The organism is Shewanella xiamenensis, from assembly GCF_014647135.1.
Classification (GTDB): Bacteria; Pseudomonadota; Gammaproteobacteria; order Enterobacterales; family Shewanellaceae; genus Shewanella; species Shewanella xiamenensis.
In genome coordinates this window covers 1-57,671 of sequence record NZ_BMOP01000003.1, presented here as the reverse complement: position 1 = coordinate 57,671, position 57,671 = coordinate 1, and the positions used below count along the sequence as shown (strand labels likewise).

Annotated in this window: 48 protein-coding genes (1 of these 48 running past the window's edge); 30 read left to right on the top strand and 18 right to left on the bottom strand. The window is 45.1% G+C overall.

All coding sequences use genetic code 11. The features are described 5' to 3' along the window. Both IEY09_RS03455 and IEY09_RS03450 read right to left on the bottom strand, forming a co-directional pair. Positions 1–228, bottom strand: the 5' portion of a protein-coding gene (locus IEY09_RS03455; RefSeq protein WP_172587363.1) for a hypothetical protein. The gene continues 240 nt to the left of window position 1, outside the view; the window shows 228 of its 468 coding nt (coding positions 1–228); the start codon lies at positions 226–228; its stop codon lies beyond the left edge, outside the window. 100 nt (positions 229–328) lie between these two features. Further along, complete coding sequence (locus IEY09_RS03450; protein ID WP_172587364.1) at positions 329–733, bottom strand: hypothetical protein; 405 nt, start codon at positions 731–733, stop codon at positions 329–331. 562 nt (positions 734–1,295) lie between these two features. On the opposite strand from IEY09_RS03450, the gene IEY09_RS03445 reads away from it, so the two are divergent. After that, a complete protein-coding gene (locus tag IEY09_RS03445; protein ID WP_188869854.1) occupies positions 1,296–2,489 on the top strand; it encodes a serine hydrolase domain-containing protein in 1,194 nt (397 codons plus the stop codon). Positions 2,490–2,647: 158 nt separating this feature from the next. Here IEY09_RS03445 and IEY09_RS03440 read toward each other — a convergent pair whose 3' ends face one another. The 3 genes from IEY09_RS03440 to yjjX all read right to left on the bottom strand — a co-directional run bounded on the left by IEY09_RS03440 (position 2,648) and on the right by yjjX (position 6,986). Continuing rightward, entirely contained in the window at positions 2,648–5,098 is a 2,451-nt protein-coding gene (locus IEY09_RS03440; RefSeq protein ID WP_188869852.1) for an ankyrin repeat domain-containing protein, read from the bottom strand. A 267-nt stretch (positions 5,099–5,365) separates the two neighbouring features. Then, the gene (locus tag IEY09_RS03435) at positions 5,366–6,295 is read right to left on the bottom strand and encodes a bifunctional helix-turn-helix transcriptional regulator/GNAT family N-acetyltransferase (protein ID WP_037414613.1); all 930 of its coding nucleotides are present in this window, start codon (positions 6,293–6,295) and stop codon (positions 5,366–5,368) included. 151 nt (positions 6,296–6,446) lie between these two features. Further along, positions 6,447–6,986, bottom strand: coding sequence for an inosine/xanthosine triphosphatase (gene yjjX / locus IEY09_RS03430; protein WP_055647393.1), 540 nt, complete (start codon positions 6,984–6,986; stop codon positions 6,447–6,449). A gap of 75 nt (positions 6,987–7,061) precedes the next feature. On the opposite strand from yjjX, the gene IEY09_RS03425 reads away from it, so the two are divergent. The 3 genes from IEY09_RS03425 to IEY09_RS03415 all read left to right on the top strand — a co-directional run bounded on the left by IEY09_RS03425 (position 7,062) and on the right by IEY09_RS03415 (position 11,563). Continuing rightward, complete coding sequence (locus IEY09_RS03425; RefSeq protein WP_186295901.1) at positions 7,062–7,319, top strand: hypothetical protein; 258 nt, start codon at positions 7,062–7,064, stop codon at positions 7,317–7,319. After that, a complete protein-coding gene (locus tag IEY09_RS03420) occupies positions 7,255–9,822 on the top strand; it encodes an acylase (protein WP_188869849.1) in 2,568 nt (855 codons plus the stop codon). Before IEY09_RS03425 ends, IEY09_RS03420 begins: the two co-directional genes overlap by 65 nt. Before the next feature lie 448 nt (positions 9,823–10,270). Beyond that, on the top strand, positions 10,271–11,563 hold the full coding sequence (locus IEY09_RS03415) for an SLC5/6 family protein (RefSeq protein ID WP_037414617.1): 1,293 nt from the start codon (positions 10,271–10,273) through the stop codon (positions 11,561–11,563). Positions 11,564–11,621: 58 nt separating this feature from the next. On the opposite strand, the gene IEY09_RS03410 is transcribed toward IEY09_RS03415, so the two are convergent. Beyond that, positions 11,622–12,065, bottom strand: a complete 444-nt coding sequence (locus tag IEY09_RS03410; protein WP_188869847.1) for a GNAT family N-acetyltransferase — start codon at positions 12,063–12,065, stop codon at positions 11,622–11,624. A gap of 218 nt (positions 12,066–12,283) precedes the next feature. On the opposite strand from IEY09_RS03410, the gene IEY09_RS03405 reads away from it, so the two are divergent. Together IEY09_RS03405 and IEY09_RS03400 are read left to right on the top strand one after the other, a co-directional pair. Beyond that, the gene (locus IEY09_RS03405) at positions 12,284–12,580 is read left to right on the top strand and encodes a DUF4234 domain-containing protein (RefSeq protein ID WP_037414621.1); all 297 of its coding nucleotides are present in this window, start codon (positions 12,284–12,286) and stop codon (positions 12,578–12,580) included. Positions 12,581–12,742: 162 nt separating this feature from the next. After that, positions 12,743–14,065 (top strand): dicarboxylate/amino acid:cation symporter, encoded by a 1,323-nt coding sequence (locus IEY09_RS03400; protein ID WP_037414623.1) that lies wholly within the window; start codon positions 12,743–12,745, stop codon positions 14,063–14,065. A gap of 68 nt (positions 14,066–14,133) precedes the next feature. Here IEY09_RS03400 and IEY09_RS03395 read toward each other — a convergent pair whose 3' ends face one another. Continuing rightward, complete coding sequence (locus IEY09_RS03395) at positions 14,134–14,550, bottom strand: META domain-containing protein (protein WP_047539874.1); 417 nt, start codon at positions 14,548–14,550, stop codon at positions 14,134–14,136. A gap of 70 nt (positions 14,551–14,620) precedes the next feature. Between IEY09_RS03395 and IEY09_RS03390 the strand changes: the two genes are divergently transcribed. Continuing rightward, positions 14,621–14,851, top strand: a complete 231-nt coding sequence (locus tag IEY09_RS03390; protein ID WP_188869845.1) for a hypothetical protein — start codon at positions 14,621–14,623, stop codon at positions 14,849–14,851. 15 nt (positions 14,852–14,866) lie between these two features. Here the strand turns inward: IEY09_RS03390 and IEY09_RS03385 are convergent, their stop codons facing one another. Beyond that, positions 14,867–15,880, bottom strand: coding sequence for a GGDEF domain-containing protein (locus IEY09_RS03385; RefSeq protein ID WP_188869843.1), 1,014 nt, complete (start codon positions 15,878–15,880; stop codon positions 14,867–14,869). A 153-nt stretch (positions 15,881–16,033) separates the two neighbouring features. Here IEY09_RS03385 and IEY09_RS03380 point away from each other — a divergent pair, with 153 nt between their 5' ends. The 3 genes from IEY09_RS03380 to IEY09_RS03370 all read left to right on the top strand — a co-directional run bounded on the left by IEY09_RS03380 (position 16,034) and on the right by IEY09_RS03370 (position 19,066). Continuing rightward, positions 16,034–16,594, top strand: coding sequence for a GNAT family N-acetyltransferase (locus IEY09_RS03380; RefSeq protein WP_188869841.1), 561 nt, complete (start codon positions 16,034–16,036; stop codon positions 16,592–16,594). A gap of 125 nt (positions 16,595–16,719) precedes the next feature. Next, on the top strand, positions 16,720–18,732 hold the full coding sequence (locus IEY09_RS03375; RefSeq protein ID WP_229777678.1) for an EAL domain-containing protein: 2,013 nt from the start codon (positions 16,720–16,722) through the stop codon (positions 18,730–18,732). Beyond that, on the top strand, positions 18,725–19,066 hold the full coding sequence (locus tag IEY09_RS03370) for a hypothetical protein (protein ID WP_144346614.1): 342 nt from the start codon (positions 18,725–18,727) through the stop codon (positions 19,064–19,066). Before IEY09_RS03375 ends, IEY09_RS03370 begins: the two co-directional genes overlap by 8 nt. A gap of 6 nt (positions 19,067–19,072) precedes the next feature. Here the strand turns inward: IEY09_RS03370 and IEY09_RS03365 are convergent, their stop codons facing one another. Together IEY09_RS03365 and metK are read right to left on the bottom strand one after the other, a co-directional pair. Further along, positions 19,073–19,522: a hypothetical protein gene (locus tag IEY09_RS03365; protein WP_188869839.1), complete on the bottom strand. Its 450-nt coding sequence runs from the start codon at positions 19,520–19,522 to the stop codon at positions 19,073–19,075. A gap of 129 nt (positions 19,523–19,651) precedes the next feature. Then, entirely contained in the window at positions 19,652–20,803 is a 1,152-nt protein-coding gene (gene metK / locus IEY09_RS03360; RefSeq protein ID WP_037414745.1) for a methionine adenosyltransferase, read from the bottom strand. Between the two features lie 477 nt (positions 20,804–21,280). On the opposite strand from metK, the gene tkt reads away from it, so the two are divergent. From tkt to IEY09_RS03320, 8 genes are all read left to right on the top strand, one after another. Beyond that, positions 21,281–23,275 carry a transketolase gene (gene tkt / locus IEY09_RS03355; RefSeq protein ID WP_188869837.1) on the top strand — a complete coding sequence of 665 codons (1,995 nt, stop codon included), beginning with the start codon at positions 21,281–21,283 and terminating at the stop codon, positions 23,273–23,275. 128 nt (positions 23,276–23,403) lie between these two features. Then, positions 23,404–24,420 (top strand): erythrose-4-phosphate dehydrogenase, encoded by a 1,017-nt coding sequence (epd, locus tag IEY09_RS03350; RefSeq protein ID WP_169547381.1) that lies wholly within the window; start codon positions 23,404–23,406, stop codon positions 24,418–24,420. Between the two features lie 133 nt (positions 24,421–24,553). Beyond that, entirely contained in the window at positions 24,554–25,729 is a 1,176-nt protein-coding gene (locus IEY09_RS03345; RefSeq protein WP_188869835.1) for a phosphoglycerate kinase, read from the top strand. 197 nt (positions 25,730–25,926) lie between these two features. Next, positions 25,927–26,994 carry a class II fructose-bisphosphate aldolase gene (fba, locus tag IEY09_RS03340; protein WP_011071213.1) on the top strand — a complete coding sequence of 356 codons (1,068 nt, stop codon included), beginning with the start codon at positions 25,927–25,929 and terminating at the stop codon, positions 26,992–26,994. A 136-nt stretch (positions 26,995–27,130) separates the two neighbouring features. Continuing rightward, positions 27,131–27,868 carry a DUF481 domain-containing protein gene (locus IEY09_RS03335; RefSeq protein ID WP_037414718.1) on the top strand — a complete coding sequence of 246 codons (738 nt, stop codon included), beginning with the start codon at positions 27,131–27,133 and terminating at the stop codon, positions 27,866–27,868. 240 nt (positions 27,869–28,108) lie between these two features. Beyond that, positions 28,109–29,578, top strand: a complete 1,470-nt coding sequence (gene nhaD, locus IEY09_RS03330) for a sodium:proton antiporter NhaD (protein ID WP_047539845.1) — start codon at positions 28,109–28,111, stop codon at positions 29,576–29,578. 164 nt (positions 29,579–29,742) lie between these two features. Further along, positions 29,743–30,492: a winged helix-turn-helix domain-containing protein gene (locus IEY09_RS03325; protein WP_037414713.1), complete on the top strand. Its 750-nt coding sequence runs from the start codon at positions 29,743–29,745 to the stop codon at positions 30,490–30,492. Next, positions 30,479–31,063 (top strand): hypothetical protein, encoded by a 585-nt coding sequence (locus IEY09_RS03320; RefSeq protein ID WP_051714032.1) that lies wholly within the window; start codon positions 30,479–30,481, stop codon positions 31,061–31,063. The genes IEY09_RS03325 and IEY09_RS03320 overlap by 14 nt, the downstream gene beginning before the upstream one ends. 79 nt (positions 31,064–31,142) lie before the next feature. On the opposite strand, the gene IEY09_RS03315 is transcribed toward IEY09_RS03320, so the two are convergent. Beyond that, entirely contained in the window at positions 31,143–31,667 is a 525-nt protein-coding gene (locus IEY09_RS03315) for a hypothetical protein (protein WP_188869833.1), read from the bottom strand. Between the two features lie 10 nt (positions 31,668–31,677). Further along, positions 31,678–32,499, bottom strand: coding sequence for a cytochrome c3 family protein (locus tag IEY09_RS03310; protein ID WP_037414755.1), 822 nt, complete (start codon positions 32,497–32,499; stop codon positions 31,678–31,680). A gap of 443 nt (positions 32,500–32,942) precedes the next feature. Here IEY09_RS03310 and IEY09_RS03305 point away from each other — a divergent pair, with 443 nt between their 5' ends. The 3 genes from IEY09_RS03305 (at position 32,943) to IEY09_RS03295 (ending at position 35,695) form a co-directional block, all read left to right on the top strand. Beyond that, positions 32,943–33,686, top strand: coding sequence for a winged helix-turn-helix domain-containing protein (locus IEY09_RS03305; protein ID WP_037414710.1), 744 nt, complete (start codon positions 32,943–32,945; stop codon positions 33,684–33,686). After that, the gene (locus tag IEY09_RS03300) at positions 33,679–34,209 is read left to right on the top strand and encodes a hypothetical protein (RefSeq protein WP_037414709.1); all 531 of its coding nucleotides are present in this window, start codon (positions 33,679–33,681) and stop codon (positions 34,207–34,209) included. The genes IEY09_RS03305 and IEY09_RS03300 overlap by 8 nt, the downstream gene beginning before the upstream one ends. 85 nt (positions 34,210–34,294) lie before the next feature. Then, positions 34,295–35,695: a hypothetical protein gene (locus tag IEY09_RS03295; protein ID WP_188869831.1), complete on the top strand. Its 1,401-nt coding sequence runs from the start codon at positions 34,295–34,297 to the stop codon at positions 35,693–35,695. Here IEY09_RS03295 and IEY09_RS03290 read toward each other — a convergent pair. From IEY09_RS03290 to srmB, 5 genes are all read right to left on the bottom strand, one after another. Then, positions 35,676–37,913, bottom strand: a complete 2,238-nt coding sequence (locus IEY09_RS03290) for a PAS domain-containing protein (protein ID WP_188869829.1) — start codon at positions 37,911–37,913, stop codon at positions 35,676–35,678. The two genes, IEY09_RS03295 and IEY09_RS03290, sit on opposite strands and share 20 nt — an antisense overlap. 134 nt (positions 37,914–38,047) lie before the next feature. Next, positions 38,048–38,752: a TatD family nuclease-associated radical SAM protein gene (locus IEY09_RS03285; RefSeq protein WP_099456938.1), complete on the bottom strand. Its 705-nt coding sequence runs from the start codon at positions 38,750–38,752 to the stop codon at positions 38,048–38,050. Between the two features lie 168 nt (positions 38,753–38,920). After that, positions 38,921–42,127 (bottom strand): efflux RND transporter permease subunit, encoded by a 3,207-nt coding sequence (locus tag IEY09_RS03280; RefSeq protein ID WP_188869827.1) that lies wholly within the window; start codon positions 42,125–42,127, stop codon positions 38,921–38,923. Beyond that, a complete protein-coding gene (locus IEY09_RS03275) occupies positions 42,127–43,338 on the bottom strand; it encodes an efflux RND transporter periplasmic adaptor subunit (protein WP_099456936.1) in 1,212 nt (403 codons plus the stop codon). The genes IEY09_RS03280 and IEY09_RS03275 overlap by 1 nt, the downstream gene beginning before the upstream one ends. Before the next feature lie 297 nt (positions 43,339–43,635). Then, entirely contained in the window at positions 43,636–44,898 is a 1,263-nt protein-coding gene (srmB, locus tag IEY09_RS03270; RefSeq protein ID WP_037414703.1) for an ATP-dependent RNA helicase SrmB, read from the bottom strand. 386 nt (positions 44,899–45,284) lie between these two features. On the opposite strand from srmB, the gene IEY09_RS03265 reads away from it, so the two are divergent. Both IEY09_RS03265 and IEY09_RS03260 read left to right on the top strand, forming a co-directional pair. Next, positions 45,285–48,626: an MHYT domain-containing protein gene (locus tag IEY09_RS03265; RefSeq protein ID WP_188869825.1), complete on the top strand. Its 3,342-nt coding sequence runs from the start codon at positions 45,285–45,287 to the stop codon at positions 48,624–48,626. 2 nt (positions 48,627–48,628) lie between these two features. Further along, positions 48,629–49,624: a response regulator gene (locus IEY09_RS03260; RefSeq protein WP_188869823.1), complete on the top strand. Its 996-nt coding sequence runs from the start codon at positions 48,629–48,631 to the stop codon at positions 49,622–49,624. A gap of 32 nt (positions 49,625–49,656) precedes the next feature. Here IEY09_RS03260 and IEY09_RS03255 read toward each other — a convergent pair whose 3' ends face one another. Further along, positions 49,657–50,367, bottom strand: coding sequence for a tRNA1(Val) (adenine(37)-N6)-methyltransferase (locus tag IEY09_RS03255; RefSeq protein ID WP_188869821.1), 711 nt, complete (start codon positions 50,365–50,367; stop codon positions 49,657–49,659). 569 nt (positions 50,368–50,936) lie between these two features. Here IEY09_RS03255 and brnQ point away from each other — a divergent pair. From brnQ to IEY09_RS03220, 7 genes are all read left to right on the top strand, one after another. After that, positions 50,937–52,352 (top strand): branched-chain amino acid transport system II carrier protein, encoded by a 1,416-nt coding sequence (brnQ, locus tag IEY09_RS03250; RefSeq protein WP_069453432.1) that lies wholly within the window; start codon positions 50,937–50,939, stop codon positions 52,350–52,352. Between the two features lie 81 nt (positions 52,353–52,433). Next, the gene (xerD, locus tag IEY09_RS03245) at positions 52,434–53,336 is read left to right on the top strand and encodes a site-specific tyrosine recombinase XerD (protein ID WP_144346223.1); all 903 of its coding nucleotides are present in this window, start codon (positions 52,434–52,436) and stop codon (positions 53,334–53,336) included. Positions 53,337–53,487: 151 nt separating this feature from the next. Then, positions 53,488–54,213: a bifunctional protein-disulfide isomerase/oxidoreductase DsbC gene (gene dsbC / locus IEY09_RS03240; RefSeq protein WP_188869819.1), complete on the top strand. Its 726-nt coding sequence runs from the start codon at positions 53,488–53,490 to the stop codon at positions 54,211–54,213. A 92-nt stretch (positions 54,214–54,305) separates the two neighbouring features. Then, complete coding sequence (gene recJ / locus IEY09_RS03235) at positions 54,306–56,030, top strand: single-stranded-DNA-specific exonuclease RecJ (RefSeq protein ID WP_188869817.1); 1,725 nt, start codon at positions 54,306–54,308, stop codon at positions 56,028–56,030. Positions 56,031–56,056: 26 nt separating this feature from the next. Beyond that, positions 56,057–56,404 (top strand): hypothetical protein, encoded by a 348-nt coding sequence (locus IEY09_RS03230; RefSeq protein ID WP_229777663.1) that lies wholly within the window; start codon positions 56,057–56,059, stop codon positions 56,402–56,404. Between the two features lie 35 nt (positions 56,405–56,439). Next, on the top strand, positions 56,440–56,874 hold the full coding sequence (locus IEY09_RS03225) for a GNAT family N-acetyltransferase (protein WP_188869815.1): 435 nt from the start codon (positions 56,440–56,442) through the stop codon (positions 56,872–56,874). Positions 56,875–57,419: 545 nt separating this feature from the next. Further along, on the top strand, positions 57,420–57,671 hold a 252-nt coding region (locus IEY09_RS03220; RefSeq protein WP_188870070.1), incomplete at its 3' end, for an IS4/Tn5 family transposase DNA-binding protein.

Sequence of the window (57,671 nt, the reverse complement as noted above, 5' to 3'; positions counted from 1 at the left end):
AAGCGAAATACATTGTGATTTTATATGACAGAGAAAGTCCTTTTGGGTTTTGAACTCTGTGAGTTGCTCACCATATTCTTGATAAATCCATTCGACAACATGCCAGCATAAAATGGCGCAAATAACCGCATTGCCAGATGATAACTGGTCACGGTTGTAGTCTTCGACTCTACGAGATAGTTCGTTTAACAGATCAACAGAAGACTTTATATCAAATGAATAACTCATCTTTATCCTTATGTATAACATTTTAGTGATAATTATGGGGCGCGAGATATTATACTTGTCCCAGTGAAAGAAACGAAAAATTTAAAATATTTCAAGGTGTTCAGCTTAATAATGTCATTGTAACAAGGACTGCAAACGAAATTATAAAACATATTATCTGTGCATAAAATGATATCACTTCAGTTATAGGTGGACCTCTGTGGAAATATTTTGATCTTCCCAGTTTTGTCGTTGATAATTCATCAAAAATTTTCGCTGCTTTTTGTAGGTCATCTAGTGGCCTCTTAACTAAGATAAATTGCAACCATACTCCAAATAAGATTGAAAGTGAGTGGAGTAGTATCGCGAGTTTATAGCCAATATCTAAAGGATTATTTACTTGTTTGAGAGCTAATGTGAAAGTTACGAAACCAACTGAAAGGGTTAAAATTAGACGGGTAAAATTTTCATATTGTCTTTCATGTTCTCTAAATAGAATATCGTGAATTTCTTGGAATGATGTCATCGGCCTTCTTGCCTAATATAAGGATACTAGTTCGCCATATAACAAGTAGGCGAGCGCTATTTACTGCTTCAAGCTTAGCACAGATAAAATAAGTTCCTCTCCTGTAAATCACTCTAGGCATGAGAATTTAACGAGCCACCCATTGTTAAATTTTCTAAAAATTATGGTAAGCGTTACTCGGTTTGCTTTGCATGACGAGCAGACAGCACTAAAGCTACTGGAGTTCACTATCCCCTAGGAGTTGCCGCAGGGCAGTCGAATCAGGGAGAGCGTCTGATGCGATAACATAAGGGACGCTAAATGCCCAAGGGTTTTTCAACTCCGTTAGGGGCGGTTTGGCTGATGTGAAAACGATAGGCAAGGAGGATAGGACGAGCAGTTCTCTTTGGTCGACTCTTTATTAAAAATCAAGGGGGTGAAGCCCCACGACTTTGACTTTGCTTTTAAAAACTCAATCCATACTTTGATTGCTCATCTCAAACGCCGCAACACTATGAAAACTTATGATAAGCTGGCCGCTTTCTAATCAGGCAGTATTTGCTAATTAAGTTAAGGATAACCCATGCGTTTGAGTGTTATCGGCTCCCTGCTATCGGGGTTGTTATTATTCCCAAGTGCCAATAGTGTTGGTGAGTCGTTTGAAACTGCGATTGTGTCGGAAAGCGCGCAAGGCGGTCAGTCAGTTAAGCTTGAAAGCCAAACAGCATCCTCTGTCTCAAAGACTGCGGAGATTAAGAGCTTAATCCAAGCGGCGATAATGGATTCGCCGCAGCCATTTAGTGGCAGTGTCATTCTGCTTGAGCGGGGGAAACCACTGCTTGAATTGCAAAAGGGTGAAGGTATTAGTAAAGATTCGCGCTTTGTGATGGCATCGCTCTCTAAACAAATCACTGCAACCTTGATATTACAGGCGGTCGATGCGGGAAAACTCGATTTAAATCAAACGTTAAATCATTACCTTTTTGGCGATACGAAGGGAGATAACAAGGCATTAAAAGCCGTTGTGGCGGGCACAAATTCAAGTGCAAACGCTTTAAATCCCGGTCGATATGATGAGCGGATTACGCTGCATCAACTGCTGACGCATACATCGGGTGTCGATAAGCTAGGTAAGGCCAATCGATTTGAGCCTGGTCGCCAATTTGAATATTCCAACTTTGGTTATTCACTGCTTGGGCAAGTGCTTGAAAAGGTCAATCACCAATCCTTTGCCGAGCAAGTGGCGCAATTTGCTGCGCGATACCAGCTTAATGGCCTGAGTGCTGAGCAGGGTAGTCTTGAGGTGATTCACACCAAAGTGCCTTCACTCGCCGTTGGTTTACAGGAAAGCGAAGTGATTGCACCTGCTGAGCTGGTAATTGATGAAGCGTTATTGCCCGCTGGTGGATTAATTGCCTCGGCGGCCACTTATGCCGACTTTCAGCAGCAATTACATGCTGGCAAGTTGTTGAGTCCAGAGAGTTATCAAAGGATGACAACGGCGTATACCGAGATCCAATTTTTGTGGCCGAATATGCGTTATGGTTATGGAATAAGGATCAATAAGGACGATGGCATCGTCGAATACAGTCATACGGGTTATTTAACCGGTTATATGTCGATGACGCTGCATTATCCCGAATTTAATTTGGATTTGGTGATGCTGGAAAATCTATCGCTAAATCTTAATGATCGCGCTCGAGTATTTGAACTGCATAATCAGATCCGTCAAATGATCCGTAGCCAGTTGCTGCTTGCTAAAGCTTCTAATGTTTAAGTCTCTGATGTTTAAGCCTTAGCTTTCGCCATTATGTTGGCGAATAGACTGCTAAGTCTGCTGATGCGTGGTTAGGCTTAACCTCGAAAGTATAAAGCCCCTTTAAGTGACGATATAAAAGGGGCTTTATCTTGGGTTGCTAGCTAAGGTGCTAACTGTTACCAAAAGCGCTTTCTTAGCGCAGTTTCGATTTCAATCTCTACTCTAAAGTATTGCAAAATCGTCCAGACGGAATCGACTAAGGCTTCGGTAAGTGCGGGATAATCATCCCCGATAACCTTGTTGATTTCATCAACCATTTCATCGAGATAGTCCTGAACTCCTTCTTCAAATTCGGCTTTTGTCGCTTGATTGCGGAAAAAGCTAAAGTTGTCGAGCTTTTCAATCAATAGTTCAACCTGTTCTTTAACTGAGTTTAACTGTTGAGCCGTGATGCTTGGATCGCTGGCTATCGGCTTAAAGAATTGCTGTACTTTGCTTTTGAGATCGAACAGCGTCGGAATTTGGCTTCTATCCACCGCCGCATCACTGACCTCTAATCTGGCTTTATGAGTATGTGCAGGTTTTGGTGCCTCCATATGGGTTGTGCCACATTCAAGCGTAAGCGATGCGACTTCTGGCTTCGCTACGTTATGGTCGATAACTGTGGGTGCAGCTGGTATTTCACGCCCTAGTTTCTGTAATAGCCGGCGTTGGAAATAACTTTGTGGCTGGGCTTTGCTCAGGGCTTGCTCAAGTTGAGTTTCACTGTAGGGGACAATTTGCAGTAGTACTTCGAAAATCTCTTTGTATTCCTGCTCCATAGTCACACTCAGCGGGCTATAACCTAAGCTGTTACTTACGGTTAAGTCGGCGCCATATTGCTGCAGCAGTCTTAAGATCCGCACCGCTGTTGATTCAAAGCGTGGAAACTCATTCGAGCTGCCGCCCATCACGGCGCAAAGCGCTGGAGTGGTGTCTTCGGCATTGATGGCATTGGGGTTGGCGCCATGCTCTAGTAACACCTCAACGCAGGACTGCGCGCCGTAATAGCAGGCGCACATCAGTGGCGTAAATTGTTCATCTACTGAGAATTCTTCAATTTTGGCTCCGTGGCTTAGTAATAGTTCCACAGTATTACGCCGCATCGGGCCTGTGATTTGGTCCCACCAGTAGGTCGAAATCGCCTTGTGCAGAATAGGCGAATTATCATGGCCGCAATGGGTAAAAATATCCCCGCCTTGATTAATCAGCCATTCAAGTACTTGGGTTCGACAGGCGATGGCCGCAGCGGACACGTAGTTAGTGTTGTAGATATTGGTAAGGCTTAAATCGAGTCCCTTGGTGAGCAGATATTCCATCACTTGGATAAGTGTGGCTTGATCTTCCTTACCCGAACCACGTTGGCAGATAGTCAGCAAGCTTGGTTCATCCACCGCACCAAACTTTTTATTGATATCCATGCCATATTTTATGAAGAGGTCGAGAAACTCCGGCAGAAAGGTTTTCTTCTCGACCATCGGATAAACCAATAGTCGCAAGTTCGACCAAGCTAACATTTCATAGGGTTTACCCGCATTCATAAATACGGAATTTGGATTGGCACCATATTTGAGCAACAGTTCTAGAGCTTGATAGATATAATGCCGTTTATTCACATCGGTAAATTGCGCGTTATCAATAAATTGGTTGAGCACGGGGGAATGGTCGGCGTCAGGCGGTGTCATCCTATAGATGCGATTGATATCGACGGTCGCCTTAATCAATTTTTCGATAATTCTGAGATCAAATTCTGAGGTCAATGCCGCATAGAGCAAACTTTTAGCGTGGGAGTCGGCTTTGAGCTGCGGATAATGATCTAGCAGATATTCAGTGTATTGTTGTGATTTAGCATAGACACAGAGTTCGAGTAAATTGGCGTCATCCCAAAAGCTGCTATCGTTGGCCATAATATAACGGGACTTTTTAAACTCAGGATAGCGTTTTACTAATGGCGCGAAGGCTTCAACTCCCCAAAAGTCGCTGGAAAAAATAATCTCTTCAATCAGGCTTAATTGCCCAATGTCCAAATAAAGATCTTTATTAATGATATGTAAAAAGACATCTTTACTGCGCTCAGCATAAAGGATTTCTAAGGGATGATTTAACTCGCCATTGGTCCAAAAACTCACTGAATGATTGATATCCAATCCCAGTTCAAGCAAGAGGTCGATCATGGCAATACGCTGACTGTCTTGGTAGATATACTGAGGATTTGGATGAAATAAGTAGTTTAACCAGCAGTTATTAAATTGATTTTGATAGTAAACGTTAGCACCAGCCTTGAGGTAGAGCTTTACCAACTCAGGATTATTAAACTCAATTGCTGCGTGCAGGGCACTAAAGCCATTGCATTCAATTTGAGCGCCATTATCCAGCAGATATTGTATCAATTCGAGGTCGGATTCAGGGCTACGAGAAAGCGGGACTAACACATTACAGGGGGAAATATCGGGATCAATAAAATTAATATCACCGCCATTGGCGAGGTACTTATTAATTTTTTGAATTTTCTTGGCTGTAGACAGCTCGTTATTAACACATATTTCCCGCAGGGTGAGATTATTATCACCAAAAATCCAATTTAGCATGGGCTTCCCTTTTAATGCTTTAACAATAATGCAGCAAAATTATTTCAAATAAACATCATTTAACTGAGTGATTTTATGTGTATTTTAATATAGTTAGCCACTAAAACTCTATGCTAATAAGGAGAATTAAAGACTGATTTTAGTTGAATAAGTGATTAACTGTGTTGATTGGCATTGATTGCCGCTTATTATCAGGCAGGATGTTTAGCGAAGAATATAGCGGGGATTTACTCGGTTGGCAGACCATCCGTGGCCTGCTAAATGGAATTATTTAGGTTGCAATGGTAATAACATCGGGATCTCACAGGCATCGTGGCCAGTATTTCCCAGTGGTGCGCTCAGAGGGTAAAAGCCTAAGTGTTCATAGAGCTTGAGTGCTTCTTTTAATATCGCAGTCGTTTCTAAGTAGCAGCTTTGGTAACCCGTTTGACGGGCAAAGTCGAGAGCGAGTAATGCTAAACGTTTAGCTAAGCCTTTACCGCGGATTTCGGGCATAAAGTACATTTTTTGTAGTTCACAAATGCCTGCATTATTGGCAAGTGGGGCAATGCCTGCACCACCAACGACTCTACCTTCATATTCAACAACCCAATATTGAGCACCCGCTTGCGAATAAATCTGACTTAAACAATCTAAGGTCGGGTCGGCCACGCTATAGCCTTTATCTGCGGTCAAACCATATTCGGCAGATACATCGCGGATAACTTGGGCTATGGCGGCATCATCGGTGGCTGAGGCTGCACGAATTATGCAGCCTGACTGTTGTTTGGCTTTATCTATTGCTTGGTTGTACTGCATGAGGGCTTGCTCAATATGGTGAATTTGATCAGAGGTGAGTTGCGCTAAGATTTCTTGAAAAAGCTGATTTTGTTGGCTATTGAGTTTTGCAAGTAACTTTTTACCTGTAGGCGTCAGTTGTACGACAAGGCAACGACTATCCTTAGGGTGCATTTGGCTCTGGGCGAGATGCTTATCGATTAAGTGCTTTATTGCTCGGCTAGCATTGGATTTATCAATACTTAGTTTGCTGGCGAGATCTTTAATGGTTTGCGGTTGATTACCGATCTCAAGCAAAGCATGGGCTTGCACGGGGGAGAGAGGTAAATCACCGACTGCTGCGTTAAGCATGCCTAGATGCCTCACCATATAGCGAGAGAGCTGCCGGAGTTGGCTAGATGAGTCTAAATCATTTGCCATAGTTAAATTAAACGCCTTTACGTTATGCAACGTTGAGCCTGACGAGTATTGCAAGCCGGTGGGCTAGCTAGGCTTATATCGCATAATTTAGTTGCAAGTTACAACTAAATTAGCGGGCCTTGCGTTGTTTTGCAATATTTTATTAACAAATTTATGGGTAAATCTCGGGATTTAAAAACGGCGCCATCGCGAGGATGATCGCTTGGGTATAATTGCTTTCACGAGTAGCGTGGCCGTGGGTGAGCAGGCCTATTGCGCCACCTTTTTGTTTGATATTGACAGTATTAAACAGTCTATCCATCACATGACCCAGCTCTTCACCCGCTTCAAGAGCCTGATAAACCTGCATCGGCAGCGGTAACAGTGCGCCACGGCCAATGCTTAAGCGTTGCTGGTGAGCAATTGCAATATAGGCAAAGGTTGCTGGGCCAAACTCGAAATGGTCGACGCCGCCTTCCATCGCAAAATAATAATCAGCTTCGGTATGTCGTTGGCAATAGTTAACGCGATTCACTGCACCTTGGCGGGTATCGCTATCTGTCATGGGCTGAGCGGGGACGCCAGAAGGTGCGTCCATGCTGAGGGTTTCAATCTGGTATTCAGGAAACAGCAGCTTCATCGCATTGGTCGCAGCATTCACTTTGACGGGGTTTTTCGACCCAACGATTACCTTGATAATATTTTGTTGCATATAAGTTATTTATTTTGATTTTTAAAGTGGACGCTCATATGGATCATTGCTTAAATGGTCGGAGGTGTCTCGCCTATGGGTTTTCTATTCTGCCATATTCATTGCTATGACTCAGTAAAAACAGCTCAGCAAAAGCAAATGTTTGGGAAGCAAATAGCCATAGCAGAGCATCAGGAAGCGACATGCCATTATTGCTCCTTCAGTAAGTTAGCTGATTTAAGCAGTAAAGCGATGTCATTGAAGGAACCAAAATTAAGAGATAATAATAATGAAATTCAACAAACTCATGATCGCGATGGGGATGGCCTGCGGGGTGATGCTCACAGGCTGTAACGATAGCGAAGATAGTACTCCACCAACCGAACCTGAAACCCAACTGCAAACCTTTGCCCCTAATGGCTTACTCAAAGCCAATATCCGACGAACCACCTACGGCGTACCCCATATCCAAGCCGACAATTTAGAAAGCCTAGGTTTTGGTAGCGGTTACGCACAGGCGCAGGACAACCTCTGTGTACTCGCCGATGGTTTTATTAAGGCGAATTCCCAGCGCTCTATGTACTTTGGCCCCCATGCGTCGATAGATTTCACCACAGGGCTACCTACCGCCGAAGATAATGGCAACTTAATCTCCGATTTTGCCTACAAAGCCTTAAAAATCCGTGAGCAAGCCGAAGCTAAGTGGCCGCAGTTTAGTGAACGCTCTCGTGCATTGATCCAAGGTTTTACCGCGGGTTATAACCAGTATCTTGCGGATGTAGAGGCGGGTAAACAAACAGCAGAACCTTTCTGTGGCGGCCAACCTTGGGTAAAACCTATCGTGCCTGAAGATGTGGTCACTTATTTGTTTTCCATTGCATTGTTACCCGGAGCGGCTAACTTCCTCGATTTGATTTTCTACGCTAATCCCGGGGATGCACAGGAATATATGCCACGTATCGTGGGTCCAGCGCCGAGCCAAGAGCAGACCGCGTTTGTCAGCGATATGCAGTCTAAATTGATTGCCCGCGCAGCCCGTATTACCACGCCAGAAACCAATCCTCGGGATTTAGGTTCTAACGGCTGGGGACTCGGTAAAGACAAGACCGAAAATGGCCGCGGTATGGTGCTCGGCAACCCGCATTTCCCGCACACGGGTAACCTGCGTTTCTGGCAATCCCATATCACTATTCCTGGGCATTTAGATATGATGGGCGGCTCGCTGGTGGGGATGCCTGGTCCAATCAATATTGGCTTTAACAAAGACTTAGCTTGGACTCATACCTTCTCTACCGCTGAGCATTTTGTGATGTACAACCTTGAGTTGGTCTCGGGCGATAGATTGCAATATCTGTTTGATGGTAAGCCCATGCCGATCAATAAAGAGACGGTTTCTATCATAGTGAACGCCGGTCCTGCGGGCATGTTAGTGGCTGAAAAGGATATTTACACCACGGCCAAAGGCCCTATGGTTGAGGCGCCACCTACGCTTGCGCCTTTTGGTTGGGATGATGGCAGTGCCTTTATGATCCAAGATGCCAATATGGCGACAATGGATCCTGTCGATCACTGGCTCGCCATGAACTTAGCGACCAATAAAGATGAATTTCAACAAGCCTTTAAAGATTACGACGGGGTTATTTTCAACAACACTATGTATGCCGATAAAGAGGGCAATGCCTTCTATATCGATGACTCGACAGTACCCGGTTTGTCCGAGTCTGCCGTTGTGCTGTTAAAGACTTCGCCCGATATTAAGGCAGCAAAAGAGAAAGCAGGCTTTACTATTTTGCCGGGTAATACTTCCTTGTTTAGCTTTAGTGGCCCAACGCCCTATGAACGTGCGCCTAAGCTGGAGCGTAGTGACTTTGTGCAAAACTCTAATGATTCCTTCTGGTCAACAAACTTGAATGAGCCCCTGACGTACTTCTCGCCTATGTATGGCCCAGAAGCAGGGCAATTATCACTGCGTACCCGTATGGGATTAACGCTAATGCAGGATGCGGCAGGCAGCGATGGTAAGTTCAATCTCCAAGAGTTGGAGGCTGCCGTATTATCAAATCGTAGTTACTTGGCTGAACTGGTCTTGCCGGCATTAATTGCCCAATGTGAGGCACAAGGCAGTACGCCTGTGGTAGTGTCTGCCAGTTTATCAAAAGATCTCACCTCAGCTTGTGCGGCGTTAAAAGCCTGGAATGGTAAGCAAGATAATGACAGCAAAGGCGGCGCCTTACTGCGCGAATTTGCCCATCAGTTTAATCAAAAGACGATGCTGACCAAGAGATTTGATCCCGCGAATGCGGCGACCACTCCGAATACACTGGCTACCGACGGCAGTGCATTAGTGGCGCTTGCCCATGCGGCGCTGAATTTAGAAGCCGCAGGTTTTGCTTTAGATGCACCGCTAGGTGATGTGCAGTTTGTCGAGAAGTCTCTTCCCGATGGTACTGCCAGCGGAGCGCGTTTGCCTTGGCCAGGGAGTCACAACGCTGAGGGTGGTTTTAACGTGTTTTCAACTAGCTTGTCAGGCGACGATACGTTAATTCCACAACATAAATATGCGCCTCTGATGGACGTCGTTACAGGCAAAGCCATGGGTTCTGGCTTAACGGCGAAGGGATATCAAATACGTTATGGTTCAAGTTGGATGATGGCGGTGAGCTTTACCGATGAGGGCCCTGTTGCCCGCGGCATACTCACTTATTCTCAGTCGAGTAATATACTGTCGCCGTCCTTTACCGACCAAAGCAATCTGTATTCCAGCAGTAAGAGTTTCCGTCCTTTACTGTTTAAGGAAGCTGATATTGCGCCAGCCGTAGTCTCAACCACTGAGTTGGTGCTGCAAAAAGCCCAATAATGCTGCGCTAGTCGGGTGGTGATTCATTGGCCCACTTAGGTGGGCCTTTTTATTGGGTGGGCTTTTTATAGGTTGTTCAACGTTACAAAATGTAAAAATTTAACAATGCCGCTAGTGATCTAGTTCAAGTTTTTATAGTGGTTGTTTGAGCTTTGTTGTATTTATCGGTTTTTTGCGACTTAACACGTTTTTGTGGCTTTTATCGACGACAGAGTAATGTCGCCATTTAGGCTTAAGGGTAAATTTACTGTACTTTCTTGGTGATTAATTGTGATCACTTTGATGCACCATTGAAAATTTATTACATAAATTCATAGATCTAGATCTCAATCCCAGCTTTATTTGAAATTCCATTACTTAAAATGGTTTTAGATCAACTTTTGCTTAAGCTTTTTCGCTATCCTTACGCCGAATTTTTTATGCGGTTTCACCGTAAGGTAATTTTACTATGCAAAAAGATGCGATCAGTGTTTTAGAAACACCTCAAAGCACGCAAGAAAGCACAACAAGACGCTTACCTTGGACGCGCCAAGATACTACTTGGATGCTGAGTTTATTTGGTACCGCTGTGGGGGCGGGCATTCTCTTTCTACCTATCAATGCGGGTATGGGTGGTTTTTGGCCCTTAGTCTTGATGGCCATTATCATCGGACCTATGACCTATTTGGCCCACCGTGGTCTTTCACGCTTTGTTTGTTCATCGAGCATTCCTGGCAGTGACATTACCCAAGTGGTTGAAGAACACTTTGGGATTGGCGCGGGCAAGGCGATTACGCTGCTCTATTTTTTAGCGATCTATCCGATTGTGCTGATCTATGGCGTGGGGATCACCAATACTGTTGATAGTTTTATCGTCAACCAATTGGGCATGGCATCACCGCCGCGTTTTCTGCTTTCTGGTATCTTGATTTTCGGCATGATGGCCGTGATGGTAGCCGGTGAGCAATTTATGTTGAAGGTGACTCAACTACTGGTGTATCCGCTGGTAGGGATTTTGGCCTTTATGTCTTTGTATCTTATTCCTGAATGGAAAATGGATGCACTGCAAGTTGTGCCTGAAACCGGCGCCTTTTTAGGCACAGTATGGCTAACCATCCCTGTACTGGTGTTTGCCTTTAACCATTCTCCGGCGATTTCGCAATTTTCGGTTTCCCTTAAGCGCGACCATGGCGGCAATGCTGCACGTAAGGCCGATGTGATCCTGCGTAATACCTCGATGATGTTAGTCGGCTTTGTGATGCTATTTGTGTTCTCCTGCGTGTTGTCATTGTCGCCTGAACAATTGGCCGAAGCGAAGGCAAAGAACCTGCCGATTTTGTCCTATTTAGCAAACGTGCATGATAGCGGTTTTGTCAGTTATTTCGGGCCTTTCATTGCCTTTATCGCGATTGTTTCTTCCTTCTTTGGTCACTATATGGGCGCAACTGAAGGTATGAAGGGCATTATTGTTAAGCAATTACGCTCAAGCAATAAGCAAGTCTGTGACAATAAACTGAACAAGTTTATCCTCGTGTTTATGTTTGCCACCATTTGGGGCGTTGCGATTAAAAACCCAAGTATTCTGGGAATGATTGAGGCACTAGGCGGCCCGGTGATTGCGGCGATTTTGTACTTAATGCCAATGTATGCAGTGTATAAAGTGCCGGCACTAAAAGCTTATCGTCACCGTATCAGCAATGTGTTTGTGGTGATTGCAGGTTTACTGGCGATGACGGCGATTCTATTTGGTCTACTCAGTTAAGACTGAGATACATAAGCGGTTTAAATGAAAGGATCGAGCATTGCTCGATCCTTTTTTATTACTTTTCTTCGTACATTAGATAGTAACTTTGCTTCATCCCTAAGGCTTGGTAGGTTTGCTGGGCTGCGAGGTTTTCCTGCTCGACATATAAACGGAAGCTGGCGGCGCCACCATTGGCCTCGGCCAATTGTTTTACCTCAGCATAGAGCTTGCCATAAATCCCCTGACGGCGATTTTGCGGGCGAATATATACGCTCTGGATCCAGTAGTAATCTTTGGCTCGCCAGTCGCTCCACTCGAAGGTAACCATCAGCGAGCCGACAATTTCGGCATCGATTTCAGCCACCAGGTAAAAGCCTTTTTCGGGATGACTAAGTAGGGTATTGACGCCTTTGATAAGCGTGGTTTCATCTAAGACAAGACCTTCAGTCTCTTGAGCCATTGCCTGATTAAATTGGACTAGGGCGCTAAGATCTTGCACTTTAGCTTTACGGATCAACATTTAACAACTCCTCGGCGGTTAATGGCATTTACCGCTCTTGTGTTTGGGATGACGCTGATGTGTCGGGATGAGTTAGGCATACACTGTAGCACGGAACCCCCCATCAGAACGAGTGAGCACAGATCCCTATTGCCCTTTAATTGCGGCTAAATTTTGTACGACTAAAGTCTAGTCTGCTAGGCTTGAATAAGGTTTTCACTAGCAGAAGTGGCGCGATTATGGGATTCGTTAAATCAACTCGTCGGTTTAAACCAATATTCTTACAACCTTATGATGCTCATAAAGATCTTCAAGTTAACCATGGGATGCACTTTATGCTAACTTTAGTTACCTTTGGCTTATGGGGGCTGGTTTGGTGGTATTTGATCCTCAAATCTCAGGGGGAAAATCAGTCACTCTTTAGCGGTTTCGATGATGACTATTGGAGCTACCTTATCGAGTGCGAGCAGCCGCCTGCATCGTTGTATCGTCAACGTTTTGCTCCGTCAGACAATACGGCGCAATTCGAGGCCTAAGCCATGCTTTAGCTGGATTTTGCCGCGGTTGATATCAACGTGATATAGATCATCCTTAAAGTTTTATTGCTTATGGTAGACTCGGCGGCTGGCTAATTGAAGGTTAGTCCCGCCAAGGATAAGGCTTTGCCCTATCATCATTTCAAATTCAAGGTTATAAACATGTCAAAACAAAGGTCATCAGCCTTAGGCCGGATCTGGTCTGCTTGGATGTCAGTGCCCCTGTGGCTACAAATTTTCGTTGGTATGGTGCTCGGGATTCTGGTGGGGGTCACTTTAGGCGAGCAGGCTTCCTACCTAAAACCTATTGGCACGCTGTTTGTGAATACCATCAAAATGCTGATTGTGCCTTTAGTCTTTTGTTCCTTGATTGTTGGTGTCACCTCAATGGAGGATACCGCCAAAATGGGACGGATTGGTTTTAAATCCTTTGCGTTTTATCTCTGTACGACGGCGATTGCGATAAGCCTAGGCTTAGTGGTGGGCTATGTGATTCAGCCTGGTGCGGGTGTTCCTTTGTTGCAACACGAGGCGGTAAGTACGGCCAAAGAAGTACCCTCGGTGATGCAAACGCTGATTGATATAGTGCCCACCAACCCCGTCGCTGCATTGGCGAGTGGCCAGATCCTACAAGTCATTGTGTTTGCCGTGGCACTTGGGATTGCATTGGTATTGATTGGCGACCATGGCAAACCTGCGATTAAGGTGTTTGAGAGCCTTGCCGAGGCCATGTACAAGTTGACCGATATGGTGATGAAGCTTGCGCCCTATGGTGTGTTTGGTCTAATGGCATGGGTTGCGGGTGAGTATGGCATCGACATGCTATGGCCACTGATTAAAGTCATTATTGCCGTTTATATTGGCTGTATTATCCATGTGTTAGGTTTCTACAGCATAGTGCTGCGCCTATTTGCCAAGCTTAATCCGTTGCATTTTTTTAAGGGGATCAGCAATGCGATGGCGGTGGCATTTACCACCTCAAGTTCGGCAGGCACTTTACCTGCAAGTATGAAATGTGCGAGCGAATATCTTGGGGTAAACAAGAAGATCTCCAGTTTTGTATTGCCCTTAGGCACCACCATCAATATGGATGGTACAGCCCTATACCAAGGCGTGACCGCGCTATTTGTGGCGCAGGCCTTTGGGATTGATTTAACTTGGGTCGACTATCTAACGATTATTTTAACCGCGACGTTAGCCTCAATCGGCACCGCGGGGGTACCGGGCGCAGGCTTAGTGATGTTGACTCTAGTGCTCTCGACTGTGGGCTTACCCTTAGAAGGTGTAGCCTTGATTGCGGGGATTGACCGCATTTTGGATATGGCGCGAACTGTTGTGAACGTCTCTGGTGACTTAGTGGCGACGACCGTAATTGCCAAATCAGAAGATGAGCTTGACGTTGAGCATTACAATGCTGATATGGTGCAAAGCGCCGTGATTGCAGAGCAAAATGCCGCAAACGAAAGTGCTGCGACTAAGAGTTAATCGATCGAGTTAAGATTTGATTCGAATAAAAAACCGCCAATTGGCGGTTTTTTATTATCGATACACTTTTATTTCAGTTGGGTTAACACTAGAACAGGTTTATCGTCGCTGCTGAGTAATGTCAGACGTCCTTGCACTAATTTGGCCTTAGCGACCAGTGGTAGTGCTTGCATGACTTTATGCTCTTGCTGCATCAATGAATCGACACAGGCTTTCATGGTGCTACCACCAGGGATGATTTTCAGCTCCTGTCCTTGCTGGTTATATTGGCCAAAAAAGTTATTGCAGCTGTTATTGCCTGAAAGCTTACCTTCAGCATCGAAGGTGATTTGAGCTGGGCTGTAATCAACAGTCGGTTGTCCTTGGACTGCTTCAATATGCCAGCTTCCCTGTAATGACACTGTGTCTTGATGGGCGACGTCAGTACTCTGACAAGCCGTTAAGCCAAAAAGTAATGCGCTTAATAGAAATGTTTGTTTTAACATTGTCTCAGTTCCTTTTTCCGTATTCATGACCATAGTGTACAAGTTTAGCGGGAGATAAAAAGAGGTTTATATGACAGATACCATTAAAAGCACTATGAATTTATTGAAGTTTTTACATTGGTTAGGTGTTTTGATGTTAGTTTGTGGACTTGGGATCTATATGTTGACCCAATGGAGTCTAGAAATCAGTGGGATGTTATTGATCGCAAGCTTAATTGGCTTAGGCTTAGTGTTGATGTCACCTTATCCTGTGGTGTTATTTATCCAATGGGCGAAGCGTCAGGATGAGTTGCCAAAATAATAGCGTTTGCGACTTTTACAACTCGGCCGAGTCTGCAGCGGGGTTGTTATAAAGCTCGGCATTGATCCCTTTTGCCTGATTACTGCTCGATTGTGTTGGCTCTTGCAACATAGATTTTAGTTTACAGCGAGCATCTTCCATCATGGGCGCTAACTTGGCCGTCGATTCGGGGGTAAAAAAGCTGTAACTGGCATCGAGCTTGAGATGGTGATTTTGCTGCTCTAATTGTTTTTCGACCCGCTTCATAATGTGCAATATATCGCGCTCACTATCGACAAAGGCTAACACCACAAACTGGGTTGCGCTGAAATGGGCGGCCACATCGGCGGTGCGAATGGTATCTTGGACTAAATTGCCCAGCAGCCTGTGGTGTTTCTCTTCTAAGCGTTTTTCCGGCGAGTCAGCTTCAATCAATTCGAAGAAAAGAATCCCCGCATGGGCACCAAAGCGTCGTCCAAGATTGAGTTGCCTAGGAGCCATCATCATAAAGCCGTAATGGTTGAGCATGCCGGTCTCTTGATCGCGCATTGATAGCGATTCGATTCTATGGTTTTGACATAACAGGGATAATTCCTGCTGAAGCAGGATTTGGAAAGGTTCAAGCATGGCGCTGTTGCTTAAAGGATCGGCCATATGGGGATTTAACACGCATAGTGAACCAAATTGACTGCCATCTGGCCATGCAATGGGGCGGGACAGAATGTATTGAATTCCGTCAAAATCTCTTGGAAGTTCATCGAGCATAAAGCGGCTTAAATTGAGATAATCTCCGTCTATGTTGCTATTTTTTAATGCTTCAAAGAGCGGGAAGTTATTTGGAAAAAGCGTGCCAGAAGTAAAAAGCGGCGTTTCGCTGACGGAACTGACGATCACTTCAAAACCCGATTGCGTTATCTGTAATACAAACACGTGGGTAGCGCTGTAGTAACTTTTTATTAATTCGCATTGTTGCATCCAACGACCTAAATTGACTTGAAGTAGATCGTTGTCAAGCACACTGATTTGGGGATTGATAGTCTCTGGCAGCATAAAATGGCGAGTAAATGACCTACAATTCAATAAGTGTGGGAAACAATAGCGTTATTAGCAAATTTTTTCCTAAAAGATAAAGTCTTTAGTATTTATTTAAGTATACTGACGCGCTTAAAATCTAGCGATAAGCTCAACTTGGACATACCTCTGATGCAAACGCGATTAGCAACTAAACAAGATGTTGATATATTGGCCGCGTTAGAGCGCCAGCATCTCAATGATGAGTTAATGTCTAATGGTGTCAATTTGGAAGGGCAAGCATTTAATCGTAATGAATTAATTCAGCTAATTGATAAGCATTGGATTGTGGTCGCTGAAATTAACGGACGCATTATAGGTTATGTGATTGCGGGACGTTGGTCGTTTTTTGAGACCTGGCCAATTTATCGCAATTTGTTGAAAAGATTGAATCGAATCAATGGCGATGGTCCTCAATTAACGGTGCAAAACAGCTGTCAATACGGTCCCATCTGGGTTGATAAAGCATATCGTGGCCAAGGCGTTTTTGAGGCACTTGTTACTCGCATTTACCGAGAAGTTGCGCCTAGTTTTACTTATCTGGTGACGTTTATAGCTGATGAAAATGAGCGTTCTTTGGCGGCGCATACTCGTAAAGCTAAAATGCAAGTTGCAGATTTTTTTACTTTTTCTGATAGGGATTATTATATTATGAGTGTTGATATTCGCTCATATGCACTCGCTCATCGTTAACTCGTTTTCCCGCCATATGTTACGTTGTTCTGCTTTCAAAAATCAGTATTTTTTAGGTTGATTGTGTCCTAAAAGATTGATCGACTATGTTTTATTAAATAGTTGTCAATAATAACCCTGATATCATGTTTGAACTTCGAAATTTTCTGGACAGAAGTTTTCTTATCTCTGTACGTGAGTCCTTTATCGCGTTACTGCCATTTATTCTTGTTAACTCACTACTATCACTGGTTATAGCGTTATTAAGTAGTTGGATCCCGGAATGGCAAACAACGGCATTTTTTTATGGCTTAACATTTTTTTCAGTGCAGCTTGCAAAGATATTTCCGTTGCTTGCGCTTATTTCTCTTTCCTTTCATTTTGCCAAATATCTTCAGCTTTCAGCGATTGTTGTGTGCTCAATCTCCTTTAGCATTTTATTAGCTTTGCATGTGCCAACCACAGAGGAAGTACTTAGCATTGATTATGTTGATGTGGTTTTAGGTGATCCTCGGGTGGTTTTATTACCGATTTTAACGGCATATCTATTGCGCATATTGGTTACTTGGCGATGGCTAGACTTAGTAAAAGGAAAAGCATTGAGTCGATACTTAAAACAGCATCTGAATATTTTTTTGCCAGTAGTTATTTGTTTTATGGTTATATTGATGCTTGTTACCGAAGCATCTGCCTTACTTAGTTGGTTTTTTTCGCCACTAATTGATACTTTGCAAACCGCTAGTATTGGGATCCAATTGTTTATCCGTATTTTATTAACCCATGTGCTCTGGAGCTTCGGTGTGCACGGTGATAATGCATACCTACTATTAATTGGTGTCGATAATGGCTTGACTGAGGTTGTACCTAATCTAACCGCGAGTCAATTTATGGATTTGTTTATTCTTTACGGTGGCAGCGGGGCGACATTATCGCTCATTATTGCTATTTTCATTAGTTCTAAAGACAGTGCAACACGCCATATTGCTAAGATTGCAACGCCCTTTGCATTTTTCAATATCAATGAAATATTGATTTATGGTTTACCTATTATTTTTAACCCTAGATTATTATTGCCATTTATACTCTCGCCCATAGTGAATTTTATATTGGCCTATAGCGCCATCAGTATAGGTATTCTAGAATTTGATGCTCATAGCTTTCCTTGGATAACACCTCCATTTATTAATGCTTATATGGCGAGTGGGCATTTTAGTGCTGTGTTATTTCAATGTTTTTTGATAGCTATCGGTGTGTTGATTTATCTACCATTTGTACAGCGATTTTCTTTAATGAGTGAACACTATGAGTTCGATCGAGAACTTATGAAAAGGATTCAATTTCAAGCAGATATTGAGCTGATGAATGAAACACATTATCTAAAAAAACAATCAGAGTCTTTAAAGGCTGAAATTAATTTAGAGAAAACCATCAAAGAGGTGTTAGCCGGTGAATTGCAGCTTCACTATCAACCTAAGATTGCTTTAATTGATGGTAAAGTGGTTGGATTTGAGGCGCTAATTCGTCTTCGGGATGAGTATGGGGCCTTAAAAGGCCCTTATTTTATTGATGCGTTTCAACGTGCGGGCTATTCCCACATTATTGATCGTTTTGTAATTAATACCGTTGCAGAAGATCTTGCTCGTTGGGCATTAGAGGGCTTTTTTCCTAAGGTCAGTATAAATATTGACCCAAATAACATCACCGATAGTCAATTATTAGCGATTATGAATGATAGATTAGGTAGTGTTGCTCATCAGGTCGAAATTGAGATGTTAGAATCGGCATTCATGTTGGATCTAAGCCGCATTGATAGCAGTATCAAACAGCTTAAGCTGTGTGGTTTCCATTTTTGGTTGGATGATTTTGGTACTGGGTTTTCGAGTTTAAGTCTACTGAGTCGAATCAATGTTGATGGTATTAAGCTAGATCGCAGTATTCTCGCCAATGCCAGTGAGCCTAAAGGTCGTACTTTATATCTGCAAATTTGCAAACTTTGTAGTAGTTTAGGTTTTAGCTTAACAGCTGAGGGTGTTGAAACCCGTGTTGAAGCCGAGTTTGTAAAAGAAGCTGGTGTTGCTTATGTGCAAGGTTGGTTATATGCCAAGGCAATGCCAGGACCCGATGCTAAAGCCTTTTGGTTGGAGATAAATGGTGAGTAAATCCTTGGTCAATATCTTGTTGACTAACTATGCCCAGACAAGTTTATCGGCGTGGGACAACCTGCGCGTATTATTATCCGAGTGTGCCTTGCAGCAATGTGAGGCCCGAGGATTTGAAGTCGATTGCGACGATAGTCGCCCCCATTATTGGTTACAGATTGAAGATTGTTGGCTCGATTGCGGCCGCACCAATGCTTACAGTGCGGCTATAGTATGTTTAACGCCTGAGGTCGTTCAAGGTGCAAGGATAATTGGCGAACAAGAGTGTGCACTGTTATCCGCCGCGCAGATAAATCTGCTGTGTATGCAAAACGCCCATTTTGATCACTGTTAATCCGGATCACAGAATTAACCATTCCCCCGTCGGGAAATTTCCTTGATAGCCAAAAGGAAGCCGTCCCTGCAAGTACCAGGCTAGACGTTCTTGTGTGAAGTCACATAGCGTGACTTCGGCTAACAATAAGGTGGCTAAGGTATCGGCATCATCTGCGACTAGCGCGCAAATCTCAGCAACGGGCATTATTTTCCACGTTTCCAGATAGGCGGTTTTCGCTATTTGAGCGACGATTTCACTAGATACTTGGGGCTTTAATCTGTTGGCTTGTTTATGGTCGCTAACACATAAGCTTTCATAGGGTTCAGTGTAGGGCGGTTCGAAAAAACGGCCGGGCTCCCTTTCAAGGCAAGTGGCTATGTCTTCTAGGCTACCTAAGGTGTTGGCCATGGGCTCGTAATGGCCCACTTTGTTCGCCCAAGAACAGGATTGGAGTTGTGCGATTAACGGCTTCATTGAGTCTCTGTCTTTTGCCTAGAGTGAAAGCCATCTTGCTGAGAGGAATGGAGTTAGGCAATACATCCTAAGCATAAAAAAACCGCCCTTAGGCGGTTTTTTTGTGCGAAAGCGTGAGCTTAATGCAGATTACAGACCTGCATCGGCGCGCAGTGCGTCAGCTTTATCCGTCGCTTCCCATGGGAACTCGCTGCGGCCAAAGTGACCATAAGCGGCTGTCGCTTGGTAAATTGGACGAGCTAAGTTCAACATTTCAGTCAGGCCGTATGGACGCAGGTCGAAGTGTTGACGGACTAACTTGATTAAGACTTCTTCAGATACTTTACCCGTACCGAAAGTCTCAACACTGATAGAAGTAGGTTCTGCCACACCGATAGCGTAAGACACTTGGATCTCACAACGGTCTGCCAGACCCGCTGCTACGATGTTTTTCGCAACGTAACGGGCAGCGTAAGCAGCACTACGGTCAACTTTTGATGGGTCTTTACCTGAGAATGCACCACCACCGTGACGCGCCATACCACCGTAGGTATCCACGATGATCTTACGACCGGTTAAACCACAGTCACCCATTGGACCACCGATAACGAAACGGCCAGTTGGGTTAATGAAGTATTTAGTGTCCTTGCTCAGCCATTGTGCAGGCAGAACTGGCTTGATGATGGTTTCCATCACGCCTTCGATCAGGTCCGCTTGGGCGATGTCTGGGCTGTGTTGGGTAGACAGTACGATCGCATCGATACCAACAATTTTGTTGTCTTCGTAAGCGAAGGTGACTTGGCTTTTCGCATCTGGGCGTAACCATGGCAGAGTGCCGTTTTTACGCACTTCTGATTGACGCTTCACTAATGCGTGGGCATAAGTAATAGGCGCTGGCATCAGAATGTCTGTTTCGTTGCTGGCATAACCAAACATTAACCCTTGGTCGCCGGCACCTTGCTCTTTTGGATCAGCGCGGTCAACACCTTGGTTGATGTCTGGAGACTGTTTACCAATCGCGTTTAATACGGCGCAAGAATCGGCATCGAAGCCCATATCAGAATGGATATAACCAATTTCACGAACCGTTTTACGGGTCAGCTCTTCAATATCAACCCAGGCAGAGGTGGTCACTTCGCCACCTACTAATACCATGCCAGTTTTGACATACGTTTCGCACGCGACACGTGCTTTAGGATCTTGGGCCAGAATCGCGTCTAGCACAGCATCAGAAATCTGATCTGCAATTTTATCGGGATGACCTTCTGAGACCGACTCAGAAGTAAACAAGTGCTTTGCCATAGTAGGAAAATCTCGTTGTTAGCAATCAAACGTGTAGAAGCATCTACATCTAGACGGCTATTTTAGTGGAATTTCATCGCCATGACACCCCCAAAGCTAAATATTTCTGTACTTAGTGAGGTAAATCTCAGCTTTAAAATTTGAACTAAAAAGCATGTTAGTCATTTAACTGATTGAAAATAATTAATTAAAAGTGTTTAAAATCCATCTAATTCCGTTAAGGATACGCGGCGGCATTTCCTCTTTTCCACCGAGACGTGCTTTGGGGGAAATTGTACAGAGTATTGTCATAGCGACTTAAACTACGAATCATTGGCTTGAATAGTTCATCCTTAAGCCATTTTTTTATCGCAAAAAGTTCTATTGGCGATGGTAAGGCGAGATTGTGATGAATTTTCGTTTGCGTCGCTTCGCTATGTAGGGGAAAATATGCGTCCAAATTGCCCGCTAGACCCCACAAATTAAGCAGGAGAGAGCATGTCTTCCCGTAAAGTACTCGCCAACGCAATCCGTGCGTTAAGTATGGATGCAGTTCAAAAAGCAAACTCAGGCCACCCAGGCGCCCCAATGGGCATGGCAGATATTGCTGAAGTGCTGTGGAATGATTTCCTTAAGCACAACCCGAACAATCCGAAATGGGTAGATAGAGACCGCTTTATCCTCTCTAACGGTCACGGCTCTATGCTGATCTACTCTTTATTACACCTCACTGGCTACGATCTGCCAATGGATGAACTGAAGCAATTCCGTCAGTTACATTCTAAAACCCCAGGTCACCCAGAATATGGTTACACCCCAGGTGTTGAAACCACCACGGGTCCATTAGGTGCGGGGATCAGCAACGCTGTGGGTATGGCGATTGCAGAAAAAACCTTAGCGGCACAGTTTAACCGTGAAGGTCACGAGATTGTTGACCACTACACATACTGCTTCCTCGGCGATGGCTGCTTGATGGAAGGTATTTCCCACGAAGCGTGTTCTTTGGCTGGTACTTTAGGTCTAGGCAAACTGATCGCATTTTGGGATGACAATGGCATCTCTATCGACGGCCACGTTGAAGGCTGGTTTACCGATGATACGCCAAAACGTTTCGAATCATACGGCTGGCACGTGATTGCTAACGTAGATGGTCACGATAGCGATGCGATTCGTGCTGCTATCGAAGCGGCTAAAGCGGTCACCGACAAACCAACCATGATCTGCTGCAAAACCATTATCGGTTTTGGTTCGCCAAACAAATCTGGCAGCCACGATTGCCACGGCGCGCCATTAGGTGATGCGGAAATCGCTGCAGCCCGTGAATTCTTAGGCTGGCCACATGCGCCATTCGAAATCCCTGCCGATGTATACGCCGGTTGGGATGCTAAAGAAGTGGGAGCAGCCCGTGAAGCTGCATGGAACGACAAGTTTGCCGCTTACGCTGCTGCATACCCAGAACTGGCAAGCGAATACGAGCGCCGCGTTCTGAAAGGTGAATTACCAGCTGATTTCGAAGCCAAAGCACAAGCCTTTATCCAAGAATGCCAAGCGAAAGGCGAAGGCATTGCGAGCCGTAAAGCGTCACAAAACGCGATTGCAGCCTTTGGCGCTATGCTGCCTGAACTGTTGGGCGGCAGTGCTGACTTAGCAGGTTCTAACCTGACCCTGTGGGCAGGTTCTAAAGGCATTCAAGAAGATCCAGCGGGTAACTACGTGTACTACGGTGTGCGTGAGTTCGGTATGAGCGGCATCATGAACGGTGTGTCACTGCATGGTGGTTTCATCAACTACGGCGCGACGTTCATGATGTTTATGGAATACGCACGTAACGCAGTACGTATGTCTGCACTGATGGGTATTCAAAACATCTTCGTTTACACCCATGACTCTATCGGTCAAGGTGAAGATGGTCCAACTCATCAACCAGTTGAGCAATTAGCTAACCTGCGTATGACGCCAAACATGGCGGTATGGCGCCCATGTGACGCGGCTGAAACCGCAGTTGCTTGGAAAGCGGCTATTGAACGTCGTCATGCTCCAACATCGCTAGTCTTCAGCCGTCAAAACCTGAAGGCTCAAGCTCGTACTGCTGAGCAATTAGCGAATGTGGCAAAAGGCGCTTACGTACTGCAAGACTGTGCAGGTACGCCTGAGTACATCCTGATTGCGACCGGTAGTGAAGTGCAATTAGCGGTAGAAGCTGCGGCTGCGCTGAGCGAACAAGGCAAACAAGTTCGCGTGGTTTCTATGCCATCAAACACTGAGTTTGATAAGCAAGATGCTGCTTACAAAGAATCTGTACTGCCAAAAGCGGTGACTAAGCGTATCGCTATCGAAGCGGCACATACTGACTTCTGGTACAAATATGTTGGTTTCGAAGGCACAGTTGTTGGCATGACTACCTTTGGTGAGTCTGCGCCAGGCAACGTGCTGCTGAAGCACTTCGGTTTCACCGTTGAAAATGTGCTGAATGCTGCAAAATCACTAGGCTAATCGCTTAGGTGATGGGATTACCGACAAAAGGTTAAACTTTTGAAAGGTTAATCTGTATAATGCGGCCTGCAATCGTTTGCAGGCCGTTTTTGTATATGCAGTATTGTTAAGAGGAAATAAAGACCTCAATGATCCGAGTCGCAATCAATGGTTATGGTCGTATTGGCCGCTCAATCCTTCGTGCTTTATATGAGTCCGGAAAACGCCAGCAAATCCAAATTGTCGCAATCAATGAGTTGGCTAAGCCTGAAGCCATTGTCCATTTGACCCAGTACGATACTACCCACGGTCGATTTCAGCCCAGAGTCAAATTAGTCGATGATCAGATGCTGATCGGCGATGACGCCATCAAAATTCTCCATGAACCTGATCCAGCCAAGCTACCTTGGCGCGAGATGGACATCGATATCGTCTATGAAGCGACAGGTGCCATTTTAGATCGACAAAGCTGCGAGGCCCATATCCACGCGGGTGCCAAACAAGTCTTAATTAGTCATCCTTCATCGGCCGATGTCGACGGCACTATCGTTTACGGTGTGAACCACGATCTATTGCGCGCCGAGCATACCGTGGTCTCTAATGCTTCTTGTACCACCAACTGTATCGTGCCTGTGATTGATGTACTCGATAAGCACTTTGGGGTGAAAAGTGGCGCGATTACCACCATCCATTCAGCGATGAACGATCAGCAAGTGATTGATGCCTATCATGATGACTTACGCCGCACCCGAGCGGCTGGGCAGTCGATTATCCCTGTTGATACTAAACTTGCCCGCGGTATTGAGCGGATTTTGCCGCACATGAAGGACAAATTTGAGGCGATTTCGGTGCGAGTACCGACGATTAACGTTACCGCTATCGATCTTTCGGTAACATTAGATAAAACAGTGGATATTGCGACCGTCAATCAAGTGTTAGAATTGGCCGCCAATGGACGATTTAACGGCATCTTAGGCTATACTGACGAGCCGCTGGTATCCTGTGATTTTAACCATGATCCACGCTCCAGTATTGTCGATGGCACCCAGACTCGGGTGAGCGCAGGGCAGTTGGTTAAACTGTTGCTGTGGTGCGATAACGAGTGGGGCTTTGCCAATCGCATGTTAGATACTAGTTTGGCGATGATTGCAGCTAAACAAAGCTGAAGATAAGAATTGATACCAATGGGTTAAACTGTGGGTCGCCAATTCGACGGGATGTCGAGTGCCGAATCGCTATCTACACTAACCGATTGATGAAAAACCAGTTTGTTTTTTGATTATAAAAGGAAGCGTTACCATGGCAATTATCAATATGTCAGATTTAGATCTCCAAGGTAAGCGAGTGCTTATTCGTGAAGATCTCAATGTGCCTGTCAGCAACGGCGTCGTCACCAGTGATGCACGCTTGCGCGCCTCACTCCCTACTATCGAGTTAGCCCTTGCTAAAGGCGCGGCGGTAATGGTGATGTCTCACTTAGGTCGTCCAACCGAGGGTGAGTACAACAGTGAATTCTCCATGCAGCCTGTGGTCGATTACTTGGCCAAAGCCCTGTCTTGCACCGTCCGTTTAGCGACCGACTATTTAGACGGCGTTGAAGTTGCGGTAGGCGAAGTGGTTGTGTTTGAAAACGTTCGCTTTAACAAAGGCGAGAAGAAAAACGACGAAGCTCTGTCAAAGAAAATGGCGGCCTTATGTGATGTGTATGTGATGGATGCTTTCGGCACAGCTCACCGTGCAGAAGCCTCAACCAATGGCGTTGGTTTATACGCGCCAATCGCCTGTGCTGGTCCATTATTAGCACAAGAATTAGATGCTTTAGGTAAGGCGTTAGATAATCCTGCTCGTCCATTAGTGGCCATCGTTGGTGGCTCTAAAGTGTCGACTAAGCTGACCGTATTAGAAAGTTTATCCGGCATTGTGGATCAATTAGTGGTTGGCGGTGGTATTGCCAACACCTTTATCGCTGCGGCGGGCCACAATGTGGGTAAATCCTTATACGAAGCGGATTTAATTGATGAAGCTAAGCGCTTAGTGGCGAACGCCCAAAGCCGCGGTGGCGACATTCCTGTGCCTACCGATGTGGTTGTGGCGGGTGAGTTTAGTCCAACGGCTGCTGCGACCTTAAAAGCAGTGAGAGATGTTGGCGATAGTGACATGATTTTCGACATCGGTCCCGACAGCGCCGAAGCCTTAGCGAAAATCATTGAGTCTGCTGGCACTATCGTATGGAACGGCCCTGTGGGCGTGTTCGAGTTCGACCAATTCGGTGAAGGCACTAAGCGTATCGCGCAAGCTATCGCTGATTCTAAAGCCTTCTCTATCGCTGGCGGTGGTGACACCTTAGCGGCGGTCGATAAATACGGTATCGCCGATAAAGTCTCTTACATCTCTACTGGCGGCGGTGCTTTCCTCGAGTTCCTCGAAGGTAAAGAGTTACCCGCTGTAGCTATGCTGAAAAAACGCGGTGCCTAACATTGAGTTAGGTATTGCGCTGTCGCGGCACTGCGCCGCGACAGCACAAAAAATGATAAAAAATTATAAAAAAACCGCTCCTTCTCTAAAGGGATTTACACATCACTAGAGCGATTGAGCATAAAAATCCATCCAAACGATAGCGACCTCGGTGACCCAGCGTTAATGTGAAGTCACCCTATTATTGGAGTTAAAAAATGGCGTTAATTTCCCTACGACAACTACTCGATCACGCGGCAGAACATGGATACGGTGTGCCTGCGTTTAACGTAAACAACCTTGAGCAAATGCGCGCCATCATGCAGGCCGCAGAAGCGACAGACAGCCCTGTTATCGTGCAAGCCTCTGCGGGTGCGCGTAAATATGCGCGTCCACAATTCTTAAAATATCTGATGACGGCTGCACTTGAGCAGTATCCCGATATCCCAGTCTGTATCCACCAAGACCATGGTACTGACCCTGATATTTGTCAGCGTTCTATCCAATTAGGTATGTCATCAGTAATGATGGACGGCTCATTAATGGCGGATGGTAAAACCCCTGCTTCTTACGAGTACAACGTTGATGTGACTCGCAGAACTGTTGCATTCGCCCACGCGTGTGGTGTGTCTGTCGAGGGCGAAATCGGTTGTTTAGGCAGCTTAGAAACCGGTACTGCCGGTGAAGAAGACGGTGTGGGCGCTGAAGGCGTATTAAGCCACGACCAACTGCTGACCAGCCCAGAAGAAGCGGCACGCTTCGTTGCTGATACCCATGTTGACGCGCTAGCGATTGCAATTGGTACCAGCCACGGCGCATACAAGTTCAGCCGTAAACCAACGGGTGATGTACTGCGTATCGACCGCATCAAAGAAATCCATGCCCGCATTCCTAACACTCACTTAGTAATGCACGGTTCATCTTCCGTACCGCAAGAATGGCTTAAGATCATCAACCAATACGGTGGTCAAATTCCTGAAACTTACGGCGTGCCATTAGAAGAAATCGTTGAAGGTATCAAACACGGCGTGCGTAAAGTGAACATCGATACCGACCTGCGCTTAGCGTCTACTGGTGCGGTACGTAAATACTTGGCCGAACACCCAAGCGAGTTCGACCCACGTAAGTTCCTGAAAGCCTCTATGGAAGCGATGGCAGACATCTGTACCGTTCGCTACGAGGCCTTTGGTTGTGCGGGTCAAGCCTCTAAGATTAAGCCTTTGTCTTTACAAGCAATGTACAAAGCGTATCAATCAGGTGCTTTAGACCCTAAGATCAACCTGTAAGCCTTAAATCACTTTTCAAAGCCCGCTGATTAGCGGGCTTTTTTATGCAAAAAATCGATGAATTTTTATTTTTCAATCGTAAATGTTAGTATTACGCAGATTTTTAGGGGATTAAACGGAACAGGAACGGATAAACATGAAGAAAGTACTGACCGCTGCACTATTGATGACGGCGCCATTTATGGCGAATGCGGGAGCCGATTTTGTTAAAGGCGATAAAACATTCGCGGGCGAAGCCGAGCTAGGTGCAACCTTAACCACAGGCAACACAGATACCTCATCTTACAAAGGTCGCTTAAACTTCAAACACGAATTAGGTGATTGGGAAAACCAATATCTTTTAGAAGGTTTATATAAAGAGGATACTGGCGAGGTTACGGCTAAGCGCTATTTAGCGGGGGCACAAGGCAACTATAAGATGACTGACCGCAGCTATCTATTTGCTAACGCTAACTACGAAGTTGACCCTTTTACCGGTTATGACTACACAGTATCTGGCGCGACGGGTTATGGTCATAGGCTCTATGACACCAGCAAGACTTTCTTAGATGTTGAAATCGGTCCCGGTTATATCTATCAACGCCTCGATTCAGAGCAAGCTCTGTTAGAGGGCACAGATTCCAATGACAGTGTGGTTGCCCACGGTGTGATTAACTTCGAAACTGAAATCACAGAAACCTCAAAATTCCAACAGCGTTTTGTCGCCGACTATGGTGATAAATTAGATGCGCGTTCGGAAACCTCACTCACTGCGAATATTATTGGCGCCTTGGCAATGAAGTTTGCCATTATCGTGCGTTATAACAGCGAGCCGCTGGACAATAAAAAGAGCACCGATACCGAAACCAATATGACCTTGCTCTATTCGTTCTAATCAATGTGATTGATATCAACATAAAAGCACCGAGAGGTGCTTTTTTATTGGCTGTTTTTAGACTAACTTGAAACAAAGTTAGTTAAATCTTTATTAGTTTCGCCTGTAGTTATACAAAAATTAATGTTGTAAGTGCCTTTGGTTATCGGGAAATACATAGAAAGTTGCGTTTTATCAAAATTTACAGAGCCCGAGCTATGGTAATTTGCGAACTGATTTCCCTTGCAGAGATGAATTTAGATGAAATTACAGCGGTGGTTTAGAAACAGTGGAATGGCATTATTTAGCCTATTCTGTGTTGCAATATTGAGCGGATTCTCACCAGCAGTTTGGGCAATGACCGAAGGAACAGAACGGCTCGATTTAACCGCTGCATCAGTGGGGTATATTGCCGTATGCGTCTTCGTACTTGCCTATATTTTGGTGATGGCCGAAGAGGCGCTGCACCTGCGTAAATCCAAACCCGTATTGGTCGCAGCCGGCATTATTTGGGGCATGATAGGTTTTGTGTATGTGCAAAATGGTATGTCAGAGGTCTCTGAAGCAGCCTTTAAGCATAATTTATTGGAATATGCCGAGTTATTACTCTTCCTATTGGTAGCGATGACCTATATCAATGCCATGGAAGAACGTAATTTATTCGATGCCATTCGCGGTTGGTTAGTGGGACGTGGTTTTAGCTTACGAACCGTTTTCTGGTTGACAGGCTTTATGGCTTTCTTTATTTCGCCCGTGGCTGATAATTTAACCACCGCATTATTAATGTGCGCTGTGGTCATGAAAGTTGGCGCTGGACAGCGAAAATTTATTACCCTCGCTTGTATCAATATCGTGGTGGCGGCCAATGCGGGCGGCGCATTTAGTCCATTTGGTGATATCACGACCCTGATGGTATGGCAAAAAGGGTTAGTGCACTTTGCCGATTTTTTCCATCTATTTATTCCTGCATTAGTCAACTTTGTCGTGCCAGCGGCAATTATGAGTATATTTATTCCGCATTATATCCCTGAGCCTGAAAAAGAGCAGGTTTACACTAAACCTGGCGCTAAACGTATTGTGGCGCTCTTCCTACTGACGATTGCTACTGCAGTATGTGCTCACTCTTTCCTTGGTATGCCACCGGTGCTGGGGATGATGACAGGTCTTGGCTTCTTGCAATTCTTTGGTTATTACCTGCGTAAGACCTTTGATCGCTCCGTTGCTCGTGAACGGGCAAAGGCGGAGTTACGTCAGGATAAACAGCGTCTTCAACAGTTAGGTAGTGTCGTGCCATTCGATGTGTTTAATCGGATCTCCCGTGCTGAGTGGGATACATTGCTGTTTTTCTACGGGGTAGTGTTATGCGTCGGTGGTCTTGGTTTTATGGGGTATTTAAGTCTCGTTTCTGAGGCCTTGTATTCCCATTGGGATGCGACCTTTGCCAACGTAGCCATCGGTTTGTTGTCTTCAGTCGTGGATAATATTCCGGTGATGTTTGCGGTGTTGACTATGAATCCAGATATGGCCTTAGGTCAGTGGTTACTGGTGACGTTAACCGCAGGGGTGGGTGGCAGTTTATTGTCCATCGGCAGTGCGGCAGGGGTTGCATTAATGGGTCAGGCGAGGGGGATTTACACCTTCGGATCACACTTACGTTGGACTCCTGTCATTGCGTTGGGATATGTGGCGAGTATTTTAGTACATATGTGGCTCAATGCTGCAATGTTTTGAGAACAAATGAATCATGTTGTATCAATGCATTCTTTCAGCATTTAATTTTTTATTGATGTAATTCACAGATTATTTCACTATAAATTGTGACTTAGTCTAGATCACAGTGAAATCGATTTGTTACAGGTATACTTAGCCCATCATTTTTTGACGTGAGGGCTAAGATGCAAATTGGGTGTTGTTGGTTTTGTGTACGTAAACAGCAGCTGCATAATCAAATTTCTGATCGTTGCTGGGATCTTGAGCCGGATGAATTTCTCGTTATTCAGTATTTAATTGAGCATCAGGGTAAGGTTGTTTCGCGATTGGAGTTGATGCAAATAGTCTTTCAACATTATAGAGGGCGTCGTCCTTATGAGCGTCTTGAACAAATCATCCATCAATTAAAGCGCTTTTTAGGTGATGATAATTTATCTTACATAGGTAAAATGTCTGATCAAGGTTATGTGCTCTATAAAGCACCAGTAAAAAAGGTCTCAGGGATATTAGGTACGCCCTTTATTAAAATTGAGGCCTTGCCGTTCTTTTTATTATTGTCTTTGGGATTTATCACTTTTTGCGTATTTTTTAATCGTATAGGTAATCCTACCTCTATCAGCCCTAATTATAGTCAGCAATTAACTTTAGCTGATGACAGGGTGGCAGAAGTTTCTTTTTATACAGGTAAGCAAAAAATGAAAACCATAAAACCTTTTGCTAATCAATTTATATCGCAGGTGTCTGCATGTGCTGTATTTCCTTGGCAATCCATATCTGTTTCAGTATCCAATGGCCAGCAAATGCTTACGATTTTTCTAGATGATAAAACCAAAAGTACGAATTACAAGGTCATTAAGCTTTTCTCAAATGATTTTAATTCCGATGATTTTGATTTGAATTGGTTAAAGCAGGTAGGTATTTGTGACGAAGTTTGATTTAATTAAAAGTATATGGAAACGTATTCGATTATGGCATTATTTAGCAATTTTATTTATCGGTACGATTTTATTTCTATTGATAAATGATGATATCGGTGGCAAAGAGACTCTGGATTTAAGTTGTTATGCTGAGTTGTATGCTTCTCCCTTCGTGGTAAATCAATCCTCAAAATTCAACAAAAACTTAACGCTTAATATTAATCTTGAGGGGGATGCCATTAAGCTGTCTTACCATTATGGAGTGGGGGGGAGGAATATCGCTTCGATCGTTTACCACGGTGAGTCATTAGCATTTGAAGTCGGCAGCATGACCTATAAATTGAGAGTTGATACAGCAAGCGTTGAAATGGATTTGCTTCAAACTGAGTTGCCAGGACCGATTCACGATGCGGTAGATAAATCTCGGGGCGTGCTAGTTAAAGAGGGTGTGATTGATTTTGATATGCAAATTGTTGATTTTGATACAGTAAATGATTTCACCTTAGTGAAGTTTCGGCCTAGTGGTTCTTTGTGGGCTTGTCGCTCTAATAGTACACCGTTAATTAAAGGATTAGCTTCGGTTTTTTAATATGAGTTTTATTGAACAACCCGGCTGTATGGCGCTACTACCGGGTTGAGTGCTTGCGTGAGGCAATGTTGCTCGTTTGTCAGAGCGTCGCCACCGAGATTAATTTAAGAGTGTTATGCGTTTGATTGCCATAGATCTGAATCGCGACTTTAATTTGGGACACTGCGCCACTTGGGTCCTGTTGCTGCCAATCAAGTCCTGCTATTTCAAACTGATATTGACCATTTTTTACCTCGGTTAATTTACCGCTGCATTCACCTTTGCTTTGGCAACGATAGCTTTGAGTGACATGCCAACGTTTCCATGCTTTAGCATTTGACGACGATTTATTCTTGTCAGGAAAGCCAAAATAGTAAATATCGTAGTTTTTAGCCGCAGTGATTGCCGCTTGTGACGCATCAGCCAATGTAAATAACAACGTGCCAGTATTGGGATCAAATTGCTTTACTGCCAGATTAATTTGCGTCGCCTCGTCAATACTCACGGTTTTTTCGACGGGCGGAGGTGGTGGCGGAGGTGTAATTTCCTCTGACTTGTTATCATCACTACCACAGCCAGCAAGGGCAAACGAAGCGAGGGTTAACGCAAGTAATGGGTATTTCATCACTGCCTCCTTAATTAAAATGTCCAGTGTGGCAAGTGGTACATTCCATATCCGTTTTAACGCTTGCTGCCGAGCCTAATGTTCCTGTGCTGCCATGACAAACTTGGCAATCCTGAGCCTCAAGTGAGGGTTTGCTACCTGGTAAGGCTCCGATATTCTCTCCTTGATGGGCACGGTTTAGCAGTTCGACCAGGTAATACGCCATGGAAGCTGATAGGCGATAACAGCGTTCACCTTTTTTAGCAAAGGGTAGGCCTGATGCCCTAGACCAGTTACTAATAGAAGAGTGGCACAATACGCTCATGGCTTTTGATGAACTACCAACCAGAGCCGTTTTTTCTGCGGTTGAGCCTATGCCTGCAATAAATTCAGGGGAAGATAAAGGTAGCGTTGTATTTTCATAATAACGGAATGTGTTAGCAATCACGGCGCTGTTCTGACCATTAATATCATCTAAGATATTGACTAACATACCGATAGCGTTGAGGTTACCACATAAGGTGCCTTGGCCTGTGACCCCTGCAAAACCATAACCAGCAAGCGCGGTTGGGATAGTTTTAAACTTATCAGCATCGGCACTATTAGATTGCGCTAGCATAGTGACGACAGAGTGAAAGACTTGGTGCATACAGCCACCACCAGTCTCGTAGGCGAGTTTGGCGGTTGCCATGGGGTCTAGTGGTGCGTATTTGAGTTTTTCGCCGAGTGCTAATTGATATTGACCGTCGGCATTGGTCGCCGCAAAGGCTGACGTACCCATTAATGTTGCGCCCGCTGCCGCTGTGCTAATACCGATAATACGAGTTAATGCTTGGCGTCGATTAATGCTCATCATAAATTCCTCTTTAGTAATTGCTTTTATTTATCAATCAGAAAACTGGTTTGATGAAAGCCATTCTAGGGAGCTAAAAGATAAATAATGTGATTTGCCAGAGAGGATATTTCCCTTATTAGTGAAGAAGGTGTCGTTGAATTTTTAATTGCTTTATAAGGTTGAATTTTGGGTAATAATTCGCTTTTTTAGATTGTAATTTGTGGTGACACACATTATTTGTGATATTTATGTAAATTTGTAAGCATTTATCAGCCCAAGTTATTGTCTGCAAATACCATTTACATCTGTGAACTAAAGCAGATTTTTATTTTATACACCCAACCTGCGGCTTATCTCACGAAATGTAATTATTTGCCGCCTTGGGTTAACAGGATCACAGTAATCATTAGAAGCCTTGCATAGACTTAATTCCATGATTTTATAGGCTTGGGATTTTCTTTATGCAAGTGGGGAGCTGTTGGTTTGACAAAGAGCGTGGTTTGCTCGTCGAACAAGCTCGGAATGAATCTTGGCACCTTCCTCGTGCTGAGTTACAGGTGTTGACATTATTGGTTGAACATCAAGGTAAACTGGTCTCAAAGCATGAGCTTAAGACTGGTGATGGTGAGCACCCACCGCTAACAGATACTTCACTCGCTCGCGCAGTATTTATGATCCGCTCGTTTCTTGGTCCGCAGTATGAAGGGCTGATTGAAACCGTCAAAGGCCAAGGTTATTTGCTACACAATACCCAAGGGCAGCGGTTAAAAAGCTTTCATTATCCTCGATTACAGTCACTACCTTGGTGGAGTGCGCTACTGGTTTTTGGTTTTATGCTGGCGATTTCGGGTTTTTATCTTAGCCGAATTGATCATAGTGTGCCGACTGAACCCTTGTTATCGACAGAACTTCCTTTGGCATCAGGACAACATATTCGCTTGCACCTTTACGCTAATTCTAAAACGAACAATACCATATTGTTTGAGTTAGGCGATCGATTGGGCCAGGGACTAAGCCGCTGCGGACAGAGTGATTGGTCCGAGGTTTATTCTTCTCTTTCACATGATAAACAAGTGCTTAACATTACTTTGCGCGGCCATAAGCTCGGGCAGTCCGTTATTCGAAACTTAAAGATAAGTGATTTTAGACGCCCTAAAGAGTTTATTGATGCACAGTGGCTACAGGAGATTGGGATCTGTGGCTAAGTGGCTAAAGTGGACGATAAATCTCACGATTCTCACTGCGCTGATTGTGGCTTGCGGGGTGATTTATCTGCAATCAGTCTCAAATAAGGCGGTGATCCTCAATTGCAGCTCCGAACTTTTTGACCGTCATGCTCAACGGGTTGAAGATGGTAAATACTATCTTTTAGTCGATGTGCTGATCTCAGCGGGCAATGCACAGATTAATTATCGATATTTTAACCTCGATGGCTCCAGTGCAGGCACCATTCTGATGCAGGGCGAAGTGCAAAATATGGAACTCAATCGTATGGCCTACAACGTGTCGGTTAAGACCAAGACAGAATCTGAGGAGGTCGATAAAAAACATTGGCCAGAGCATATGAAGTATCTGTCTTATATAAGTAGCTTACATTTTAGTGAGTCAGGCAGACATAACCTTAGCATTGAGGTGCTTGATAGTGACCCAGACCAAGACTACGCCGTGGTATTGTTTCAGCCCAGTAATACGGTTTGTGGTTGTCGAATCGTCAATAGCCGAATTTAATCAGTGAATTTAGCGCGCTTTCGGTTTAGATTGTATTTTCGATGGTGTTAATGCTGACTCTTTGGCTCCAATCATTAAGGTTTTTGTGTTTAAGATACGTGTCAAACAAGAAGAATCCCTGTCGATTAAGTTCAGCCACCAGATGGAAAAGGGCGATAATCGTCAGCTTGACCTCTATTTCTTTTTACCTAAGGAAATGGGCATAGGTGCGCACACCTTAAACGAAGAAGAATATTATCATAGCGCCATTGTTGGCCGCCGTTCTTACTATTCCGAAGGTTTGCATTTACCGCTCGTACAAGGCCGTTTTGCTAGTATGAATCGCCGCACTGTGGAAGAGTTTAGGCTGTACTTAAACTTGTTTGCCTACCAATTTGCGGTAGCGGTTGAAAACGATGTCAAAGAACTCAATCGGATTGCTGATGTTGAGCATTTTTATCTCGCACTCGATGAGTTGTGTGAACAGATAACCCAATTGCTAAAAAAGTTTCGCCGTAATGAACCAGGCGATGCTAAATGGAAATCCTATTTTGAAAATGCGGATAACTATCTGTCTTGGTTTTGTGAGCAGCAACTGCTAAAAGTATTAGCCCACGCTACCCGTACCAGCGACTTTTCCGACATTCAAGAGCGAGTGCTGACTCTTTGTCGAAATGAATCAGCCTATCGTGATGCCAATAACTATAACTCGGCACAGACAAAACAAGATCCTAATCGAATTTCGAATAAGATGCTGTTATTACGGCGTTTGATTCAGCAAGGGGTCGTACTTAAAGAAGAGTTAAAACCGCTGGGGACCGGCCTTAAAAAGTTCACAACGGGGCTTGCCACGGCATTAGTGATGTTGGTGGTGTCGGCGCTGATTATTGAAGCGCAGGGCGTTTTTAGCGGTTTTACTATTGCCCTCGTATTGACCTTAGCGGTGATATACGGATTTAGGGAAATCTTTAAGGACGATGTGCGTAATGCTCTTTGGCGCTTTATCCAGCGTGGTCGGCCGCGGTGGAGCCGTATCTTAAGGGATACCACTAGCCAGGCTGTTATTGCTAAACAATTGGTGTGGTTGGAGTTTATGCGGCCACAGGATTTACCCGAAAAGGTAAACGAAATCCTAAAACACCGGCATAGCCAGAACAAAGTCGATGCCGAGATCCTCCATTACAAAATTGCGACTCGGGTAAACCAAGGCGAGTTTCAGGCCGGCTATTCAACAATTCAAGAGCAAGTCAACTTTAGTTTTGTGCCGTTTGCCCGCTACTTAGAGCGGGGCAAAGCCAAGATTTACAAGGAGCTTGAGGGCAAAATCAGCCATGAGTCGGTCGAGCGTCGTTACCAGGTTAATCTGATTTTAGTGCTACGTGATGGCCGTGAAGAGCCGGAATATGCTCGCTATAAAATCACGATGAACCGCTCTGCGATTATCGAAATCACCCAAAGCCAACTGCCAGATTCTTTTAATCCGCCCGTTAAGACGGCTGGCGAGTAAAAGCCTGGCCGATATTCTGGTCGTTATTCTGTTTTGCCCGTTTGAGTGCAACCTCGGCATTGCTGAGGTATTGCTCCAGACTTTGTCCTTCTTGATAGCTAGCTATGCCGATGCTGATCCCTTCACCTAAACCGTTGCTATTAAGCTTTTCTATGGTATTAAGGGCAAAGTGATGTGCCGCTGTTGCATCGGTATCTGGAAGTAATAACAACAGCTTACCCAGTTGCCAATGGAGTATTTGGTAGTGGGTTGGTATTTCAAGTAATAGCTGAATTTCCACTTCTTGCTGGCGATTTTCGAGTTGATCGATATCGCTCATGTGGCTCAGTAATCCCTCTGGATTAATGTCCATCACGAGTAGACTCGAGTGGTTGCGGCTTTGGGGCGAAAGTGAAGCAAAATAGCGTTCTAAATCTGACAGGTGCTGCAAAATCGTGCTGCGATGTGGCACAAAACTGCGGGGTTCTGCGCCACGTTGGCCATCGATAGCTTGTTCTAAGGTACAGATGATGTAATCAATCTCACCGTCAGTCGCGACATGCCCCTTGAGGGTGGCCTGTAAACAATTTGAGTGACGTAGATTGGGTGAGCAAAGGATCTGGCCTTGCCATTGGCCTTGCATGCTGATTTGGGCAGTGATCCGTTGCCATTGATTACCTAAATCGTTAGACAGCAATGACGCTAAATCATGATTCAGATCGCCGTTGAGTTGCATGAGCTGATCAAATACGGGGTTAATTTTTATCAACTTACCATTGGCATCCGTCAGTGCGGTCGCCACCGTGGTATCACACAACAGCTCACTTAAGAATGCCTGGTTCTGACTGTTAATAATGGCGCTGATATCTTCAAGCGTGATCAACATATGGGGTAAACCTCGCCCTAATCGCGGGGCTTGTCGTACGTTGACTCTTAGTGTTGAACCCGTTTCATTGTCGAGCGACAAGTGACCAGACCATTCTCCCAATCGGTGCACTTGTTCGAGGATTTGCGTGTGCGTTAGATCATCGAGATTTAAGGCTCGTTGCAGACTTCGATCAGTTAGTTCATCTTGGGGAACTCGAGTCGCTTCGGCCGCTTTAGGGTTGGCACTGATAATGCGCGCCTGTTCATTGGCTAATATAAAGCCTATTTCACTGTTAAACAGTGAGTTTGCAACGTCAATGCTGTATTGGCGCGAGCGATACTGTAACCGATACATGTGGCTAAGTAGAATGACCCAAGCGGCCAGTAACGTCAGAACTAAAGATGCGACGATAACGATGTTCTGCCACTGCGAAAACTTTGAGGCAATATCGTCGTTACGGATATAAGAGAGTAAAAAATATTCCCGGCGCAGCTCGGGTTGGTTAGTGAGTTCAACTTTAAGGTAAACAAACGTCGCATCTTCACCGTGAAACTGGCCAAAGTTGCTCATCGACATTTCGCGCCATAGTGCCGGATAACTTTGGCGTAAACTCGCGCCTAAGGTATCAGGAATATGGGTTAACGGTGCAAGATCGCTTACCCCTGCATAGAGTAATCCTTGGGTATCCAGTACTAACATGGGGGATTTATTGCTTGAGAAAGCAGGTTTTATCGCCTCTAACATCTGTACCATTGAATTGTAGGTTACGAGATAACCTAAAGAGCTTTGATCGGGTTTTTCTAACCAAGTCATTTGATACATATAGGGTTCGAGCATGCCATTGAGTGGCACAAACTCTAAAGGTGAGGTGAACACTTCTTTTCCACCTAAATTACGGCTAGAACCAAGAAGGGTCGCTGGAAGTGCATCCTGACTAAAGTTAGCCGGTGTTGCAAATTTATAATTTCCCTGAGGGTCGAAGAGGGCAATCCCTAGTAGTTCGGGAATATGCTCAACGAGTTCTTGCCAACTTGCCTGTAATTTTTGCTCTGCTGCAGGAGTTGGATTTTTAAGATATTGATTGAGTAGTTCATCCTTGGCGAACAACTGAGTGCGAAACTGCTGAAAGGCAACCTTATCTGTGATCAGCGTGCCTATCGTTTGTAATTCGCTATATCTTTGAGTTGCCCATTCTTCCTGTAACCTACGTTCACCTAAGGTGATGATTAAATTAGTTAAAATGATCATACCTATCACAAGCATCGATAACTGACTCGCAACAGCCAACAGGCGTTGGTGAGACCAATGCAGCCCTTGGGTCAATGAAAGTAATGGTGCGAGTGGATGTAGGCTTGGTTTGTTCTTCAGCATGGGCCGATTTTGAGTTGATGATCTGTTAATTTGGCTATGTTAACACGAATGAAATGTTACGACAGTGGCAAGTTGCTCGGTGATGGCCTTATCCCGAGCAAGAGATTCAATCTAGTGGAGAGTCAAGGAGCTTGCTAGCCGAGTGTGCCGAGTACTCTGTGTTTAAACTCGCAGCCAGTTGCGAGCACTTGCTCACGACAAAGGTCGATATCTACTCCGTCTAATCCTTCAATCGCTGAGACTTGCACTCGCTCAATATAGTGGGGTGCGAGGGCGATAAAGGCATTTACCGCGGCGTAAGAGTCTGCAAGTTTCGGTCGGCAATGTTGGTTATAGGCCGCCTCATTATCGGCATTGAGTGAGATAGATAAGCCATCAACACACTCAGCCAGTTCGGGCAGGATGTTACGTCGATGCACAAGATTACCCAATCCATCGGTGTTGACCCTAACTCGACCGCCACGACGTTTAATTTCCTTGGCGACGGCAAGCAGCGTTGGAAGATTCATGGTCGGCTCGCCATAGCCACAAAACACATATTCCTCAAAGTCTTCCACATTGCCTAACAGCGGGATAATTTCCTCCGGTTTGGGCTGGTGGGTTAGTGCCAATTGATATTCATGGATTTGCTTGCTGCCATTGTGTTTCGGACAAAAGATACAACGCAGAGTACAGCGGCCAGTGATGTTGAGATAACGGCTTTTACGAATGTCGTAGACCAAGGTTTCGGTTGCGCAGGTCTCATTGGTACAGACTTCTGCGGTAGTATGGCCATTGGCTAAGGTCTCAGTGGCGATGAGCGGTTCAGGTTTGGCTCTAGCAGTGTGTGAGTTTGGCATACAACGACTTTATTTGGGTCTAAGCGATAACTTAGGGTGAGTGTAACCAATGCCCACAGGGATAACTGCCACTTAGATCGCACTACGCGTTTTAGAATGGCGCACTGCAAAAGCAAAAGAGAGCCTAAGCTCTCTTTTTATGGGATTCTCATAGATTACAGACGATAACTAATCCCGCTTATAGTCTGACTCATGTATGGCATCCAAGGAGATACTGTGGCTCTCGTTGATATGCAATGGAGTGTCCTGCGTTTTTTTCGGACGCCACCACCAATGGTAGAAGCGGCTACCAACACGCTTAGCATCATCAAGTATGATATACAGTAGCGGCACTAAAATTAAGGTGACGACTGTTGAGAATAGGATACCGAAGGCGAGCGAAGTCGCCATGGGGATCACTATCTGCGCCTGTAAGCTGCGCTCAAGAATAATAGGCACTAGACCGACAAAGGTGGTCAATGAGGTCAAGATAATCGCCCTAAAACGATAACATCCTGAATCGACCGCTGCTTGCCTCACCGATTGACCTTGTTCACGAGCTCGGTTAACAAAGTCAACTAAGATCAGCGAATCGTTCACCACGACCCCTGCAAGTGCAACGATACCACAAAGACTCAACACACTCATGGCAAGCCCTTGGATCAAATGCCCAAACAGGGCGCCGATAATCCCAAAAGGGATCACTGACATAATGATCAGTGGCTGGCTGTAGGATTTAAGCGGCACAGCCATCAAGGCATAAATGGTAAACAGTGCAAAGAAGAAACCTTGTATCAATCCGACCATGGCATTCTGTTCATCCAAACTGCCACCATCGAGAGCCGTTTGAATCTTAGGATATTTTGCCTGAAGTTGCGGCAAGTAATCTTTCTGGATTTCATTAACGACTTTAGAAGGTTCAACTTTGTTTTTATTCGCGTTAGCGTTAATGGTTATTGCTCGTTTACCATCGACACGGGTAATAGACGCATAAGATTCACCCTTTTCGACTTCAGCAACGGTGGAGAAAGGTACCGACTTACCTTGCGGCGTTCGGATCAACATATTCTCCAGATAGCCAACGGTACGGCGCTGTTCTAAGGGATAGCGAACCATGACTTTGATTTCTTCTTTATTACGTAAAATACGTTGTGCTTCATAACCGTAGAAGCCGTAACGGACTTGGCGTGCTAAATCGGATAAGGTTAAACCTAATGCTTCCGCCTCGGGGCGGATTTTTAAACGGATCTCATGGCTGCCCGAGGAAAAGTTATCGGCGATATCATACACTCCCTCGTAGGTCGCTAGCTTTTGCTTAAGATCGCGAGCCGCAGCTGATAATTCTTCTAAATCGCTTGAGGTTAATCTAAAAGAAATATCGCCACCACCGCCGCCACCGTTACCTCTAGCGTTAAAGTCGAGTTTCTTGACTGACAATAACTCGGGCAATTGTTCACGCCACTCGGTAGCAATGGTTTCACCGTCGACATTCCGATCTTCACCCTTAGTCAGTTCGGCAAAAATAAAGGCAGAGGTGCGTGAGCTCATGTTGATAAAGCTGTGTTTCACTACTTCGCTGCCGTTATCTTTCTCCATTTTTGCGTTCATTTTGTACAGGGCTTCTTCAATCTCCTGTACCACCTTGAGGGTGTTTTGTTCTGAGCTTCCCTCATCCATTTCTAATTGAACTTGGATAAAGTCGGAAGGAATATCAGGGAAGAACACCCAGCGCACTTTCCCGCTTGCCACTAAAGCGACAGACAAAATCAGCACACCTATAAAGACTGCTACTACGTTATAGCGATGCTGGATACAGCGCTCGAGGAAGTTGCGGTAACTGTGGTGAATAAAGTGTTGAACACGATTGTTAAATTTTTCTTTAAAGCGCCCAAAGAAACCCGTAGGTTCCCCTGGCTTTTTAAACTTCATATGTGCCAAGTGTGCTGGGAGAATAAATTTAGATTCAACCAGTGAAAATGCCAGACACATGATGACGATCATGCCGATGGACTTCCAAATAATTCCCATCGGACCTGAGACCATTAGCATAGGGATAAAGGCGGCTATGGTGGTTAATACCCCAAAGGTGGCGGGCATGGCGACCTTTTGCGCCCCACGGATCACATTGTCAATCGAATGTCCGTGGCGTTCGACCTCACTGTAAGCGCTTTCCCCTATAACAATTGCGTCATCGACCACTATCCCCAAGACCAAAATAAAGGCAAACAGTGTCAGCATGTTGATGGTCATGGAGAAAGGTTCAAGCGGCATGATCAGCATTGTACCGAGGAAGCACACGGGGATGCCCATCATCACCCAGAAAGCGAGTTTAAGATCGAGGAACAACGCCAAAATCACAAACACTAACAGTGCGCCATAAAACATGTTCGACATCATCATGTTTAAACGGCCCTTGAGGTAGTGAGTTAAGTCGCCCCAAGTATCCAATTGAGCATTCGCAGGTAGGGTTGCACGACGTTTCTCGACGTAGTCTTTTACCTGCTGAGCAATATCGAGGGCATTTTGATCGTTGACGCTGGTGACTTCGATAATCGCGGCGGGTTTGCCGTTAAAACGGGTGTACTCTAGACGCTCTTCAAAATCGTCCTTAATGGTGGCAACTTGCGGTAACATCACCCGGCTACCGTCGGCACGGGTAGTGACAACGATATTGGCAAAATCATCGCCCGTATAGGCTTGACCTTTAGTGCGCAGCAGAATGTCGCCATCTTCGGCGCGTATCGAGCCGCCTGGTAAGTCGATGGAGGAGTTTTGTACCGCCGTTGCGACTTGTGAGAAAGTTAAGCCGTATTCCCGCAGCTTATCTTCCGAGACTTCGATACCGATTTCATAGTCGCGAACTCCCGTGACTTTAGCACGGGTTACGGCGGGGAGCTGGGTCAAATCATCACGCACCGATTTGGCTAGCTCCTTCATATCGTGCAGTGACATATCTCCGTACACCGACACCCAAATCACGTTGTTTTCGGGCTCGATTTTAAAGATTTGTGGTTTTTCGATGTTCACCGGGAAGGTGGAAATCGCATCCAGTCGTAACTTGGCTTCATCGAGTACGATTTGGACGTCGTAGTCGTCTTCCACTTCTACCGTGATTGAGCCAACACCTTCACTGGCAACCGAGGTGACTTTTTTAATGCCGTTGATATCTTGAATGGCTTCTTCAATCTTGATGTTGATGCCTTCTTCGATTTCCTGTGGCGCAGCACCTGGGTAAGCAACGGTAATACTCAATAAATTCAGGTTGAAAGAGGGAAATACCTCTTTATTGATCAGCACTGTGCTAAACATCCCGCCAATCAGCAGTGCCCACATTAACAGGTTAGCTGCCACGCTATTACGGGCAAACCAAGCTAAGATCCCTTTTTGCGTATCCATTATTTTACTCCAGTGGCCGCAAGACTCGACTCAGGAGCATCTTCCTTAGGCGTCTGCACTGGTTTTGTTTCTTCGCCTATCACTTTGACTAATTGGCCATTGGCCATGTTATTAAAGTGAGTGATAGCAACCCGCTCACCGGTTTTTAAGCTGTCCTTGATAAATACGTTTTCAAGATCGCTACGCACGACATTCACATGGCGCATTTCGACGATATTGTTATTGTTAATCAAGGCGACATGCTCATTGCGTACCACATGGCGAGGTAGTTTGACTATGCCATCGACGGTGCGGCCCTTAATCACGGCGTTCACAAAACTGCCGTATTTCAGTGGTAAACTGCCTTGGGTTTTGTGCTCTCGCAGGTAAGGATCTTTTATCTCGGCGACGAGGTAAACCATGCGGTTATCGGCATCAATCACCCCTTCGCTGCGGATGATATTGCCTATCCAGGTATTTTCCTTGCCTGCCAATGAGGCGCTCAAGGTGACTTGGGTATCGGGATTATCGACGGATTCCAAATAGGCCAAATCATCGTTAGAGATAGGTAGGCGAATTTCCGCAATGCGGGTGTCATACAGTTCACCAAGATTTGTACCTAGGGTAACGTATTGTCCTAAGTCGACATTTCTTGCCTTGATAATGCCATCAAAGGGCGCACGAATAACGGTACGTTCTAAGTTACGCTGGGCGCGAGCTAAAGCCGCCTGCGCATATTTAACGTTAGCTTGTTCTTTTTTCAATTGAGGTATGCGCAAACCGAGTTCAGGCGGCAATCCTTTGTCGTAACCCTTAAACTCAATTTTGGCAACTTCGCCGCGGGCGATTTCCTCATTGAGTGCTGCGGTTGCTTGAGCCAATGTCGCTTCGGCTTGCATTAAGTCGGCTTCGTAATCTGAAGGTTCGATCTGGGCAAGTTGGTCGCCTTTTTTCACTATGCCACCGGCAACAAATTGAGGTGAAATCGTCAGCATCCGCCCTTGGACTTCAGTCACCAGTTGCGTTTTATATTTGGGCGTGACAACACCGTAGGAGGGTAAGTTAAGCGAAACCGTTTGTTGCTCAACCCGGGTGACATCCACTATCGGGATCGGCATTTCTTCGGGTTTCTGCTCAGGTGTCTCCTTGGTTTTCATCAGCAAACCAGCGCCAACAATAAAGAGCAGTAAGATAAAAAAAGGAGATAATCTCCTTAGTAAGGTTTTGATCATATGATTGTTACATCCGTGCTAAATCGCTTAATGCGCCTAAAGTATCAGAGTCAGGCTGCGCAATAAATTTATTTTTGTAAATAAAATGTGTCTAAAGATGATGCTATCGAGTTTGTGTCCTGTTACCGCGTCGGTTTAGTTTGCTGAGGATACAATTGCGTAGGAGTAGAGTGTTTTTTGTCATATAGGGTTCCACCCCGTACAAAAATATTTGCTAGGTCAATGAGCATAAAAAAAGCCGCAATTTTGCGGCTTTTAGGCAGAAGTAAGTATCAGCTTATTCCAAGGTTAGAAAACCTAGGACTGTTTTTTGCGGGCAATTTTGCTAGCTTTTTTTGCCGCTTCTTTTTTGCTGGTTTTTTTCGCCGCTTCTTTGGCTTTTACTTTTGCCTTTTTCTTGGATGGAACTCGCGCCTCTTTGTGCTTAGGACGTAATTCCTCAATGATTCGGCGTTTAAGGGGTTGCTCAATATAGCGCTCAATCTTACCAACGATGCGCATATCATGGGCCTCAGCCAGAGAAATTGCCGTACCTTTGGCACCCGCGCGGCCAGTACGACCAATACGGTGGATGTAGGTATCGGCTGAACGTGGCATATCGAAGTTAATCACGTGGGTGATATCATCAATATCGATACCGCGGGCAGCCACATCGGTCGCCAGCAATACATTCACTTCGCCCTTAGTAAAACGACTTAAGGCTTGGAAACGTTTCTTCTGTTCCATATCTCCGCGCATAAAAGCACAAGGGATGCCGGCTTGGAGTAACTGACCTTCGAGGCTAGAGACCACATCGCGAGTCTTCACGAATACGATGGCGCGTTTTACTTCTTCCTGTTTTAACAAATGGCAAAGCAGGGCAAATTTATGGTCTTTATCATCGGCGAGATGGATCCATTGGTGGATCTTGGCTTTCTCTTTGCGCGGTGCATCAACATCGATTTCGATAGGATCATTAAGCACTTCGCGGGCAAAGCGGATAACACCACTGCCTTCAAGGGTGGCTGAAAACAGCATATTCTGCTTGCGGCCTTGGGCTTCGAGTGCAATGGCTTTTACCACGGCTGAGAATCCCATATCGAGCATACGGTCAGCTTCATCGATGATCAGTATGTCGACGGATTCTGCACTGAATTTACCTTTATCTAAATATTCCATCAGGCGACCCGGTGTCGCGACCAGAATATCGATATTGCCCTTTAGCGCTTCTTCTTGAGGTGCATAGGGCACTCCACCCGTGATAATGGCAATATTTAGCCCTTGGTCTGTGGCTAAATGGCAGGCATAGCGGTGAATTTGGCTCGCCAATTCACGGGTTGGGGTAAGAATTAATACACGCGCTTGACCCGAGTAACGACGCGGGAAGTCGATTAAATGTTGTAGCGCGGGTAATAAGAAACTGGCGGTTTTACCTGTACCCGTCGGGGCGCGCGCCAAAATATCCCGTTGCTCTAAAGCATGCGGCAACGTTTCTTGTTGGATTGTGGTGGGCGTATTGTGCCCCATGGCTTTAAGTGACTCTAATAAGCTAGGGTCAAGCTGGAAATCTTCAAATTGCATGCGCAGCGTCTCGACGAATAATAGCCCAGCATTATAAAGCTTATGCCTGTTAACTTAAATAACTTAATCCCAATGGCTTCGCTTTTCGGTGATGGGGTTGATCGAAAGGCCTCTTTTACTCTGAACCCCACGGATAAATTCGCAGTGATAATGTGATTTGTCGCATTTTGAGGCAGACAATTGGTAAAACTTGTATAAGATAAAAGTGATTTTTGTAACAAATGTCTGGCGTTTATTCAGAGTGTTGGATGGATTGTATCCGCGTGGTTTGGCGTTTAAGCAATAAATCGATGCCATTTATAGACCATACTCATCATTTTATGGCCCCTAAGCGTTAGCCCTACTTGAATTGGCAAACCATTTCGGCGTGATTCTATTTATCTAATATGGGCTTGAATATTATGATTTTTAATTGGTTATCATCTTTTTTTACTTCATCTCAAGATAGCCTGTTACTCAATGTTTATTACGACCCTTTATTGGTCGCTATTTCTATTTTTATTGCTATTTTTTCTGCCTTTATGGCGTTTCAAGTTGCGACACAAGCTGCACAAACCCAATCTAAATCGCGACAGCAAATCATGTTATTCACAGGGAGTCTTGTCCTCGGTGGGGGCGTGTGGTCAATGCATTTTATTGGCATGCTGGCCTTTAATTTATGCACTCCAGTTTCTTATCAGTTTGGTCTTACTGCCTTATCTGTGTTACCCAGTATTGCGGCCTCGTGGGTGGCGCTTAGCCTACTATCTCAACCACGTTTTCGGTTTCCCCAAGTATTGATTGGCGGTGTTTTAGTGGGTGTCGGTATTGGGGTAATGCATTATGTGGGGATGGCTGCCATGGATATGGCGCCATTATTGCGTTACGACCCTCTAATATTTGCTCTGTCGATTATCGTTGCGGTGATTTTAGCCATTATTGCACTTTGGGTTCGTACCGGACTGAATCAGTTTATCTCATCCAGCATGAGCACTATTACGAGTAATTTTATTGCCAGTATCGTGATGGGATTGGCGATTGCAGGTATGCATTACACGGGTATGGCGGCGGCGCGTTTTGTTAAACCCGCTGGACTAGAGCTTAGCGAACAAACGTCTGAAATTTCGTTTTATCTTGCGCTCGGGGTATCGATTATTACCGTCATCATTATCTGCTTAGTGCTGATTGTGAATGTGATCTTTAAATATAAAGATCTATCTTTACTCGCTAAATCAAACGAAGATCGAATGCTGGCTATGATGGATACCGCAGTGGATGGCATTATCACCATCGATGGTCAAGGTATTATCGTTAGCGTAAACCAAGCGGTGACGCGTATCTTGGGGTGGCCCTCGACAGAGTTACTTGGTAGCAATGTCAAAAAAATTGTGCCCGCCTCCATTCGCCCCCAGCATGATAGTTATATCGCTCAATATGTTAAAACCCGTGAGGCACAGATTATTGGTACGGGACGAGAGGTACTGGCGCAGCATAAAAATGGCCATTTAGTGCCCGTCCGCCTCGGTATTGGGCATATGATGCAAGGCAAATCCCATTACTTTGTCGGTTTTATTTCCGATCTCAGCCAGCGAAATGAGATGGAGCAAGAGCTGAAAAATAATGAGGCCAAGCTGAGATCGTTGATCAGTAATATCCCCGGGGTGGCCTATCGCTGTATGAATACTCAAGGCTGGCCCATGGTTTACATCAGCGATGCGGTATTAAATATCACGGGATACCCAGCTTCAGATTTTGAGCTTCCTAACGCTAAACGTTTATTCTCTTCGCTTTATTATCCCGATGATGTCGATACTATTTACGCACAAGCACAGCCACCAACCTTTTCGATGGAATACCGTATTATCCGTGCCGATGGTGAGGTGCGTTGGCTGTTTGAGCATGGAAATTATATTTTTGATGAGCAAAATCCAGACGGGTGGATTGATGGTTTTATCATGGATATTACTGAACGTAAGGTAATGGAGCAGGATCTGGTGGCCGCGAAGAATAATGCGGAACAAGCTGCCGCCGCTCGCTCAGCCTTCTTGGCCAATATGAGCCATGAGATCCGTACCCCAATGAATGCCATCATAGGTTTTAGCGATATTTTGTTAGAATCATCCTTGGATTATGAGCAACAAAAGCAATTATCAACCATTAATCGTTCGGCCAAATCATTATTGCATTTACTCAATGATGTTTTAGACAGTGCCAAACTCGACAAAGGCAAGCTGGAACTTGAAACCCGCGTTTTCTCTTTAACGACTGAAATTGATACTGTTATCTCAACCTTGTGGTTGCAGGCCCAAAAGCAGCATTTATTACTGGAAGTGGATATCGCGCCAACGATGGGAACCCACTTTATGGGGTCGCCTGAGCGGATACGCCAAGTGTTGCTCAACTTAATAGGTAATGCTGTTAAATTCACCGCAGAAGGAAAAGTGACCGTAAGAGTTTTCTCTCCGTTAGACAATCAAGTGACATTTGAAGTTATCGATACTGGGATTGGCATGTCGCCAGAGCAGCTTGAGCGAGTGTTTGATGCCTTTTCCCAGGCGGATGCCTCTATGAGCCGTAAATACGGTGGTACTGGCTTAGGTACTACTATCAGCAAACAATTAGTAGAGTTAATGGGCGGGCATATTGAGGTTGAAAGCCGCTTAGGTTTGGGCAGTACCTTCAGATTTACAATTCCTCTCATTCAAAGTGTTGAAGACTTAACTCTACCGAGTTATGACAAGGTGTCACTGCCTCCATTAACAATACTGGTAGTTGATGATATTCAACAAAATATTGATCTGCTTTCAGTATATTTAACTCGACATGGACATCGAGTGATTACTGCCCGTGATGGTGAGCAGGCTCTATTACGAATGCAAAGGCATGATATTGATATCACCTTAATTGACTTACAGATGCCAGTAATGGATGGCTTAACCGCAGCAAGGCGTAGACGCCAACAGGAGCTTGAATCTGGGTTAACCTACATGCCAATGATTGCGTTAACAGCGAGTGTGCTTGAGCAGGATAAACTCGAGACACAACAAGTAGGAATGGATGGTTTTGCTAATAAACCCATTGATTTTTATTTATTAAATGTCGAAATCGCCCGCGTATTAAACCTTGAACTGTCCACACAGTCATTCAATAAAAATGAGCCCGATCTCAATGCCATCATCGATGAGCAAAGAGGGATACAACTCTGGGGAAGTAAAGCAAAGTTTATCCAAGAATTAGAAAAGTTTATCGCTCAATGGCCCGAAAAGTCTCGGCAGCTTGAGCAGGCAATTAACCAATCGGATCGGGATGCGATTGTCCAGCAAGGTCATGGATTAAAAGGCATTTCTGGCAATTTAGGCTTATTCCGTTGTATGGCCTTGCTTGCGGCATTAGAGCAAATGGCTGACTCAGAGCCACAGGTTTTAGTGGCTAGACAGCAGTTATTCAATGAACTTGAATCAACCATAGTGCAGATCACTCGTTATGTGCAGCAACTCGCTCACTATAAAGACGTGCAGATATCTACTCCTCAGACTGATCCAAACCAAGCTTTACCGCATATTGATGCTTTAATTGCGGCAGTACAACACCACTCCTTTGAAGAAGCTGATTTAACCGCCATTGAAAATCTATCGGTCCATCAACCCATGGTAAACACCATTGTTGATGCCCTCGATAATTTTGATTTTGATATTGCCCATACTGAATTAGTTAAGTTGCGGCTTGTCATTAGCTCAAATAAGGAATAGCTATGCAGATTGCGACTGACGATAAGAAGACCTTATTACTGGTAGACGATGAGCCAGTTAATTTGCGGGTTTTGAAACAAATATTGCATCAAGACTATCGTTTGATTTTTGCTAAAAGTGGTGAAGAAGCATTGCATCTTGCCAAGGTTGAGCTGCCGGCTTTAATTTTACTCGACATCATGATGCCTGATATGACAGGTTTAGAAGTATGCCAAGCACTTAAAAGCATGCCTGAAACCCTGCCGATTCCAGTGATCTTTGTGACTGCGCTTAACGACGAGCATGATGAGGCGGCAGGTTTTGACGTAGGTGGCGTTGATTACATAGTCAAACCTGTGTCACCAACCATAGTTAAGGCTCGCGTTAAAACCCATCTCTCCCTTGTGCAGGCAGATGAATTACGTCGAACACGTCTGCAAGTTATTCAACGCTTAGGTCGCGCCGCCGAATATAAGGACAACGAAACCGGCACCCATGTAATGCGCATGAGCCACTATGCTCAAATCTTGGCGTTGGCCTATGGTCTTAGTGAGGCACAGGCGGATGACTTATTACATGCAGCACCTATGCATGATATTGGTAAGATTGGTATTCCCGATAGCATTATGCTTAAGCCTGCTAAACTCACCAAAGACGAGTTTGCTATTATGAAAACTCACCCCTATATCGGTGCTGAAATTATCGGTGAAGCCGATTCTGAGTTGTTACGGTTAGCAAAATCAGTGGCACTTACCCATCACGAAAAATGGGATGGTACGGGTTATCCAAATGGCCTAAAGGGAAAAGACATCCCGCTTGAGGGGCGCATCGTTGCCCTTGCTGATGTGTTTGATGCGCTCACTAGCAAACGTCCTTACAAAGAAGCTTGGTCGATTGCAGAAACGATGGCGTATCTTCATGAACAGAGTGGCTCCCATTTTGACCCTGAGTTAGTGCAGTTATTTACCGAAAATTTAGATAAAGTGATTGAAATTAAAAATAAATGGATAGATAAGTAGCCATTGGTTTATCAGGCGCCTAACTAGCATGCCTATAGCTTAAGATAGAAATCCTTTGTCAGTTCGACCATTTGATTCGTGTAACTTCCCTCTAATCCACGGATGGTGAATACGGTTTGCAGGCACTGGCTCCCCTGTGTTTTAGTCAATAACAGCAAAACGCGATTGGCGGCTTTATTCTCCACACTTTTAACCTGTACCTCTTGCCTGAGATAAAGTGCGAACTGATTTAGGCAGACTTTAAAGCGTATAAGACTTTGAATCGGCAATATAAGACTTGCAGAACCCTCAGGTGATAAGCATTGGGAGATTGCTTTTAGCAATGGCTCAAATCCTAAGGTATGGGTATGGCGCGCCATCGCTCTATGCTGGTCGTTCGCCTTGAGGCCATGTTCGAAATAAGGCGGGTTGCAGATGATATGATCAAAATATCCGTAATACTGAGTTTGCTGGCAAAAGTCTTGAATATCGCTATGGATAATACTGAGCCTGTCCGCCCAAGGACTTTGCACCATATTGAATTGGCATGCGGCGGCGGCTTTTTCCTCAAGCTCCACCGCGGTGATCTGCCCAAGGCTTCGCTGCGCTGCCATTAAACTCAATAATCCACTTCCGGCCCCTATATCTAGAATGTGTTTTGCCTGAGCAAGCGGTGCCCATGCGCCTAATATCACGCCGTCGGTGCTAACGGGCATGCCACAATTAAGATCATCAATGTGGAATTGTTTAAAGGTAAAAGCCATGAAAACTCATTTATCCGATGAATAAGGGAATGCGATTTAAGATCGTGGCTATTTTAAAGGGCGAGTTGTGCTTTCGCTAAGATTTTTATGGTTATGAGTCGGGCGCATTGATGTTTAAAGATTCGTCCTGAAACGCCAACATGCCCTAATCGCTCTATTCTTCCTATGAGATCGCGTTTTTGTATTTTTGTGCTGTTTTGAGTCTAAGTTCACTTAATTGGCGGTTTAATTTATTACCTTGGTAACTCATTGTTAGCAGTTAATTAGCATTGGAACGCTTTTTTCGATAAAAACTATCTTACCTGTTGTATTGATTTTTGAATTCTGATATTAGTTTCGCCCCCATTTTTAATCAATTTTATGATTAACGGATAGGTGAACGGGTTTTTAGGTGAATAAATCGGCAATGAAGCCAATTTTTAGTTCATTTTTGTTTATAAACTCAGCAGATATCGCACATATTTACCACGGAATTGTGTAAACATAGATTTGCACTCCGGATGGGCTTTGTTTTAGCTATGGCTAATCGACACATAATCACTTAAGTTTATTAAAAACAATAAGACAAGATGGGGCTTTCCGTGCAAGACAATCAGATGAGTATTGGGGATACATTAGGCTTAGGTTTTATGACCTTCGCGTTTTTTTTGGGGGCGGGTAACTTAATTTTTCCTCCCTTTGCGGGGATGTTAGCTGGGGAGAACATGCTCCTTGCTATGTTAGGGTTTCTCATCACAGCCGTAGGTTTACCTTTGGTCGGGCTCATTGCTGTTGCTAAGGCTCAAGGTAAGGTTATGGCGATGTTGCCTGTGTTTGCGGCAACGGCATTAGCCATTGCGATTTATATCATCATCGGGCCTGCATTTGCAGCGCCGCGTACCGGTCTAGTGGCCTATGAAATCGGTGCTAAGCCCTTTATTGATAACACCACAGCAACCATTATGCTTGGCAGTTTATCGCTTAATCTGTCGCAACTAATTTATACCCTGTGCTTCTTTACTGTGACTATGCTGCTGGCATTGTTCCCCGGGAAATTACTCGACAGCGTCGGTAAAGTATTAACCCCTATCCTATTGTTATTACTAGTAGGTTTAGCCTTGTCTGTGGTGTTTTTACCCGCTTCTGATGTTGGCGCGGCCGTAGGTGATTACAAGAACCATCCACTGACTAAAGGTATCCTTGAAGGCTATAACACCATGGATACTCTGGCATCTTTGATGTTCGGTATGTTGATTATCGATCTGCTGCGTAAAAAGGGCATCGAGCAGCCTAGCGCACAGACTAAGTACCTTATTCGCGCCGCCTTTATTGCCGCAGCGGGTCTTGCCTTTGTTTATGTGTCATTGTTCTTTTTAGGTGCCACGGCGGGCGATATTGCCGCAGGTGCTAAAAATGGCGGTGAAATTTTAACTAACTATGTGACCCGTGAGTTTGGCAATTTAGGCACTGTGTTGTTATCGGCAGTGGTAACGCTAGCCTGTTTAACTACGGCGGTGGGATTAGTGAGTGCGTGCTCTGAGTTTTTCAATGAGCTAATGCCAAAGCTGTCTTATCGTTTTCTGGTGATTATATTAAGCGCTATCTGTGCTGTGATTGCGAACGTTGGGCTGTCACAACTGATTAATATCAGCATTCCGGTATTAATGACGGTTTACCCTGTGGCTATTGCACTGGTCGCGGTAACCTTTTTAACTGAATATTTCCCTCGTCCGCAGTTTGCTCACCGTGCGACCCTGTCTGTGGCACTCCTGTTTGGCATCTTTGACGGTATGAAGGTTGCCGCAAAAAGCCTCACGGGTGAAGACGGTAAAGGCGTGACTGAAGCGGCGCAAAGCTTTATCGATCTGGTCAGTGGTATGTCTCCCACCCTGTCTCTCCTACCGCTGTATGAAGAGGGAATGGCGTGGTTATTGCCAACCTTAGTGGTCATTGTGCTGTGTTTAATGATTCGCGGTGGCGGTGCAAAAGCAGTCACTGCCGCCTAAATAAAGGCGACTGCCAGTCGCGGAGAAATTAAGTTAATATCAACGGCGTATCTACCATACGCCGTTTTTTATGGAGTTTTCGTGGCTAAAACCTATCCGTGTGATCCGCTTATTGATGCATTTCTTGATGATCTTTGGTCTAGTAAGGGCTTAAGTGATAATACCTTGAGTGCCTATCGCACCGATTTACGCCATTTTGATCGCTATCTGCAAAGCCAAGGATTGGGTTTGTGCGATGTGGGTCAAGCTGACGTTCGTGCTTACTTAGCTTATCGGGTCGAGCAACAATTTGCCCGCACTAGTAGTGCACGTTTGCTGAGTAGTTTACGGCGTTTTTACACCTATTTATTGCAGACCAAACAGATTGCAGGCGATCCCATGGCACTGATTGAATCGCCTAAGTTAAGTCGGCATTTACCTGATTCTCTAAGCGAGTCACAGGTTGATAGGTTACTGGCTGAGCCCAATGTGGACGACCCCGTTGAATGCCGCGATAAAGCTATGCTTGAGTTGTTATATGCCACCGGACTGCGGGTGAGCGAGCTGGTGGGATTAACCATGGAGCAGATGAGCTTGCGCCAAGGCTTAGTGCGGATTGTGGGTAAGGGCGGTAAAGAGCGTTTAGTGCCAATGGGTGAGGTAGCAATAACCGCCGTAGAACATTATTTAACTTCGGCGCGGCATGAACTCTTAGGCTATGTTCAATCTGACGTGGTGTTCCCTTCAAAGCGCTCGCAGATGATGACGCGGCAAACCTTTTGGCATCGTATTAAGCTCTACGCGAGCCGAGCTGGAATTGAAACTGAACTTTCACCCCATACATTGCGTCATGCCTTCGCCACCCATTTACTAAACCATGGCGCCGATCTTAGGGTTGTACAATTACTTTTAGGCCACAGTGACTTATCGACAACTCAAATCTATACCCATGTCGCCCGAGCGAGATTACAAGAGTTACATCAGCAGCATCATCCACGGGGATAGGCTTTGTGGATCACAAAACCGTGAATGGTTGAATTTAGTTACAGTATAAATTTGCATTCTATTTGGCTTGTCTGTAACTTTTTGCCCCCATACAGGGTCTATTAACCTGACCCATATGTCGCAGTAGCGATTTACTTAATAGGAAGTCCCCATGAAGTTGACCCGAGCATTATCTTTAGTTTTCGCGCTTGTTGTTGCGCCTCTGGCCAGCGCCGCAACGGCGACCACTCCAGACACTGCTGCGATTAAGCAAAAACTCAGTGAAATGTTAGATGTTGAAGTGATTTCAATGCAGGATTCGCCCATCGAAGGTTTATATCAAGCGATGACTAATCGCGGCGTGCTCTATATCAGCCGTGATGGTTCAAAAATGTTCCACGGTAATTTATACGATCTTGATAAAGGGATGAAAAACCTGACCGAAGCGGCACTTGCAGGCCCACGTTTGGCGATGATGAAGCCGCTTGAAGATCATATGTTGGTGTATAAAGCGAAAGATGAAAAACACGTTGTAACTGTGTTTACCGATGTGAGCTGTGGTTATTGCCGCAAGTTACATAGCCAAATGGCTGAGTATAACAAGTTGGGTATTACCGTACGTTACTTAGCTTTCCCACGTGCGGGTGTGCCATCTGCCAATGCCGATGAAATGCAGGCCATTTGGTGTGCTAAGGATCCATTAAAAGCCATGACAGAAGCCAAGGCGGGTAAAAAAGTCTCTGCCGCGACCTGTGATGCTAAAATCGCCGAACAATACGAATTAGGTACCAGCTTTGGTATTAACGGCACGCCTGCTATCGTGTTAGAAGATGGCAATATGATCCCAGGATATCAACCACCTGCGGATTTATTACGTACTTTAGAAGCGCGCCAATAGTCGCAATTCGGCTAAACTTATCCCATTAAAGGTGAGCCTAAAGCTCACCTTTTTGTTATCTTAGCCCCATGATTGTTTAAGAGTTTGTTCCCTTGATCCATAAAATAATCCGTCGTCCAACCGTTGATGATAGCCATTTACCCGCTCACCTTCCGCCGTTGTTAAGACAGCTCTATGCTCGCCGTGGAGTCATGTCCGCCGAGTGTGAACTGGTACTTAAAGGCTTGTTAAGGCCCGATACTATGAAGGGCTTGGATCACGCCGCCAAGTTGATTGCCGATGCGATGCAGCTTGATAAGTCGATTCTGATCGTTGGCGATTTTGATGCCGATGGCGCCACCTCGACAAGTGTGTGTATCCTCGCGCTACGAATGATGGGCGCGAGTAAAGTCGATTATCTGATCCCCAATCGCTTTGACTACGGTTATGGCCTGAGTCCTGAGATTGTCGCCGTGGCGGCAACCAAACAGGCAGAATTACTTATTACTGTTGATAACGGTATTTCCTCCATTGAAGGCGTTGCTGCCGCCAAGGCCTTTGGCATGCAGGTGGTGATCACCGACCATCACTTACCCGGCCATGAGTTACCTGCGGCCGATGCTATAGTGAATCCCAATCAGCCTGGTTGTCAGTTTGCCAGTAAATCCATTGCTGGCGTTGGGGTCGCCTTTTATCTGATGACTGCGCTTAGGGCAGAGCTGCGCGCTCGTCACTGGTATCAAGCCCGCGGTATTGCAGAGCCTAACCTTGGCACTCTGCTGGATATTGTTGCCCTTGGCACTGTGGCCGATGTGGTATCGCTCGATGCCAACAATCGTATTCTGGTCGAGGCGGGATTACAGCGGGTACGCAGTGGCCGTTGCCGCGTGGGCATTACTGCCTTACTCGAAGTGGCCAAACGTAATCCTGCTCGGATTGTTGCCTCTGATTTTGGTTTTGCCGTGGGGCCAAGGCTCAATGCCGCCGGCAGGCTGGATGAAATGGCGCTCGGGGTCGAAACCCTGCTGTGCGAAGACATCATGTATGCAAGGCGGATGGCGGCAGAGCTTGATAGCCTCAACCAAGAGCGACGGGAGCTTGAGGTGGGGATGCAGCAAGAGGCGCTGAAAAGTCTTGAATATCTAAAGCTTAATGAAGAACAGCTCCCATGGGGTATCGCCCTTTTTCAAGAGGATTGGCACCAAGGGGTTATCGGTATTCTTGCCTCGCGAATTAAAGATAAATACCACAGACCCGTTATCGCCTTTGCCGACGCGGGTAATGGCGAAATTAAAGGCTCGGCGCGCTCCATCAAAGGTTTGCATATGCGTGACTTGCTGGAGCTAGTTAACTCCCGCCATCCGGGGCTGATTTGTAAATTTGGCGGCCACGCGATGGCGGCAGGTTTAACCTTAAAGTCCGGTGGCTTTGCAACTTTTGCCAAAGCCTACGATGATGCAGTGCGTGAACTGTTAAAGCCTGAGCAGCTAACGGGCGAGCTTTGGTCCGATGGCGAATTAACGCCGACGGAACTTACCCTTGAAATCGCCCAGTTACTCCGCAATGCGGGGCCTTGGGGTCAGTCCTTCGAGGAGCCATTATTCGATGGCTATTTTAAGATCATCCAGCAGCGGATAGTGGGGGAGCGCCACCTTAAATTAGTGCTTGAAACCCCATGCGGCACTGTGATGTTGGATGCGATTGCCTTTAATGTGGATTTGCACACTTGGCCCGATGCGACAATTCAGCATGCGCGTATCGTCTATAAGCTCGATGTGAACGAATATCGAGGTAATTTCACCCTACAGTTGATGGTCGAGCAAATCGAGCCGATGTGATCCGCGCTGATAGCGGGTAAATAGAGGTGAAAAGGAATTTTAGATTGAAGTCATTATCAGACAAAAAGATTCGCCAGTTACTTAAGCGTTTTGCTTGGATATATGCGGTTTGCCTTTGTATTCCCTGGATTTCGGCGGTTTTGACTACAAAGGCTCAGGGCCAAACCTTGATTATCGGCATTTGGCCAGCTGCCTCATTATTTTATTTTCTTGCTTATCGCCACTTGGCTAACTCTTTTCGATTTGAGATCAATCGCCATCTTGCTTTTAGCTATCACGGTGGTGGCTCCTTTGCTGGAGCCATGTATTCATTAGCAAAAGTGGTGTTATTAGGCATGGCGTTGATGATATTTATGAGTGCAAAACATACCTAGATTAAGCGGTATTTAACGATAAATTGGAGCGATAAATGGAATATCGAGTCAGCAGTGAGCTATCGGAAATGGATTTTGATGTTATCCATGGTTTTATTTCCAACAGTTATTGGGCGCAGGGCATGCCTGCCGCGCTGCTGCAAAAGGCGCTTAGCAACAGTTTATGTTTTGGAGTATTTGATAGGGATAATCAACAGCTTGCCTTTGCGCGACTGATTACCGATAAAGCCACCTTTGCCTACCTTGCCGATGTGTTTGTCCTCGAATCCCACCGCGGCTTAGGGTTAAGTAAGATGATGATGGCAGCAATTATGGAACATCCTGATCTGCAAGGATTAAGACGCATAATGCTCGCCACCCGCGATGCCCATGGACTCTATGCTCAGTTTGGTTTTAAAGCGGTCGATACACCAGAAACCCTAATGCAAATAAGGCTTGAGAACTCATACCTAGATTTATCCAGTAAATAGGCATGGTACTCAATAGATGATTTCCTAGGGGATGTGACGAAGTGGAATGTCCATTTGATAAGTATGGGTGAATCAAGGTGAAAGGATTAAGAGCTTTTATAAGGGTTGCTTATTTATCATTCTTGTATGTCATTTACCTGACTTTAGGGGGCATTCTGTTTGCGCTGCTTCGAACTGTGATGAGTGAGTTTGGAAATTTCACTGAGTTCATTCATATTTTTCTCACTATGACTATCGTAATAGTGATTCCTTTTTGCTTATTCGGTTTGGTTTTAGACTTCTTTAGAATCAGAGCGTATTGCGTTTTGGTTCGGAGGTTAAAGATGAAATACAGTTATTTCTTATCTCTGGACACTAAAGAGCAAGAAGCTTTAGCTCGTTCTTTGTGAAGAGTGTTGTTTCTCTAAGACAACAAAAAGCCAGCATAAGCCTGTCTCTCATACACAAATCCCTGAACAATGCTCAGGGATTTTTTTTGAACTCATTCCCCGCATTGTGATCAGATCGTCTAGGGCTAAATATTCGAGGCGATTATGATGAAGATGATGGATCCAGAGCAGTGGGCGCAATGTCAATTTGGGCACGCAAACCTCAACGACCCAAGACGTACACAAAGACTTGTTTCACTGGCTACCTCAATTACCCAACAACCCGGAGTTGCCGTGTCCAAACTTCCCTTATCCCCCGCTGAGATGGAAGGGGCCTACCGATTTATCCGCAATGAGAATATTCAAGCCAGTGATATTGCTGAAGCGGGTTTTCAAGCCACCGCGCAGCAAGCTCGAGAGCATGACATC

Excerpts from the sequence above, each read along its gene's own strand:
- IEY09_RS03450 (WP_172587364.1), bottom strand. The coding sequence starts at position 733 with ATGACATCATTCCAAGAAATTCACGATATTCTATTTAGAGAACATGAA.
- IEY09_RS03445 (WP_188869854.1), top strand. The coding sequence starts at position 1,296 with ATGCGTTTGAGTGTTATCGGCTCCCTGCTATCGGGGTTGTTATTATTC.
- IEY09_RS03440 (WP_188869852.1), bottom strand. The coding sequence starts at position 5,098 with ATGCTAAATTGGATTTTTGGTGATAATAATCTCACCCTGCGGGAAATA.
- IEY09_RS03435 (WP_037414613.1), bottom strand. The coding sequence starts at position 6,295 with ATGGCAAATGATTTAGACTCATCTAGCCAACTCCGGCAGCTCTCTCGC.
- yjjX (WP_055647393.1), bottom strand. The coding sequence starts at position 6,986 with ATGCAACAAAATATTATCAAGGTAATCGTTGGGTCGAAAAACCCCGTC.
- IEY09_RS03425 (WP_186295901.1), top strand. The coding sequence starts at position 7,062 with ATGGGTTTTCTATTCTGCCATATTCATTGCTATGACTCAGTAAAAACA.
- IEY09_RS03420 (WP_188869849.1), top strand. The coding sequence starts at position 7,255 with ATGAAATTCAACAAACTCATGATCGCGATGGGGATGGCCTGCGGGGTG.
- IEY09_RS03415 (WP_037414617.1), top strand. The coding sequence starts at position 10,271 with ATGCAAAAAGATGCGATCAGTGTTTTAGAAACACCTCAAAGCACGCAA.
- IEY09_RS03410 (WP_188869847.1), bottom strand. The coding sequence starts at position 12,065 with ATGTTGATCCGTAAAGCTAAAGTGCAAGATCTTAGCGCCCTAGTCCAA.
- IEY09_RS03405 (WP_037414621.1), top strand. The coding sequence starts at position 12,284 with ATGGGATTCGTTAAATCAACTCGTCGGTTTAAACCAATATTCTTACAA.
- IEY09_RS03400 (WP_037414623.1), top strand. The coding sequence starts at position 12,743 with ATGTCAAAACAAAGGTCATCAGCCTTAGGCCGGATCTGGTCTGCTTGG.
- IEY09_RS03395 (WP_047539874.1), bottom strand. The coding sequence starts at position 14,550 with ATGTTAAAACAAACATTTCTATTAAGCGCATTACTTTTTGGCTTAACG.
- IEY09_RS03390 (WP_188869845.1), top strand. The coding sequence starts at position 14,621 with ATGACAGATACCATTAAAAGCACTATGAATTTATTGAAGTTTTTACAT.
- IEY09_RS03385 (WP_188869843.1), bottom strand. The coding sequence starts at position 15,880 with ATGCTGCCAGAGACTATCAATCCCCAAATCAGTGTGCTTGACAACGAT.
- IEY09_RS03380 (WP_188869841.1), top strand. The coding sequence starts at position 16,034 with ATGCAAACGCGATTAGCAACTAAACAAGATGTTGATATATTGGCCGCG.
- IEY09_RS03375 (WP_229777678.1), top strand. The coding sequence starts at position 16,720 with ATGTTTGAACTTCGAAATTTTCTGGACAGAAGTTTTCTTATCTCTGTA.
- IEY09_RS03365 (WP_188869839.1), bottom strand. The coding sequence starts at position 19,522 with ATGAAGCCGTTAATCGCACAACTCCAATCCTGTTCTTGGGCGAACAAA.
- metK (WP_037414745.1), bottom strand. The coding sequence starts at position 20,803 with ATGGCAAAGCACTTGTTTACTTCTGAGTCGGTCTCAGAAGGTCATCCC.
- tkt (WP_188869837.1), top strand. The coding sequence starts at position 21,281 with ATGTCTTCCCGTAAAGTACTCGCCAACGCAATCCGTGCGTTAAGTATG.
- epd (WP_169547381.1), top strand. The coding sequence starts at position 23,404 with ATGATCCGAGTCGCAATCAATGGTTATGGTCGTATTGGCCGCTCAATC.
- IEY09_RS03345 (WP_188869835.1), top strand. The coding sequence starts at position 24,554 with ATGGCAATTATCAATATGTCAGATTTAGATCTCCAAGGTAAGCGAGTG.
- fba (WP_011071213.1), top strand. The coding sequence starts at position 25,927 with ATGGCGTTAATTTCCCTACGACAACTACTCGATCACGCGGCAGAACAT.
- IEY09_RS03335 (WP_037414718.1), top strand. The coding sequence starts at position 27,131 with ATGAAGAAAGTACTGACCGCTGCACTATTGATGACGGCGCCATTTATG.
- nhaD (WP_047539845.1), top strand. The coding sequence starts at position 28,109 with ATGAAATTACAGCGGTGGTTTAGAAACAGTGGAATGGCATTATTTAGC.
- IEY09_RS03325 (WP_037414713.1), top strand. The coding sequence starts at position 29,743 with ATGCAAATTGGGTGTTGTTGGTTTTGTGTACGTAAACAGCAGCTGCAT.
- IEY09_RS03315 (WP_188869833.1), bottom strand. The coding sequence starts at position 31,667 with ATGAAATACCCATTACTTGCGTTAACCCTCGCTTCGTTTGCCCTTGCT.
- IEY09_RS03310 (WP_037414755.1), bottom strand. The coding sequence starts at position 32,499 with ATGAGCATTAATCGACGCCAAGCATTAACTCGTATTATCGGTATTAGC.
- IEY09_RS03305 (WP_037414710.1), top strand. The coding sequence starts at position 32,943 with ATGCAAGTGGGGAGCTGTTGGTTTGACAAAGAGCGTGGTTTGCTCGTC.
- IEY09_RS03290 (WP_188869829.1), bottom strand. The coding sequence starts at position 37,913 with ATGCTGAAGAACAAACCAAGCCTACATCCACTCGCACCATTACTTTCA.
- IEY09_RS03285 (WP_099456938.1), bottom strand. The coding sequence starts at position 38,752 with ATGCCAAACTCACACACTGCTAGAGCCAAACCTGAACCGCTCATCGCC.
- IEY09_RS03280 (WP_188869827.1), bottom strand. The coding sequence starts at position 42,127 with ATGGATACGCAAAAAGGGATCTTAGCTTGGTTTGCCCGTAATAGCGTG.
- IEY09_RS03275 (WP_099456936.1), bottom strand. The coding sequence starts at position 43,338 with ATGATCAAAACCTTACTAAGGAGATTATCTCCTTTTTTTATCTTACTG.
- srmB (WP_037414703.1), bottom strand. The coding sequence starts at position 44,898 with ATGCAATTTGAAGATTTCCAGCTTGACCCTAGCTTATTAGAGTCACTT.
- IEY09_RS03265 (WP_188869825.1), top strand. The coding sequence starts at position 45,285 with ATGGGCTTGAATATTATGATTTTTAATTGGTTATCATCTTTTTTTACT.
- IEY09_RS03260 (WP_188869823.1), top strand. The coding sequence starts at position 48,629 with ATGCAGATTGCGACTGACGATAAGAAGACCTTATTACTGGTAGACGAT.
- IEY09_RS03255 (WP_188869821.1), bottom strand. The coding sequence starts at position 50,367 with ATGGCTTTTACCTTTAAACAATTCCACATTGATGATCTTAATTGTGGC.
- brnQ (WP_069453432.1), top strand. The coding sequence starts at position 50,937 with ATGGGGCTTTCCGTGCAAGACAATCAGATGAGTATTGGGGATACATTA.
- dsbC (WP_188869819.1), top strand. The coding sequence starts at position 53,488 with ATGAAGTTGACCCGAGCATTATCTTTAGTTTTCGCGCTTGTTGTTGCG.
- IEY09_RS03225 (WP_188869815.1), top strand. The coding sequence starts at position 56,440 with ATGGAATATCGAGTCAGCAGTGAGCTATCGGAAATGGATTTTGATGTT.